Source organism: Leisingera thetidis, from assembly GCF_025857195.1.
Lineage (GTDB): Bacteria > Pseudomonadota > Alphaproteobacteria > Rhodobacterales > Rhodobacteraceae > Leisingera > Leisingera thetidis.
In genome coordinates this window covers 3,249,731-3,303,761 of the sequence record NZ_CP109787.1, presented here as the reverse complement: position 1 = coordinate 3,303,761, position 54,031 = coordinate 3,249,731, and the positions used below count along the sequence as shown (strand labels likewise).

The window sequence follows — 54,031 nt, the reverse complement described above, 5'->3', positions numbered from 1 at the left end:
AGGCCGTGAGCCAGGCGGAGGCGCGCACGGATCAGGCCGCCACCCGGGTGGCGCGGGCGCGGATCGCGCTGGACGAGGCACGCCGCGGCCTTGAGGACACCACCATCAGGGCCGGTTTCGACGGCACCTTGCAGGCGGTGAGCCTGGTGCAGGGGCGGCTGGTCTCGGCCAACGAAAAACTGGCGGATCTGGTCGATCCGGACCTGCTGGAAGTGGCGTTCCGGGTGTCGACCGCGCAATATGCCCGGCTGCTGGACGGCAACGGCCGCCTGCTGCGGGCACCGGTGCGGGTATTGCTGGACGCCGCCGGGGCCGGTCTCAGTGCAACCGGGCAGATTTCGCGCGCCAGCGGCGCGGCGGGCGATGGCCAGGCCGGGCGGCTGGTCTATGCGCGGCTGGAGGCGGCGCCGGGGTTCGAGCCCGGGGATTTTGTCACCGTCAAGGTGACCGAGCCTGAAGTGGCGGCTGTGGCCCGGGTGCCGGCCTCGGCGCTGGGGACGGATGGCGCGGTGCTGGTGCTGGACGCTGAGGACCGGCTGGAGACGCTGCCGGTCGAGCTGGTGCGCCGGCAGGACGATGAGGTGCTGATCCGCGGCAGCGGCCTGGAAGGGCGCGAAGTTGTCATCGGCCGCACGCCTCTTTTGGGCGCCGGCATCAAGGTCCGCCCGCTGCGCCAGGGGGCGGAGATGCAGGCGCTGCCGGAACTGATCGAGCTGAGCGATGAGCGCCGCGCCAGGCTGGTGGCCCTGGTCGAGGGCAACAGCCGGATGCCCTCGGAAATGAAGGCCAGGATGCTGCAGCAGCTGGCCGAGGCGAAGGTGCCCGCGCAATTGGTCACCCGGATCGAAACCCGGATGGGAGGCTGAGGCCGATGGTCCGCGACCTGCCGCAAACCGCCCGCGGGCTGTTCAGCTACTTCACCCGCCACCGCACGGCGGCCAACCTGCTGCTGGTGATCATGCTGGTGCTGGGCGCGGCAGCGATGCCCAACATGCGGGCGCAGTTTTTTCCCGATGTCATCGTCGAGAGCGTCACCGTCACCGTCGAATGGGAAGGCGCGGGCCCCGAGGACGTGGACAATGCCATCGTGCAGGTGCTGGAGCCTGCGTTGCTGGCGGTGGACGGGGTCGAGGAGACCTCCTCCATCTCGCGCGAGGGGCTGGCCACGCTGACGATGGAATTCGAGCCCGGCTCGGACATGGGGCAGGCCGCCGATGACGTGCAGGCGGCGGTGGATGGCATCACCACCCTGCCGGAAGAGGCGGAGGAGCCGGAGGTGCGGCGCGGCGCCTGGCGCGACCGGGTGACCGATGTGGTGATTTCCGGTCCAGTGGCCGCGGGCCAGCTGGGCCAGTTTGCCGACGAGCTGGTGTCGCGGCTGTTCGAGGCCGGGGTGACACGCACCACCATCCGCGGGGTGGCGGCGCCGGAAACCATCGTCGAGGTGCCGACCGCCAGGCTGATCACCCATGACATCACCATGCGCGGGATTGCCGATGCCATCGCCGCCGAGGTGGATGCCGACCCGGCGGGCGATGTGTCCGGCGCCAATGCCCGGGTGCGCACCGGCAGCGAAAAGCGCACACCGGAGGAGCTGAAATCCATCGTCCTGCGCACCAATGCCGACGGCTCGGTGCTGACCGTCGGCGATGTGGCGTCGGTGCGGATCGAGGGCGTGGACCGCAACCGGTCTTATTTCGTGGGCGAAAACCCGGCAATGTCGATCCGGATCGACCGCTCCGATCAGGGCAACGCCATCCGCCTGCAGGCTCAGGTGCAGGATGTGGTGGCCCAGATGCAGGCGAGCCTGCCGCAGGGGGTGACGGCGCAGCTGATCCGCACCCGCGCCGAACACATCACCAACCGGCTGGACATCCTGATCGACAACGGGCTGATGGGGCTGGGCCTGGTGCTGTGCCTCCTGTTCCTTTTCCTCAACACCCGGATCGCGTTTTGGGTTGCGGCGGGCATCCCGGCGGCGATGTTTGCCGCCGTTGCGCTGATGTATGCCGCCGGGATCACCATCAACATGATCAGCCTGTTCGGCCTGATCATCACCCTCGGCATCGTGGTGGATGATGCCATCGTGGTGGGCGAGCACGCCGATTTCCGGGTGCGGCGGCTGGGCGAAACCCCGATCCAGGCCGCCGAGAATGCGGCCCGGCGCATGGCGATGCCGGTCTTTGCGGCGACCCTGACCACCATCATCGCCTTTTTCGGGCTGACGCTGGTGGGCGGACGCTTCGGCGAGCTGATCCGCGACATTCCCTTCACCGTGATCGCGGTGCTGGCGGCCTCGCTGGTGGAATGCTTCCTGATCCTGCCCAACCACCTGGCCCATGCGCTGACCCATGCCCAGGCGCGCCACTGGTACGACTGGCCGAACCGGATGGTGAACCGCGGCTTCCGCTGGTTGCGCGACCATGCCTTCCGGCCGCTGATGGGCATGGTTGTCACCGCCCGCTACGCGGTGCTGGCCGGGGCGCTGGCAGTGCTGGCCAGCCAGGCCGCACTGTTCATCAACGGCGATGTGCAGTGGCGCTTCTTCAATGCGCCGGAGCGCGGCTCCGTCACCGGCAATTTTGCCATGACCGAAGGCGCCAGCCGCGCCGATACCCTCATGATGATGCGCGAGATGCAGCGCGCCGCCGAGGCGCTGGGCGCCGAATACGCGGAACGCTACGGCCGCAACCCGCTGGATTTCGTGATGGCCGAGACCGGCGGCAATGCCGGACGGGGCCTGAGCGGGGTGGAGGCCAAGGACGCCGACCTGCTGGGCGGCATCTCGATCGAGCTGATCGACGCCGACCTGCGCCCCTATTCCAGCTTTGCCTTTGTTGCCGAACTGCAGGAGCGGGTGGTGCGCCATCCGCTGGTGGAAACCATCTCCTTCCGCAGCTGGCGCTCCGGGCCGGGCGGCGATGCACTGGATGTGCAGTTCGCCGGCGCCAGCGTGCAGGTGCTCAAGGCCGCCTCCGAGGACCTGAAGACCGCATTGCTGCGCTTCCCCGAGGTTTCGGCGGTCGAGGACAACCTGGCCTACGACAAGGAAGAGGTGATCCTCGACCTCACCCCGCAGGGGCAGGCGCTGAATTTCACCATCGGCAGCCTGGGGCAGGCGCTCAGGGCTCGGCTGAACGGCATCGAGGCGGCGACCTATCCGGACGGGCCGCGCAGCGCCACCATCCGGGTGGAGCTGCCGGAAAACGAACTGACCGCCGATTTCCTGGAGCGCACCCTGATGCGGGCGCCCAGCGGCATCTATGTGCCGCTGGCGGATATCGTCTCGGTCACCCAGCGCACCGGGTTTTCCACCGTGCGGCGGGAAAACGGCATCCGGGTGATCAGCGTCACCGGCGACATTTCCGAGGACGACCCGGTGCGCGCCGAAGCGGTGATGCAGGCTTTGGAGCAAGAGATTCTGCCGCAGATCGCCAGCGAACGGCAGGTGGAGTGGCAGCTGTCAGGGCTGGCCGAGCAGGAGCAGACCTTCCTGCAGGAAGCGGGCACCGGGCTGATCCTGTGCCTCACCGGCATCTACCTGGTGCTGGCCTGGATCTTTGCCAGCTGGACCCGGCCCGTGGTGGTGATGGCGATCATTCCCTTCGGCCTCGTCGGCACCATCTGGGGCCATTTCATGTGGGAGGTGCCGCTCAGCATGTTCACGGTGGTGGGCCTGCTGGGGATGACCGGGATCATCATCAACGATTCCATCGTTCTGGTCACCACCATTGACCAGTACGCCGAGGACCGCGGGCTGGTGCCGTCGATCATCGACGCGGCGGCGGACCGGCTGCGGCCGGTGATGCTGACCACGATGACCACGGTGCTGGGGCTGGCGCCGCTGCTGTTCGAGCGCTCGCAGCAGGCGCAGTTCCTCAAGCCGACGGTGATCACCCTGGTTTACGGCCTGGGGTTCGGCATGTTCCTGGTGCTGCTGGTGGTGCCGGCCCTGGTGGCGGTGCAGCGCGACCTGTCGCGGCCGCTGACGGCGCTGCGCCGCGCGCTGCGGCAGGGGGCCGGACGGCTGCGCTGGCTGGTACTGGGCACGGCGCTGGCGCAGCTGGGCTGGCTGGTGCTGGCACTGGGCTGGCCGATGGCCACCGGCGCGCTGCATCCGCTGCTGCGGGCGGTGCCTGCGCTGGCAGCGATGGAGCCGGTGCGGGCCGGGCTGCTGGCCTGTATCGCCGGGGCGCTGCTGCTGGCGCTGCTGGCCTATCTGGCGGGGAGCCTTGCCTACCGGGTCAGCTCGCGACAGCGGGCCTGAGCCAGCCGCGCCGCATCCGCCACCTGATCCAGCAGCTGCAGGCCGCGGGTTTCGATCCCGGCAATCGGGACCCACTCGGCCTGCTCGGCGTCGTCGTCCGGCACCGGCTCGCCGCTGACATATTCACACAGAACCACGGTCAGCAGATACTGGCGCTGCACCGCGCCGTCTGCGCTGCGGGCCAGAACATCCACATTGGTGAGATACTCCAGCGGTTCGGCAATCACGCCGGTTTCCTCCTGCAGCTCGCGCGCGGCAGCCTGCAGGGCGGTCTCGCCCATCTCCACATGGCCGCCGGGAAAGCCCCACCAGCCGGCGTTGGGCTCCCTGCCGCGCTGCACCAGGATCACATGGTCGGCGCCATCAAAATGGCGGCAGACCACGGCAATCGCGCCCAGGACCGGGCGCGGCGGCGGGCTGTGCGGAATGCTCATCCGGCGCTGCAGCCCAAGATGTCCACCGCGTGGCCGCTGCCCAGCACGGTGATCCGCAGCCTGGAGCGGTCGATGGCATAGGCATTGCCGTCGGCGGGCAGGAATTCGGTCTCGGCGACCAGTATCCCGCCTTCGCGGCGGCTAACGGTCTCCCCGGCATAAAGGCCGGGCGTGCCGGGCTCGATCACCGCAATCTCCTCACCGCCGGCTGAGGGCATCGAGATGCGCGCGGTGACCTTCATGCCGTAGTCCGAGGGGCTGAGGCTGCAGGCGGCATGGCGCACGCCGGCTTCCTTGGCCGACCACGGGCGGCTGGCCAGCGCCGCGGCAATTGCCGGATTGCGGCCGGCATCGCCGTCCAGCGGGTGGTCAAAGCTCAGTTCGGCGGGCACGCAGACGTCCTTGCACACGCCCAGCTGCATCCGCCCCTTGAGGCGCACCGGCTTGCCCGGGGTTTCAGGCGTGACTTCCAGCGGCAGCACCAGCTGGTCGTGATAGCCGATGGTGCGGTAGCCGGAGGTCAGGAAAACCTCGGGCGCGGGCCAGGTCATCGACAGCCCGCCGAGATTGCGGGCGCCGCGCCAGGAGAAGCTGGGCGGGATGCCGGCATCGCCGGGCGCGCGCCAATAGGTCTTCCAGCCCGGCTGCAGCGTGATCCGCAGTGCCGCCTGGTAAGTGCCGCGCGGCGTGATGCCGCCGTCCAGCACCTCGATCTGCACGATCTCGCCATCTGCGGCGCCGGAAAGGGCCGGGGTGACTGCCGTCGCGGCAAACAGCGCTGCCAGAGCGGCAGCGGGGGTGATCAGGTTCTGTCTCATGCCTGGATACATGCGCCTGGCGGGCGGCTTTGCCAAGTCACGTTCCGGTCATAGCCCGGTCCACCCTGCGTTTGCGGTAATTTTGCCGAATGCGCTGCCGGGCTGCACCGATGCGCCCCTTGCGCGCGGGGCGGGGGAACGTCATGGTGGGGGGAGGCAGCAGAAAGACGGAATTTCATGGATCTGACTGGCAAGCTCTTGATTGCAATGCCCGGAATTGGCGACCCCCGGTTCGAGCACTCGGTGATATTCCTGTGTTCGCACGGCGATGAGGGGGCGATGGGCCTCATCGTCAACAAGCCTGCGGACGGGGTGGCGCTGGGCGATCTGCTGGAGCAGCTGGACATGGGCGGCGACGGCAGCGCGGCAGCGGCCCTGCCGGTGCGGTTCGGCGGGCCGGTGGAGACCCAGCGCGGCTTTGTGCTGCACACGCCGGACTACGAATCGGACGTGAGCTCGCTGAAGGTGCCGGGCGGGTTTTCGATGACCGCGACGCTGGACATTCTCGAGGACATCGCGCTGGGGCAGGGGCCGGAGCAGCTTCTGGTGCTGCTGGGCTATGCCGGCTGGGGCCCCGGGCAGCTGGAATCGGAGATTGCGATGAACGGCTGGCTGACGGCGGAGGCCAGCCCGGAGCTGGTTTTCGGCCTGGCGGATGACAGCAAATGGGGCGCGGCGCTGAAGACGCTGGGGGTGGATCCCTTGACGCTTTCGGCCAGCGCGGGCCACGCGTGAACGGCAGGCCGGATATGTGGGCACCGGGGGCTCCCGCCCTTTGTTCCAATCATCGAAGATGACTGTAAAAAGGTTGGGTCCGGCGCCGTGCTGCGCACGGCGCGCCTCCGGCGGGAGTTTTCCGGACCAGAAAGAAGATCCGCAGCTGCGGCGGGCAAGGGTGTGACTTTGCGGTTTGGCATCTCTATGCGAGGGGGGCCAAAAGGCGGGCGCTCTCTGGCCGGGGTTCAGTCCCGCGGTGCGGCGGCGCGGCGGAGGCGGTCGTTGATGGCCTCTCCCAGACCGTGATCCGGGACCGGGGCGACGGCGATGGGTTTGCCAAGTGCGTCCAGCCGGTGCAGGTGGCCGAATAGATTGGCCGCCGCTTCCGCCAGGTCAGCGTCCCGCGACAGGTTCAGGTCGCAGTCGCCGGGGCCGAAACCGAGATAGAGCTCGCCGCCGCCAGGCTTTGCGGCGTTCAGCCTGACCGGGGCGCCGGGGGCGTAATGCGACAGCAGCTGGCCGGGAGCGGTCAGCGGATCGCCGGCATCGCGCTGCGCCAGCTTGCGGCCCAGCACCGCCTCGATCTGTTCCGCCGCCAGCCCGCCGGGGCGCAGCAGCACCGGTTCCGGTCCGGCCAGGCCGATGATTGCCGACTCCAGCCCGACACCGCAGGCGCCATCGTCCAGGATCGCGGCGATACGCCCGCCCAGCCCGGCCCGCACATGCGCCGCCGTGGTCGGGCTGATCCTGCCGGAGGGATTGGCCGAAGGGGCGGCCACCGGACCGTCCAGCGCCTGCAGCAAGGCCTGGCCGGCCGGATGGGCGGGCACCCGCACGCCCAGGGTGTCCAGCCCGGCGGTCACCAGCGGCGAGATCCCGTGGCCGTCGCGCAGCGGCAGGACAAGCGTCAGCGGGCCGGGCCAGAACGCCTGCGCCAGCGTCTCGGCCGTCGCGTTCCACACCACATAGCGCTGCGCCGCTTCTGCCGAATGCAGATGAGCAATCAGCGGGTTGAAGGACGGACGCCCCTTGGCCTCGTAGATTGCCGCCACTGACGCGCCCTGGCGGGCATCGGCGCCAAGGCCATAGACGGTTTCGGTGGGGAAGGAGACCAGCTCACCCTGCCGCAACAGCTGCGCGGCACGGGCAATGCCGGTTGCCGTGGCGGCAAGAATTTCGGTGTTTTGCTGGGGCATTCCGGGTGACGCGGCGTTTTGGTTGATTGATATAGGCGTCCGATTAGGTAATCGGTCAAGCCACTGACCATAATAGGCCCGTGCCGGGAAGCCAAGACTGCCCGCGCCAGGACGCCCCCGAAAGACCGCAAAAGGACGCCCATGACCTTCCGTGCCCCCGTTCCCGAGTATGAATTTCTGCTGAACCACGTTGTTGGCTATGACGCCGTCGCGGCCACAGACCGGTTCTCCGAGGCCACCGCGGATGTCGTGAGCGCCATCCTCAACGAGGCGGGCAAGATGTGCGGCGAAGTGATGGCCCCCTTGCAGCGCAACGGCGACCTGACGCCGGCCTATCTGGAAAACGGCGTGCTGCGCACTTCGCCCGGTTATGGCGATGGCTTCAAGGCCATCGCGGAGGGCGGCTGGATCGGCATGTGCGCACCGGAAGAGCAAGGCGGCATGGGGCTGCCGCTGACGGTGGCCACCGCGGTCAACGAGATGATGGCGGGCGCCTGCCTGTCGCTGCAGCTGGCGCCCTTGATGAGCCAGGGCCAGATCGAGGCGCTGGAGCATCACGCCTCGGACGCGATCAAGGACCTGTACCTGCCCAGGCTGATTTCCGGCGAATGGTCCGGCACCATGAACCTGACAGAACCGCAGGCGGGTTCGGATGTGGGCGCGCTCAGCTCCAAGGCGGTGCCGAACGGCGATGGCACCTATGCGGTCAGCGGCCAGAAGATCTTCATTTCCTGGGGCGACAATGATTTCTGCGGCAATATCTGCCACCTGGTGCTGGCGCGGCTGCCGGACGGGGCGCCGGGGACCAAGGGGATTTCGCTGTTCCTGGTGCCGAAATTCCTGCCGGATGCGGATGGCAATCCGGGCACGGCCAATGACCTGAAGGTGGTCAGCCTGGAGCACAAGATGGGGCTGCACGGCTCCCCCACCTGCGTGATGCAGTATGACGGCGCCACCGGCTGGCTGGTGGGCGAGGAACATGGCGGCATGGCGGCGATGTTCACCATGATGAACAACGCCCGCCTCGGCGTGGGCGGGCAGGGCGTTGGTGCGGGCGAGGGCGCCTATCAGCATGCGCTGGGTTATGCGCTGGAGCGCAAGCAGGGCCGCAGCGCCAGCGGGTTCATTGCCGACCATGCCGATGTGCGCCGGATGCTGATGGAGATGAAGGCGGATCTGTTTGCCGCCCGCGCGATCCTGCTGGCCTGTGCCCAGGCAATCGACATGCAGACCGCCACCGGCGACAGCAGCTGGGCGTCGCGCGCAGCCTTCCTGACGCCGATCGCCAAGGCCTTTGGCACCGATACCGGCATCCGGGTGTCCGAGACCGGGGTGCAGGTGCATGGCGGCATGGGCTTCATCGAGGAATCCGGCGCTGCGCAGTATTACCGCGACGTGCGGGTGACGGCGATCTACGAGGGCACCAACGGCATTCAGTCGATGGATCTGGTGGCGCGCAAGATGATGGATGGCGGCGAAATGGCCTTTGGCCTGATCGACGAGATCGAGGACCAGGCGGAACGCGCCCGTTCCACCCATCCGAATATGGCTGAATCCGTCTGGCAGGCCTGTGAATCCCTGCGCGAGGCCACCGAATGGCTGGTGGCGCAGGAGGACATGCAGGACCGCTTTGCCGGTTCGGTGCCGTACCTGCGGGCCTTTGCCCGGGTGCTGGGCGGCCATTACCACCTGGCCGCAGCAATGGCGGATCAGGGCGGCCCGCGCGAGAAGCTGGCGCGGTTCTACATCACCCGGATGCTGCCCGAACATGGCAGCCTGCTGGCCCATGCGCAGGCTGGCGCTGCAGGAACCTTTGCCCTCAGCCTCGACGAGCTGGCGGGCTGAGACGGTGACGGATATCCCCGACGTCTCGCCCCGCACCCCTTGGGAGGAACCGCCTGCACAGGGCGAAGCCATTGAAGTGGCCGAAGGCGTCCTGTGGATGCGCCAGCCGCTGCCGATGAAGCTCGACCACGTCAATATCTATGCGCTGGATGACGGCGATGGCTGGACGGTGATCGACACCGGCTTCAACACCCGCAAGAGCCGCGCGATCTGGGACAGCCTGATGGCGGGCCCGTTGCAGGGCAAGCCGGTGCGGCGCGTTGTGGGCACACACCACCACCCGGATCACATCGGCCTTGCGGGCTGGTTCCAGAGTGAACACGGCGCCGAGCTGGTCACCACCCGCACCGCCTGGCTGTTTGCCCGGATGCTGACGCTGGACGTGCAGGAGGTCTGGCCGGAGGAAACCCTCGCCTATTACCGCAGTGCGGGCATGGACAAGGCCTTTTATGACAACCGGGCCGGCGGCCGGCCCTTCAACTTTGCCGACACCGTGCATCCGATGCCGCTGGGCTTTACCCGCATCAAGCAGGGCGGCGTGATCCGCATGGGCGGGCGCGACTGGGACGTGCATACCGGCAACGGCCATGCGCCCGAGCACGCGACCTTCTGGAGCCGCGATGACAATCTGGTGATCACCGGCGATCAGATCCTGTCGACCATCAGCCCCAATATCGGCGTCTACGCGACCGAACCGATGGCGGACCCCTTGGGCGAATGGCTGGAGTCCTGCGAGCGGCTGTCCACGCTGGCGCGGCCCGATCACCTGGCGCTGGGCGGGCACAAGCTGCCGTTCACCCGGCTGCCCTTGCGGATGCAGCAGCTGATCGGCAATCATCACGGCGCGCTGGAACGGCTTCTGGATCACCTGTCCGAGCCGCGGACAGCTGCCGATTGCTTTGCGCCGCTGTTCAAGCGCACAATCGGCGAAGGGGAGTACGGGCTTGCACTGGTCGAATCCGTGGCCCATGTAAATCATCTGTACCACACCGGCCGGGTGGACCGCTGGAAACGCGAAGACGGCGCCTGGCTTTATCAGCGCAAGGGGTGATGCACCCCGGCAGAAGGGGGAAGCATGGACAACGAGATTTCAACCAGCGCCGAGGCGGCCGAAGCGGCGGTGCTGCCTTGTGTGCATGAGGTCCACGCCGACCCCGAGGCCTGTGCCGGGCTGACCAAGGTGCCGGAGAAGCTGCAGCGGCAGGACGCGGCCAAAAGCCCGGCGCGCTGGGCCTATGAGCGGCTGATCCTCTACATCCAGAACTTCGAGCAGCAGCTGGACGCCGAGCACGAGGTGGCAATGGGCTTTGCCGGCGGCAATGCGGGGGTGCTCCGGATCGAAGGCATGGGCTATTACGATCCCGACATCATCACCTTCTATGGCAGCGAGGGCGCTGGCGCGCGCACCCAGCTGGTGCAGCATGTGAGCCAGCTGAACGTGATGCTGCGGGCGGTGCCCAAGGCGCGGCAGGAGGCGCCGGCCAACCGGATCGGCTTCCGGCTGGCGTCGGATCTGGAACGGGGCTGACGCAGGCTGCCCGCGCAGGGCGGCGATTCGGCCTGCCGCGGGCAGAACATGCCTGTGCGGCGGCGCCGGGACGCAATGTCAGGGAAATTTTACCCCGATGCGCTTTAATGACGTGGTGACAGCGCAGGGCAAATCCAGTAATCACCGGCAAAATGCACCTGAATCCGAGGGATAACTCACATGGCTGAACATCAGCACGGCACCATGGACACCACCGTTCAGGAAAAGGTCTATGCAGGTTTCCTGACCTTCATCACCCGTTCCTGCATTGTCCTGATCTTCTTTGCCCTGTTCCTGGCGGTTTTTGCCACCTGATTGCCGGACCAGGGGGGGCAGGCGCTTTGCGTAATCTTCTGTGCCTTGGCGCGGTGCTGCTCGCGCTTGCGGGCTGCGCGGCGCCTCAGCAGCCCAATGCGGATGCCGGCACGCTGGCACGGGTGGCCTACCGCCAGCCCGGCCCGGCCGCGCTCACCCTTTACACCATGATCAACAACCGCACCGGGCGCGGCGGCCATGCGTCGCTGATGATCAACGCCTCCGAGCGGGTGATCTTCGATCCGGCGGGCTCGTTCTATGCCTCCGTCGTGCCGGAACGCAACGATGTGCTCTACGGCATCACCCCGGCGGTGGAGAAAGCCTATCGCGGGGCGCACGCCCGCAGCACCTACCACGTGGTGGTGCAGCGGGTCGAAGTGACACCGGAACAGGCGCAGAAGGCCTACCGGCTGGCAGTGACCAACGGCCGCGTGCCGGGGGCCTACTGTGCCCAGGCCACAATCGGAATCCTGCAGCAGATCCCCGGATTCGAGAGTCTGGACCGCACCTTCTATCCGGAGAAGCTGGCAGAGCAATTCGGCCGGCTGCCGGGAGTCGTGACCGAGCGTTACTACGAGAACGACAGCGCCGATCTGCAGGCGGGGCTCGCCAAGAGCGACGCAGACCTGAGCGCCGCCCCGGAATAGCTCCCGCCCGGCATCAAGCCGCAGACGCCGCGCAGGCGCCCGCCCGGCGCGGAGCCTTACGCCGCAAGATACAGCAGCACCAGCGCAAGACCGCCGGTGCCCAGGCCAATGAGCACGTTCCTGGTCAGATAGCCGGCGGCAAAAGTCGCGGCCGCGGCTGCGATGTGCATCAGGCTGGGCACGCCGTCCGTGGGCACAGGCCAGACCACCAGCGGCGCCACCAGGGCCGGGATGATCGCCACTGCGGTATAGCGCAGGTGCCGCATCAGCCAGGGCGCGATGGGCTTGCCGCCCATGAAACCGATGAAAACGAACCGCAGGCCAAAGCTGCCAAGGGCCAGCCCCAGGATCACGGTCCAGAGGATCACGGCGGGGATGCCACTCATTCTGCTGCCTCCGTCTTGGCGCGCTGCCGTTCCAGCCACAGCTCGGCCTGCGCGCCGGCGATCATGCCTGCGATTCCGGCCGCGATCAGCCCCAGGTTATAGGGCAGGGCCGCGGCCGGCAGCGAGGCGGCCACCGCCACGAAACAGGCGGCGACGTGGGCCGGGGTCCGAAGCATCGGCCCGATCATTGCCAGAAACGCCAGCGGCAGCACGAAATCGACGCCCCAGCTGTCGGGGATGCGGGTGCCCACCAGCGCCCCCAGCGCGGTGGCCATCACCCAGACCGGCGCGATGATGCCGTTGGTGCCAAAGAAATAGGCCATCCGCTGCGGCGCGGGCAGCCGGGGCTCGTTTTCGAATTTGACAATCGACAGCGCATAGGACTGATCGACGATAAAATAGGCGGCCAAAGCCCGCTGCCACATCGGCGCATCGCCCAGATAGGGCGTCAGTGAGGCGGAATACATCGCCATCCGCAGGTTCACCGCCAGCGCCGAGACCAGGATGATGATCAAGGGCGCGTTCTCCTGCATCAGCTGCAGCGCGGTGAACTGGGCCGCCCCGGCGAACACCGCCAGCGAAAAGCCGAAGGCCTCGGGCACGATCAGCCCGGCCTCCGCCGCCAGCACCCCGAACAGGAAGCCGAAGGGCGAGGCCATGAAAATGAAGGGGGCGCTGTCGCGAAACCCCTGCCAGAAGGCCGATTTGGTGGTGGTGATTGCCATCTGCGCGTCCTAGATTGCGTGCACCCGGCCTAAGGCGGACGCAGAAGGAATGCAATTGGTGAGTATGGATATCACAGAAGAATATCTGATCGCGCCCGGCGTCTCCAACCCGCGGCTGACGCGGGCGGTGACCGGCGTCGACCAGAACGGCGAGGCCAGCGAAATCGCCGTGGTCGAGGAGCGCCCGCTGACCATCTTCCTGAATTCGCAGGAAATCGTCACCGCCATGACCATCGGCGACTATCCCGAATACCTCGCGCTGGGGTTCCTGCGCAATCAGGGCATGCTGCGCGACGGGGATGAGGTCACCGGCGTCGATTACGACGAGGATCTGGAAACCGTGGTGGTGCGCACCGCGGTCGAAACCAGCCACGAGGAAAAGCTGAAGAAGAAGACCCGCACCTCCGGCTGCGCCGTGGGCACTGTCTTCGGCGACATGATGGAGGGGCTGGAGGACGTGCGCCTGCCGGAACTGGAGGTCCGCACCTCCTGGCTCTATGCGCTGGCGCATAAGATCAACCGCACGCCCTCCCTGTATCTCGAGGCCGGCGCCATCCACGGCACCGTTCTGTGCCATCAGGACCGCCCGCTGGTCTATATGGAGGACGTCGGCCGCCACAACGCGGTGGACAAGATCGCCGGCTGGGTGCTGTCGGAGCAGGCGGAACCCGCGGACAAGATCCTCTACACCACCGGGCGGCTGACCTCGGAAATGGTGATCAAGACCGCGATGATGGGCATCCCGGTGCTGGCGTCCCGGTCGGGCTTCACCGCTTGGGGCGTGGAGATCGCGCGGGAAGTGGGCCTGACCCTGATCGGCCGGATGCGCGGCCAGCGGTTTATCTGCCTCTCGGGCGAGGAGCGGCTGGTGCGGGACATGGACCCCAAGGACGCGCCGGTGGAAGAGAAGAAACACCGTCGGAAGAGTGCGGAGTAGAGTTTTGAACTATCACTTTCAATCATTTGAACCAATTGATGAAAAAGTAATGATACGGGCGATGCGCAAGTGCCCGCGAAGCGCTTCCAATCGAAGCAGTTACTGGTTGGGTTTTGGAATAGGAGTGCTCGAGGGCGCTATTTTCGCTTTGGGAATGATAGTCTTGGCGAAGGTATTACTTCGGTTCATTAACGTATCGTCTGAGATGCCGAGGACCGTCGTGCCGCTTTTCGGAGTGCTGCTGGCATTTTTGGTGACGAAGCTGTCTGCTCGATTTAAACTGGCGCTTCACGTAAGGCGGATGCTCTGGTCGCCGATCTATAAGGGCAACATGAACTTCGACCTGTCGTCTGATGGGCTCGAGATGAGTGGCTCAAATGTAAAATGGAGTGTGTCTTGGCCTGCCATCGAAAAGGTGATGGATGACCGGGACGCAATATTCTTTTACGCAGGTGCATTTTCCTATGTGCTTCCTAAGAGAGCGCTTGGCGAAACCAAGGCAAGCGATGTTCTCAAGTCAGTAGAAGGTTGGAGAAACCAAGGAGCTGCTTCATGACCCCACCCCTCGGCGTAATCCTCGCAGGCGGTCTCGCCACCCGGATGGGCGGCGGTGACAAGGGGCGGCTGCTGGTCGGCGGCCAGAGCCTCCTGTCCCGCGTGGTGGACCGGCTGTCGCCGCAGGTCTCGGGCCTAGCGCTCAACGCAAATGGCGACCCGGAGCGGTTCGCCGATCTGGGCCTGGCGGTCATTGCCGACTCCATCGAAGGCTTCGCCGGCCCCTTGGCGGGTGTGCTCGCGGGCCTCGATTGGGCGGCAGAGCAGGGCGCGGACACCATCGTCACCGCCGCCGCAGACACACCGTTCTTTCCGGCCGATCTGGTCGCGCGGCTGACCGCCGCGGCAGAGGGCATGGATCATCCGCTGGTAATGGCAACCACCCCGCGCACCGGCGACGAGGCGCTGAAATCCGGCGGCGGCAAACGCGTGAACCGGCACCCGGCCTTCGGCCTTTGGCCCGTTGCCCTGCGCGAGGACCTGCGCGCTGCCTTGAATGACGGCCTGCGCAAGGTGGTGCTATGGACCGACCGGCACGGCGGCCGCGAGGCGCTGTTCGGCGCGGACCCCTTTGACCCCTTCTTCAACATCAACACGCCCGAGGATCTGGCCCGCGCCGAGGCGCTGCTGGCATGAAGATCTACGGCGTCACCGGCTGGAAGAACAACGGCAAGACCGGGCTGATGGAGCGGCTGGTGGCCGAGATCACCGCCCGAGGGGTGACCGTTTCCACCATCAAGCACGCCCATCACGGCGTTGATGTGGATCAGCCCGGCACCGACAGCTACCGCCACCGCGCCGCGGGCGCGTCCGAGGTGGTGCTGGCTTCCGCGGGCCGCGTGGCGATCATGCAGGAGCTGCGCGGCGCGGCGGAACCGCCGCTGGCGGACCTGCTGGCGCGGCTCAGCCCGGTCGATCTGGTGCTGGCCGAAGGCTACAAGCGCGAGCGCCACCCCAAGATCGAGGCGCACCGGCACGCGGCCGGCACGCAGCTGATCGCGCCGGGGGATCAGACCATCCGGGCGGTTGCCAGCGACACCCCGCTGGACCTGGACCGTCCGGTGCTCGATCTGGATGACACGGCCGCGATTGCGGATTTCATTCTGGCCGAGCTGGATTTGTGAGCTGTTTTGACACCATTCTGGCCGTCGACTGGTCCGCCGCCAAGCGCAGGCCCCGGCGCAAAAGCAAGGATGCGATTTGGATCGGAGTGGCGCGCGGCGGAACCGCCGGACAGCAGATCTACTGCCGCAGCCGGCAGGAGGCTGAGATGTGGCTCTGCAGCTTCCTTGGTGAGGAACAGGCTGCGGGGCGGAGGGTGCTGGCGGTTTTTGATTTTCCTTTCGGTTATCCGCGCGGATTCGCGCGCCGGATCACCGGGTTGGATAACCCCTTTGCTCTGTGGCAGTGGTTGGAAGAGCGTATCGAAGACGCTGAGGACGGCAGCAACAACCGGTTCGACGTTGCCTCTGCAATGAACCGGCTGTTTGCCGGCGCCGGTCCGTTCTGGGGAAAGCCAAACGAGACAAACTGGCCGGACATTCCCTACCGCAAGGCAGGTATAACCTATGAGGACGTTGCAGAACGGCGCAGCGCGGATCTGGCGGCCAAGGCGTCTTCGTCCTGTTTTCAACTGTTCTTCAACCCGACGGCAGGCAGCCAGGTCCTCATGGGGCTGCCGGTCCTGCAGCGGTTGCGGCTCCGGCACAACGCCGCTGTCTGGCCTTTCGAAAAGATTGCGGATGCGCAAATTGTGTTTGCAGAAGTTTGGCCAGGATTGATTGAACCCGCGGTCAGGGCCGCCATGGCTGCTGCCGGCCCGGAAGAAATACGTGACCGGGTGCAGATGCGTCTCTTGTCGCAGGCGCTCAGCCGTCTGCCGGCGGAAGAAATTGCCGCAATGCTGGCCGCTGTACCTGAGGAAGCCCGAGAGGAGGCTTGGATTTTGGGAACCGGATATGAAGACCGCTTGAACGCTCTGGCCTCGGATGAGCCGGCGGGGCTGACACCGCCGCCGCTCAGCAACGATTGCTTTGCCCTGCCTGCGGGCGTCGACTGGACGCCGGTGGACGACGCGCTGGCGTTGCTGAAGGACCGGCTGGGGCCGGTCACCGGTGCCGAAACCGTGCCGCTGGCGGACGCCCTTGGCCGGGTGCTGGCAGAGGATGCGGTGGCCAGGCGCTCCAATCCGCCGCAGCCGAACACGGCGGTGGACGGCTATGGCTTTGCCGGCGGCCGGGGCGCGGGGCCGCATGTGCTGCCTCTGGTGCCGGGCCGGGCGGCGGCGGGCGTTCCCCATGACGCAACCGTGCCTGCAGGCAGCGCCATCCGCGTGCTGACCGGTGCGGCGCTGCCCGACGGGGTGGACACGGTGCTCCTCGAGGAGGACGTCCGCACCGACGGCGCGCAGATCGCCTTCAACGGCCCGCTGAAACAGGGGGCGAACACCCGCAGGGCAGGCGAGGATGCCGGCGCCGGCAGCGTGATCCTGCCGGCCGGCCGGGTGGTCACACCGGCGGATCTGGCGCTGGCCTCTGCCACCGGGCTGGCGGAACTGGCGGTGCGGCTGCCGCTGCGCGCCGGCGTGCTCTCCACCGGGGATGAGCTGGTGGAGGCGGGGGAGCCTGCGGCGGACGGGCAGATCTTTGACGCCAACCGGCCGATGCTGCTGGCGCTGATCCGGCAGCTGGGCTTTGTGCCGGTGGATCTGGGCAAGGCCGCCGATGACCGCGCCGACCTGCGCGCACGGCTGGATGCCGCGGCGGTGCAGACGGATGTGATCCTGACCTCTGGCGGCGCCTCGGCAGGCGACGAGGACCACATGTCGGCGCTGCTGCGCGAGGCGGGCGCGATGCAGGAATGGCGCATCGCGCTGAAGCCGGGCCGCCCGCTGGCGCTGGGCATGTGGCAGGGCACGCCGGTGTTCGGGCTGCCGGGCAACCCGGTGGCCGCGCTGGTCTGCACGCTGATCTTTGCCCGGCCCGCGATGGGGCTGATGGCGGGCGCGGGCTGGAGGGAGCCGCAGGGGTTCGAGGTTCCGGCGGCCTTTGAAAAGCGCAAGAAGCCGGGCCGCCGCGAGTACCTGCGGGCGCGGGTGCGCGGCGGCAGGGCAGAGGTGTTCCAATCCGAAGGCTCCGGCCGCATCAGCGGCCTCAGCTGGGCCGAAGGGCTGGTGGAACTGGCCGACGGGCCCGCCCATGTCAGGCCGGGCGACCCGGTGCGTTTCATTCCCTACGGCAGTTTCGCCATGTGAACGGGGCGCTCCCGCCCGCGGATCTGCGCATCGCGGATGCTGGCCCGCCGTTGGGCCCGGCGCCGCGCTGGCGCACGGCGCGCCGCCGCAGCAGGCCTTCCTCTTGCCTGACATACCCGCGTCCCGCGGCCCGGCAGGCGGATTTGCCGCCGGGAGGGGAGGCTGCGGCCGCTCGGGGCCGCCCTGTCAGTCGAAGGTTCCGGCCACCCGGCCCAGCAGCATGAACGCGCGGGCGGTGCGGGTGTTGCCGAGAGCGGATATCTCGCTGTCGGTGGCCTCGGTTTCAAAATCGGAAAACATCTGGTCGAAACGGCGCAGGAAATGGTGCGCGGCGTCGCGGAAGATCGGATCCTGCTTCATCCGGGCCGCGGTCAGCGCCAGCGAGGTCCGGTCGCGCACGCCGCCAAGCGCGGCCACCGCGCGGCCGCGGGCCCCTTGGCCGAACTGGCGCCAGATTTCGGGACGGGCCATGTCGGGGCGCAGGTCGTCCATGTAGATGCCGTCCTGGCTGAGCAGGGTGAGCACATCCTGCGCGGCCTGGATCACCTGGGCCGTCTTGCGGTCGCGCAGCGCCGCGCGCAGGGCGGCAAAACCCTCGGCGTCCTCTGCCGTTTCCGGGAAATTCAGGGCGCGGATGAACTGTTCCGCGGGCAGCGGCGGTGCGGCGTCCTCGGCCTGGGTGCCCAGAGCCAGAGAGCCCTGTCCGGCGGCGGTCAGCTCGGCCGCCTCGGCGGGAATCGCCGGGCGGGCGGGATTGCGGCGGCTGGTGTGGAAGGTGGCCAGCGCGGTTTCGGTCTTGCGGGTCGCCTCGGCGATCTCGTCCAGCCGCTTGGCCACCGAAGGTTCGGCCACCGCCGCGTGCTGCTGGGCCTGGATCAGGTAGGTCTGGCGCAGCCCGTCGATGGCGGCCTGCAGCTGTTCGCTCTCTTCCCGCATCACCCGCGCCGAGCGCGCGGCAGAAGCCGCAACCCAGAGCATGGCCAGCGGCAGCACCAGCGCCAGGATGCCGGTGATCAGATCGGTCCATTGCGCCAGCCCGGCATCCTCCGGGGCAAACAGATAAAGCCCTGCCGCCGCCAGCAGCCACAGCGCGCCCAGGCCGATGGCCGCCAGCTCAGCCCCGCCCAATCCATTGCCGTCAGGTCCGTCGAGGCCCCTCAACGGACGGCTGCCGCCGGGGGTCGGACTGGTGCCGGGACTGCTGCTGGAGCCTGTCATGAACACTCGCTGCTTTGCGGATCAGGAATAGACGATCTTGAGGATCTCATAGGCGCGCTCGCCGCCGGGCGTGCGCACTTCCACACTGTCGCCTTCGTCCTTGCCGATCAAGGCGCGCGCGATCGGCGATTTGATGTTCAGCAGGCCCGCCTCGATGTTGGCCTCATGCTCGCCGACGATCTGCCAGGTCTTTTCCTCGTCGGTGTCCTCGTCCACCACGGTCACCCGGGCGCCGAACTTGATGGCGCCGGACAGTTTCGCCGGGTTGATCACATCGGCCAGCGACAGGATGCCTTCCAGCTCCTTGATGCGGCCTTCGATGAAGGACTGCTTTTCGCGCGCCGAATGGTACTCGGCGTTTTCCGACAGGTCGCCCAGTTCGCGGGCTTCGGCGATCGCCTGGATGATGGCCGGGCGTTCGACGGATTTCAGGGTCTTCAGTTCGCTTTCCAGCGCGGCGTGGCCCGCCGGGGTCATCGGGATCTTTTCCATGTGATTGGTCCAGGTCGCTTTTTTGCTTTGTTCTTGTCAGTAGGAAAACCGGAGCCCCGCAGCATGTGCCGCGGGGCCTCCGGTCCGGTTGACAAATACCTGACCCAATCCTGCACCCGATTTCAAGTGGGCGCGGGGCTTCCTGGCACGCAATTCCGCCTAAGCAGGCGGATTGCCCGGGTTTTCCACAGGATTGCGCGGAAAAATGCCACGTTGCGGCAGCTGTGGCCGGGCGGCCTGCCGCATCCGGTCAATCATATTGCACCGCCTCGTATTCGATGCCGTTCTCATCATGGAAGTAGAAGCGGTGGCCCGGTTCATAGTCGCCGTGGTTCATCGGTGTGAAGCCGGCGGCCTTCACCGCGGCTTCCGTGGCGTCCAGATCCTCTACGATCACCGCCAGATGGTTCAGCCCGCCAACGATGCCATAGCTTTCCGGCGCTTTGCCGGCGGGCGTGCGCGGCGTGTAGAGCGCCAGATAGCTGGCCTCCTCCCCCACATGCACGGTGTAGCCGCCATTCTTGGCCTCGCCCTGCCAGCGCACATGCCAGCCGAACACCTCCTGCATCCAGGCGGCGGTGGCATTGGGGTCGGCCACGGTGACATTTGCATGTTCCAGAACTGCGCTCATCGGAAATCTCCTTTTGCCCGAGCATACCTGTTGATGCGACTCACCGTAATTCCTAAACCTAACTTTAGCTCAAGAGATTTTTCAGGGAGGCTGCCATGCCCTCATCCGCCGGGATTTCCATCGGCTATCTGGCTGAACGCACCGGGCTCGCGGTGTCCGCCATCCGCTATTACGAGGCGCAGGGTTTGGTGGAGCCCTGGCGCAACGCGGGCGGGCAGCGGCGGTTCCACCGGGCCGACATCCGGCGGCTCAGTTTCATCATGATTGCCCAGCAGTTCGGCTTTTCCCTGCCGGAGATCCGCGGCTTCCTGAAAAGCCTGCCGGGCAGGCGGACCCCGACAAGGGAAGACTGGGCGCGGATATCGGAGAATTTCCGCGCCCACCTCGACCAGCGAATCGACACCCTGGTCAGGCTGCGCGACAATCTGGACGGCTGCATAGGCTGCGGCTGTCTATCGCTTCCGAATTGCAAACTGTACAACCCCGAAGACCGGGCCGCACAAAAGGGGCAGGGACCCAGATATCTGATGGGAGACCGGCCTGAGACAGATGCTGCGGCGGAAAATGGTCCTTGAATGACGATAATGGACGCACTTTTTGTCTCAGTTGCCTGTTTTACAGGTGTTTGACGCGGAGTTTGGATTGACCGGAAGGCCTGCCAAACGCTAAGCAGCCGCGACACAAAATTGCGCCCGCATACGACTTTGTGGCGGGGCCGGTAGCGAACAGAAAGCCAAGGAGCGCCGTAAATGGCCGAGATTGAACGCGAAGCGATGGAATACGACGTGGTGATCGTCGGGGCCGGCCCTGCCGGCCTGTCCGCGGCCATCCGCCTGAAACAGCTGGACGCCGACCTGCAGGTCGTGGTCCTGGAAAAGGGCTCGGAAGTGGGCGCGCACATCCTGTCGGGCGCGGTGCTGGACCCCTGCGGCCTGAACGCGCTGATGCCGGACTGGAAGGAAAAGGGCGCGCCGCTGAACGTCGAGGTCAAGGAAGACAACTTCCTGATGCTGGGCGAAGCCGGCCACGTCCGCATCCCCAACTTCCCGATGCCGCCCCTGATGAACAACCACGGCAACTACATCGTCTCCATGGGCAACGTCTGCCGCTGGATGGCGGAGCAGGCCGAGGAGCTGGGCGTCGAGATCTTCCCGGGCATGGCGTGTTCTGAGCTGGTCTATGGCGACAACGGCGAAGTGAAGGGCGTGGTGGCCGGCGAGTTCGGCAGGAACCCCGACGGCACCCCCGGCCCGGCCTATGAGCCCGGCATGGAGCTGCACGGCAAATACGTCTTCCTCGGCGAAGGCGTGCGCGGCTCGCTGTCCAAGGAAGTGATCGCCAAATACGGCCTGTCCGATGGCAAGGAGCCGCAGAAATACGGCATCGGCATGAAAGAGATCTGGGAGATCGACCCGGCCAAGCACAAGGAAGGCACCGTCACCCATACCATGGGCTGGCCGCTGGGCAAGAACGCGGGCGGCGGCTCCTTCATCTACCACCTGGACAACAACCAGGTCTATGTCGGCTTCGTGGTGCATCTGAACTACAAGAACCCGCACCTGTTCCCCTACATGGAATTCCAGCGCTTCAAGCACCACCCGGTGGTGGCAGAGCTGCTGAAGGGCGGCAAGCGCGTGGCCTACGGCGCCCGCGCGATCACCGAAGGCGGCTGGCAGTCGATGCCGAAACTGGTGGCCCCCGGCGTGGCGCTGCTGGGCTGCTCGGCGGGCATGGTCAACGTGCCGCGCATCAAGGGCAACCACAACGCGATGCTGTCCGGCAAGGCCGCGGCCGAAGCCGCCTTTGACGCCATCCGGGCCGAGCGTTCGGGGGATGAGCTGGCGGCTTATGAGGCCGACGTGCGCGGCGGTGCCATCGGCAAGGACCTCAAGATGGTCCGCAACGTCAAGCCGATGTGGTCCAAGTGGGGCCTCACCGCCTCGCTGGCCTTCGGCGGCCTGGACATGTGGACCAACAACCTCCTGGGCTTCTCCTTCTTCGGCACCCTGGGCCACGGCAAGAACGACGCCGAGGCGACCGAGGAAGCCTCCAAGCACAAGGTGATCGACTATCCCAAGCCCGACGGCGTGCTGTCCTTCGACCGGCTGACCAACGTCAGCTTCTCGATGACCAACCACGAGGAAAGCCAGCCCTGCCACCTGCGCCTGGGCAATGCGGACACCCCGATCCGGGTCAACCTGCCGAAATTCGCCGAACCGGCGCAGCGCTACTGCCCGGCCGGCGTCTACGAGGTGGTGGAAAAGGACGGCCAGCCGGAGTTCGTCATCAACTTCCAGAACTGCGTCCACTGCAAGACCTGCGACATCAAGGATCCGGCCCAGAACATCACCTGGACCACGCCGCAGGGCGGCGACGGGCCGAACTACCCGAACATGTGATCGGAAAATTCAGATCTTCGGCGTGCTTTCGCCGGATTTTATGGGGCGGCTCCCGGGCCGCCCCATTGCGTGTTGACGGCCGGCGCACTACCCTTTCATGGAAAAGCAAGAGCAGTCATTCGCAAGGGGGTCCCGCGTGCCCGTATCCATTCTTCGCAGCCTGACCTGTGCGGCCCTGGTTGCCGCCTCCGCTTCCGCCGCTCAGGCCGGAGGGCTGGCCGGGTCCTACCTGGCCGGGCGGGCGGCGACCTATGACAGCGATTTTGCCGCGGCGGCGCTTTATTACACCCAGGCGCTGGCGCGCGACCCGCAGAACCCGCTGCTGATGGAAAACGTGGTGTTTGCGCAGCTCGCCATGGGCAAGGCCGATCTGGCGGTGCCGGTGGCTGAACGGCTGCTGCAGACCGGTGCGCGCAGCCAGGTGGCCAATATCGTCATCGCGGGCGGCCGCGCCGCCAAGGGCGAGTTCCAGGCGATCCTGGACCGCGATCTTGAACGCGAGGCGATCCATCCGCTGGTGGACGGGCTGCTGGAAGGCTGGGCGCATATCGGCGCCGGATCGGTGTCAAGCGCGCTCAAGAGCTTTGACGGGCTGGCCGAGGATGGCAGCCTGCGGCCCTTCGTGCTGTACCACCGGGCACTGGCACTGGCCTCTGCCGGGGATTACGGCGGCGCCGAGGCGCTGTTTGCGGCCGAGGACGGGCGCCTCGCGACGCTCAGCCGCCGCGCTGCAGTGGCGCGGATTCAGATCCTGTCGCAGCTGGGCCGCAACGACGAGGCCCGCGCGGCGCTGCAGGCGGCCTTCGGCAGCCGCCTCGACCCCGGGCTTGAGGCATTGGATGCGCAGCTCGCAGCCGGAGAGACGCTTGCCTATACCATCGCGCCCGGCCCGCTGGAGGGCATTGCCGAGGTCTTCTACACGCTCGGCTCGGCGCTGAATGGCGATACCGCCAACGATTATGTGCTGATGTATGCCCGCATGGCCGCCTCGCTCCGTCCGGACCATGTCGATGCGATCCTGCTGAGCGCCGGACTGCTGGACCAGCTTGGCCGCTACGAGCTGTCGGTTGCCACCTACAAGCAGGTGCCCGGCGGCCACCCCGATTACCACGCGGCGGAAATGGGCCGCGCCGAGGCGCTGCGCCGTGCCGCCAAGCCGGATGCGGCGATCGAAGTGCTGGAACAGCTGGCCCGCGAATTCCCGGACCAGCCCGGCGTCTACGTCAGCCTCGGCGACCTGCTGCGCCAGCAGGAGAATTACGCAGGCGCCGCGGGCGCCTATGACAAGGCGCTGGCAAACACGCCCGCGGAGGACGGCAGCCGCTGGTTCCTGCTTTATGCCCGCGGCATCTGCCACGAGCGGCTGGATCAATGGGAGCAGGCCGAGGCCGACTTCCGCGCCTCGCTGGACTTGGACCCGGACCGGCCGCAGGTGCTGAATTACCTGGGCTATTCGCTGGTGGAAAAGAACAGCAAGCTGGACGAAGCGCTGGACATGATCGAACGCGCGGTCGCAGCGCGCCCCGACTCCGGCTATATCGTCGACTCCCTGGGCTGGGTGCTCTACCGCATGGGCCAGTTTGACGAGGCGGTGGCGCATATGGAGCGCGCGGTGGAACTGATGCCGGTGGACCCGGTGGTCAACGACCACCTCGGCGACGTCTACTGGGCCGTGGGCCGGTCCCGCGAGGCGGAATTCCAGTGGAAGCGGGCGCTGTCCTTCATCGACCCGGAAGACACCGACGGCGAGGCCGATCCCGAACGCATCCGCCGCAAGCTGGCAATCGGCCTGGACGCGGTGCTGGCCGAGGAAGGCGCCGAACCCCTGAAGGTCGCCAATGGCGGCTGAGGTCTTTGCGCCGGCCAAGATCAATCTGACCCTGCATGTGACCGGCCGCCGCGCTGACGGCTATCACCTGCTGGATTCGCTGGTGGTCTTTGCCGATGCCGGCGACCGGCTGCAGCTTGACCCCGGCTCCGGACTGGCGCTGGAGGTCTCCGGCCTGTTTGCCGAAGGCGTGCCTGCCGATCACCGCAACCTGGTGTGGAAAGCCGCCGCCGGGGCGGGCTGGACCGGACGCATCCGCCTCTCCAAGCAGCTGCCGCACGGGGCCGGCATCGGCGGCGGATCCTCCGATGCGGCCGCCGTTCTGCGCGCGGCCGCGGGGCAGGGCAGCCGAATACCGGATGCTCTGCCGCTCTCGCTTGGCGCCGACGTGCCGGTCTGCATGGCCGCCCGGGCGTCACGGATGCAGGGGATCGGCGAACAGGTCACGCCGGCGGAGCTGCCGCCGCTGCATGCGCTGCTGGTCAATCCCGGCGCGCATGTGCCCACGGGGCCGGTGTTTTCCGCGCTCGCCAGCCGCGCCAGCCCGCCGATGCCGCAGGACATCCCCCCCTTCGCCTCCGCCGAAGACTGCGCCGCCTGGCTGAAGGAGCAGCGCAATGACCTCGAAGCCCCGGCGCTGGCGCTGGCCCCGGTGATCGATAGAACCCTCGCGGATCTGCGCAGCTCGCGCGGGGCGCTGCTGGCCCGCATGTCCGGCTCCGGCGCCACCTGCTTTGCGCTCTACCCCACGAAAAAGGCCGCCCATATGGCGGCCTATGAGATCAGCGCGGAACATCCCGATTGGTGGTGCAGCGCGGTAACCCTGACCTGACCCGCAACTCCGCGGACCGAAGGCTCCCGCCCGCGGCACGGCGCATCACGGATGCTTGCCCGCCGTTGGGCCGCGCGCCGCGCTGGCGTACGGCGCGCCGCCGCCCTGCTTCTTCTTTGTCAAAAATACTCCGGGGTGAGCGCCAAAGGCGCGAGGGGCAGCGCCCCTCAAAATCCCGTCAGTTCAGCCGTGCCACCACGTAGTCGGCCAGATCGCTCAGCATGCCGCGGATCTCGTGCTCGGGCAGCACCTGCAGCGCAGTGCGTGCCTTGGCGGCCCACGCCAGCGCATCCTGCCGCGTCGCCTCCAGGGTGCCGTATTTCGCCATCAGCGCCAGCGCCTGCTCCAGGTCGCCGTCCTGCTGCTTGCCCTTCTCGATGGTGCGGGTCCAGAAGGCGCGCTCCTCATCCGTCGCCTGCGCCACCGCCTTGATCACCGGCAGGGTCAGCTTGCGCTCGCGGAAATCGTCGCCGACGTTCTTGCCGGTTGCCTTGCTGTCGCCCTGGTAGTCCAGCAGGTCATCCGCGATCTGAAAGGCGATCCCCAGCGCGTCACCGTAATCGAACAGCGCCTTCACCTGCTCCTCGGACGCCCCGGCAATCACCCCGCCCACCTCGGTCGCGGCCGAGAACAGCGCCGCGGTCTTGCCGCGCACCACCTGCAGATAGATGTCCTCGTCCGTTTTCAGGTTCGACGCCGCGGTCATCTGCAGCACCTCGCCCTCGGCAATGGTGGCCGAGGCATTGGCAAGAATGTCCAGCACCCGCAGGGAGCCGGTCTCGACCATCAGCTGGAAGCTGCGGGCAAACAGGTAGTCGCCGACCAGCACCGAGCTCTTGTTGTCCCACAGCAGGTTGGCGGTAGGGCGGCCGCGCCGCTGGGTGCTCTCGTCCACCACGTCGTCATGCAGCAGGGTCGCGGTGTGGATGAACTCCACCGTGGCCGCCAGTTTCAGGTGATGGTTGCCCTGATAGCCGCACATCCTGGCCGCCGCCAGGGTCAGCATCGGGCGCAGACGCTTGCCGCCGGCTTCGACCAGATGCGCGGTCACTTCGGGAATGCGCGGCGCGTGTCTGGACGCCATCCGGGTGCGGATCAGTTCGTTCACCGCAACCAGATCCTGGCTCAACGTGGCGGCCAGCATTTCATGCGGCTTCTGTGTCATCACTTTGTCCATCACTTTCCCGCTCGCAAGGCTCGACAAGGCGCGGGCCTTGCCCTTAGATCCATCCCCATGAAAGAGCTTTTGCGCAGCACCGATCCGACGATCATCGCCTTTGCCTCCGCCCTTCTTGAGGGTGAGGATATAGACTGCTTTCAAATGGACGTAAATATGAGCGTCCTGGAAGGCAGTATCGGAATTTTCCCGCGCCGTCTGATGGTTCGCGCCGGTGATTACGAGGACGCGCTGGTGGTGATGCGCGACAATGAAATCCCGCTGGGACGATGACCGGCTTTCAGGAAGAGGAGCTGAGCTGCGACGGCTTTCTCGGCGGCAGGGTGCAGCTGTGGCAGCCGTTGCAGGGCTACCGCGCCGGGGTGGACCCTGTGCTGCTGGCGGCAGCGGTGCCTGCGCGGGCAGGGGAGGCGGTGCTGGAGCTGGGCTGCGGCGCGGGCCAGGCGCTGCTGTGCCTTGCGGCGCGGGTGCCGGGGCTGATCCTGGCCGGGGTGGAGCTGCAGCCGTCTTATGCGGATCTGGCGCGGAAAAACGCTGCGGCCAACAGGCAGGGCATCGAGGTGTTCGGGGCCGATCTTGCAACCCTGCCCGCCGCGCTGAAGCAGCGCCAGTTCCACCACGTCATCGCCAATCCACCCTATTACAAGGCCGGGGCCCACAGCCGGGCCCGCGATGCCGGGCGGCAGGTGGCGCTGGGAGAGGAGACGCCGCTGGCGGACTGGATATGCACTGCCGCCCGCCGGCTGGCGCCGAAGGGTTACCTGCATATGATCCAGCGCGCGGACCGGCTGCCGGATATGCTGGCGGCCTGCAGCGGCAGGCTCGGCTCGGCTGAAGTGCTGCCGCTGGCCCCGCGCGGCGGGCGGCAAGCGGAGCTGGTGATCCTGCGCGCCCGCAAGGGCGGTCGGGCCGGCTTCCGGCTGCATGCGCCGCTGATTCTGCATGAAGGCGCCGGGCACGAGCGGGACGGCGAGAGCTACCGGCCGGAAATCCGCGCGGTTCTGCGCGAAGGAGCGGCCCTTCCCTGGCCCGGATAGGCCGGACTCTGCAGCCGCGCAAACATAGGGGCAGAAGCCCCGGGATTCAATCATTGCGGATACGTTTGCGGGCGGTTTCTGCCGGAATGCGCCGCCGCCTGCGGCAAAATGCGCGGCGCATGGCCGATATGAAAATTTCATGACAAAAATACTGCGGCTGCAGCGTGACAGACGCGGAAACTTGTGGTCCACTCTTAATGTCCAACACATCTAGCTCAAAGAAGGAGGGTTGCCATGAGCCTCAGCTCGCATCTGACCGAACTTAAGAAGAAGCACGAGCATCTGAGCATGGAAGTGGAGCAGGCCCAAAGGTCACTCAGTACCGACGGGTTGGAAATCGCATCAATGAAGAAGCAAAAGCTCAAGCTGAAGGAAGAGATTGAGCGCCTGACTGCCGAAGCAGTCTGAAGGTTCCAGCCGGGGATGCCCGGCGAACATCCGGAGGGCCAGCCCGTTGTGGCGGCCCTCTTTCATTTTCCGCATCGGCCAACCGGAAACATCACCGCGCGGCGCTGGCCCGGGCGGCAATCAGCGCGCCGCCGGTGATCAGCGCCGCCGCCAGCGCCAGCCCCCAGGTGGCCGCGGCAATGCCCGCCAGCACCAGGATCAGCGTCGACAGCAAGGGCGCCGCATAAGAGCTGGTGCCGAGCATCTGGATGTCGCCCTGCTTGACGCCGATATCCCAGACGTAGAACGCCAGCCCGACGGGGCCGAGGCCCAGCAGCAGGGCCGACGCCCAGCCCGGCGCGCCCGCGGGCCACACCGTCTCCTCCAGCGCAAAATGCAGCCCCCAGGAGGCAATGGCCGCCGCCAGGCAGAACACCGCAACCGAACTGGTCGGCGCGCCGCCCGCCAGCCGCGACAGCACCGAATAGCCCGACCACGTGAGGGCGCACAGCAGCGCCAGCCCGTAACCGGGCAGGTATTGCGCCTGAAACCCCGCACCGCCGCCCGAGATGATGGTGGCGGCGCCGGCAAACCCCAGCGCGGCGCCGATGAGGTGACCGGCTTTCAGCCGCTCGCCGGGCAGCAGGCCGGAGAGCAGCACGATCAGCAGGGGCCACAGATAGGCGATCAGACCGGCCTCGGCCGCGGGGGCAAGGCGCAGCGCCGAGAAATACAGCGCGTGATAGCCGAACAGGCCAAGCGCGCCAAAGGCATAGACCCTGACCGGAACGTGCCGCAGCTGCCCCAGCTTGCCCGCGGCGGCGGTCCAGATCAGGCCCAGTGTGCCGCCGATGCTGAAGCACAGCGCATTCAGCAGCAGCGGCGGGGCAGGCTCGGACCCGACGGTCAGAAGCGCCAGCAGCGACCACAACAGGACAGCGGTAAAGCCGATGGCAGTTGCACGGGTTCTGGTCATGGAGTTTGAAGATCCCTGATCGGAATGATTTTGAAATCGTCCCACATATGCGCGGTTCTTTCGATTTCCGCAAAGAACCAGTCGCGGAACGCGGCGATCTGCGGGCGGTCCTTGGCCTCCGGCAGGCACAGGAAGCGGAACCGCGCCTCTGACTGGATGGCGATTTTGAAAGGCGCCGCCAGCCGCCCTTCCTGCACGTCCTTGATGATCAGCGGCCGCCGTCCCAACGCAACGCCAAGGCCCGCGCAGGCGGCGTCGATGGCGTGATCGGGGGCGGAGAAATGGGTGCCGCTGCCGGGGGTGAACGCAACCCCCGCCGCCTGAAACCAGGCCGGCCAGTCGCAGCCCGGCGCCACCTTGCCGAGGGAATCGTCAAAGATCAGCGGCGCGCTCGTCAGCGCCTCCGGGGTGGGGAACTGCTCGTGCAGCTCCGGCGTCATCACCGGTGTCAGCCAATCGGGCCGGGTGCCGTAAGACGCAAGCCCCGCATCATCCGAGACGCCGAACCGGATGGCCACATCCACGTCGCCGCGGCGCAAATCCACCACCCTGAGAGAGGCGGAGAGCCGCAGCTCGATCTCCGGGTGGGTGCGGGCAAATTCGAACAGCCGCGGCGCCAGCCACTTGGCCGTCAGCGCGGGGCCGGCCGTGACGGTGAGCGTGGTCTCGTCCAGAAGCCGCCGGGCGTTTTGCCAGGCCTGGCTCAGAATGCGGAACCCTTCATCGGCACCGGGGGCCAGCGTCCGGCCCGCCTCGGTCAGCTCCACCGCGCGGTTCAGGCGGCGGAACAGCGGCTGGCCCAGATGCTCCTCCAGCGATTTGATCTGAAAGGACAGCGCCGCAGGCGTCACGTTCAGCTCCTCCGCCGCCTTGGCAAAGGACATGTGGCGGGCCGCGGCGTCAAAGGCGCGCAAAGCGGTGAGGGGCGGCAGGCGGTCAGGCATTTCACACAAGTACAGCTTAACTGAAGGTCTGAAAAGTCTCGTTTGCGCGTTTTCGCGGAAGTTCTCATATTGGATGCAGGTAAAGGATACTGATCCGAAAAGGAGGCCTGAAATGCTGGAATATTCTGCTGATGCCGCCGTGAAGTCTGCCATGGCCCGCGCCCATGCCGAACGTGGCCGGATGCTGAAACTGGTGTGGACCCGGCTGTTCGGCAAGAAGCCGGTGCCAGCCCTCCGCCCCAGGGTTTCCCGCTGGGCCTAGGCGCGCAAGGCACTTACGGGATAGGAAAAGGGCCGGTCCAGATGGACCGGCCCTTGCCGTTCAGGCTGAGGGAAGCGCCTGGACGATGCCCGGTTCAGACAAAGAACTGGGCGCCGTTGGCGGAGATCGTCGAGCCGTTGATGAAGCCCGACTCGTCGGAGGCCAGGAAGGCCACGCAGCGGGCAATCTCTTCCGGCTCGCCCAGACGGCCGGCCGGGATCTGGCCGATGATCGATTCACGCACTTTTTCCGGCACCGCCATCACCATCTCGGTGGCGATATAGCCGGGGCAGATCGCGTTGGCGGTGATGCCGGCGCGCGCGCCTTCCTGGGCCAGCGATTTCACGATGCCCAGATCGCCGGCCTTGGTCGCGGCATAGTTCACCTGCGCGAACTGGCCCTTCTGGCCGTTGATCGAGGAGATCACGATGACGCGGCCGAACTTGCGCTCGCGCATGCCGGGCCAGACCGGGTGCACGGTGTTGAACACGCCGGTCAGGTTGGTGTCGATCACCTCCTGCCACTGCTGCGGCGTCATCTTGTGGAACGGCGCGTCGCGGGTGATGCCGGCATTGGCGACCACGATGTCGATCGGGCCCAGCTCTTCTTCGACCTTGGCGATGCCGGCGGCGCTGTCCTCATAGCTGCCGACGTTCCACTTGTAGGTCTTGATGCCGGTTTCCTCGGTGAATTTTGCCGCGGCTTCGTCATTGCCGGCATAGGTCGCCGCCACCGTGCAGCCCTGCGCTTTCAGCGCCTGCGAGATTGCTGCGCCGATGCCGCGGGAACCGCCGGTGACGAGTGCAGTACGTGCCATTCAAGAATCCTCCAGTAATAGTATCTTGGTAATCTTGCTACAGTTTTCGGTATGCAAGCGCAACAATATTGCGCGGCAAAATTCTGCGATGCCGCGAAAAAATTGTCGCACCTGCAGTATAGGCCCGCCATGTAAAAGAAAAAGGACGCCACGGGGGCGTCCTCCTCATTTTGCGGTCTGTTGCCGGTTTTATGGGCGTTCGACGCACATCGCGACACCCATGCCGCCGCCGATGCACAGGGTGGCGAGGCCCTTCTTGGCGCCGCGGCGCTTCATTTCGAACAGAAGCGTGTTCAGCACCCGGCAGCCCGAGGCGCCGATCGGGTGGCCGATGGCGATGGCGCCGCCGTTCACGTTGACGATCGACGGATCCCAGCCCATGTCCTTGTTCACCGCGCAGGCCTGGGCGGCAAAGGCTTCGTTGGCTTCCACCAGGTCCAGGTCGTTGACCGACCAGCCGGCCTTTTCCAGCGCCTTGCGCGAGGCATAGACCGGGCCCACGCCCATGATCGCCGGGTCCAGGCCGGCGGTGGCATAAGATGCGATGCGGGCCAGCGGCTCGATGCCGCGGCGTTCGGCCTCATCGGCGCTCATCAGCAGGGTGGCGGCAGCGCCGTCGTTCAGGCCCGAGGCATTGGCCGCAGTGACCGAGCCGTCCTTGGTGAAGGCCGGGCGCAGCTTCTGCATCGCTTCCATGGTGGCGCCGTGGCGGATGTATTCATCCTGGTCGACCACGGTCTCGCCCTTGCGGTGCTTGACGGTGAAGGCGGCGATCTCATCGGCGAATTTGCCCGCTTTCTGGGCGGCTTCGGCCTTGTTCTGCGAGGCGACGGCGAATTCATCCTGCATGTCGCGGGAGATCTGCCACTGCTCGGCCACGTTTTCGGCGGTCTGGCCCATGTGGTAGCCGTTGAACGCGTCCCACAGCCCGTCGCGGATCATCGTGTCGATGTATTTCATGTCGCCCATCTTGTGGCCCGCGCGCAGATGCGCGGCATGGGGGCTGAGGGTCATGTTCTCCTGGCCGCCGGCCGCGACGATGGAGGCATCGCCGAGCTGGATGTGCTGGGCGCCCAGTGCCACCGCGCGCAGTCCCGAGCCGCAGACCTGGTTGATGCCCCAGGCGGCGCTTTCCTTGGGCAGGCCGGCATTGATATGGGCCTGGCGGGCCGGGTTCTGGCCCTGGGCGGCGGTCAGCACCTGGCCCAGGATGGTTTCGGACACTTCGGATTTGTCCACACCGGCGCGTTCCACCACGGCTTCCAGCACGGCGGCGCCCAGGTCGTGGGCCGGGGTATTGGCGAACGAGCCGCCAAAGGAGCCGACGGCGGTGCGCGCGGCGGATGCGATTACAACATTGGTCATTGATTTCTGGTCCTCTGCCATCAATTCAGGTCTTCCGGGACAGTGCCGCGCAGGTGATGCAGAATCCTCCGCGCAAGAATCTTTCCCGTATCCTCCGGGTCCCGACATAATCTATTGCTGCACGTGCAGCAATTGACAGGGTGTCTCAGGGGGTGCGGCAGAGTCAACCGCCAGAAACGTCCCGAAGCGGAGGAATTCCGCCAGGCCGGCCTTATGATGCTGCAGGGCAGCAGGGTTCTGCGGCGGCGCAGCCCCGGTCAGCCGGTGAAAGTGGTTCTGAAGCTGAAGCTGTAGATGCCCTGTGCCAGCGCCTTGGGCGCGCGCGGCAGGCGGGCCTTCTTCACCGCGTGCATTGCGGCCTGATCCAGCGCCGCACTGCCGGAGCTCTGGGTCACCGAGACGGCGATCAGGCCGCCCAGGGTGGAGACCTTCAGCACCAGCCGCACGGTGCCCTTGCCGCCGCCGCGCGGCTGGCGTTTCTGCCGTTCGATGCGGGACAGGATGGCCGCGCCCCAGCGGTGCTTGAGGCTGGCGGCGCGGGCGGCTTCGCCGGTGCTGGCCGCCTCCGCCCCGTCGCCGCCCTTGGCCTGCCGCTGGCCGCTGCCGGCGGCCTGCTCCTGCACGTTCACAGATGCCGGTGCGGGTGCCGGGGCAAGGGCCACCGGAGGAGGCGGCGGGGCAGGGCGGGCAGGGGCGGCATCCGCCACGGGAGCGGCGGCGCGTGCGGGCGTGCTGGCAGCCACCGGCCGGGCGGGGGCAGCTGCCGGCGCTGGTGCTGCCGGGACGGCAGGCTGCGGCGCGGCCCGGGCCGGCGCCTGCGGTGACAGGGCGGCGCGGATCTCCGGCGGGCGGGTCCATTGCGAAACCTGCTGCGCCAAGGCCGCAGAGGCTGCAGTCAGACTGATCTGCCCGGTGCCGCTGCCGCCAGCCCCCTCTGCCCTGGTTCCGCCGTCAGGCATGGCCAGAAACGGCAGCGCATGCAGCGCGGCGGCGGCGGCCAGGCAGCCGGGAAACAGGGCGCGGCGGGTCATGAGCCGGCCCCGGTTCCGGTCAGGGCGACAGCGGTGATCCCGGCCTCCCGCAGCCGGGCGATCAGCGCCGCAACTGCACGCGCGGGCACTTCGGCATCGGCTCGCAGGGTGAGGGTTCCGAGCTCTGCAGCCTGCGCCGCGACGGCGGCCAGGGCGTCACTGTCCTGAGCTCCGGAGAAATGCAGCCGGCCGTCGGCGGCCATGAAAAGCACCGCCTCCGGCGCAGAAGCCTCGCCGGTCTCCAGCCTGGGCGGGGTCACCGCAAAGGGCGCCCGCGGGGCGATCTGCGAGGACAGCAGGAAGAAGATCAGCAGCAGGAAGACCACATTGATCATCGGCAGGACCGGCTCGCCCGCCTGCCGCGTCTTCGGAGAGGAGAAATCCATGCCGTTCACTCCATCACCACCAGGCCGGTGAAGCCGGCCTCGGTCAGCAGCCCGGCGGCATCCATCAGATGCTGCAGCGAGGCGCTGGCGTCCGGCTGCAGAATGACCGTGTCCGACATCGCGCGGGTCAGCGGAGCCAGGCGCTCAGCCAATGCGCCCGCAGCCGCCGGGGTGCCGTTCAGGCGCAGGCCCTCTGCCGTCACCTGCACCAGCCGGGGCGGCCCCTGGTAGGCCGCGCCAGCCCCCGCCATGGCCAGCGGCACGCCGTGGTCCCGGCCGAATTGCGAGGCCAGCATGAAGAACACCAGCAGCAGGAACACCACGTCGATCATCGGTGCGAGGCTGAGGCGCTTCCTGCTGCGCGGGGGGCCAAAGGCAAGAGCCATTGCGGCGTCACTCCGCGGCGTGCAGCAGCGCCGGGCGGGCGGCGGCCCGGGTCAGGATGCGGGTGGCGGCGTCCTCCATCCGGGCCTGCTCGCGCTCGGCCTGCCCCTCGATCCAGGAGGCCAGCGCCGAGGCCGGGATTGCCACCGCCATGCCGGCAGCAGTGGTCAGCAGCGCCTCCCAGATGCCGCCGGCCAGCACCGAGGGATCGGCGCCGCTGCCGCTCTCCTGCAGGGCCTGGAAGGCGCCGATCATGCCCAGCACGGTGCCGAGCAGGCCCACCAGCGGCGCAATGGCCGCGATCAGTTCCAGCGGCCGCAGGCCGCGGCGCAGGCTGGCCAGTTCCGCCTTGGCGATGCGGGTGGTTTCCTTTTCCGCAGCTTCCGCGCTGAACTCCGGTACAAGCAGCGCCCGCATCGCCGCCTTAGCAACCCGGTCCAGGGGTGCGCGCGCCGGGCTGGCGGGCGGCGGGCCGCCCTTGCTCCACTCGGCTATCCAGGTCTCGGCCTGCGGTCTGCGCCAGGCGCCGCCCTGGGCAAGCTCGGCCAGCCGCCACAGGAACAGCGCCAGGGTCAGCACCGACAGCGCCGCAATCACCCACAGCGCCGAGCCGCCGCGGGCCATGAAATCGATGAGAGGGGCAAGGGACATCGCGGCCTCCGTCAATGGCCCGGGTTTTCCGGGTCGGCCTGATCCGCACCGCGGTCGAAGCGGCGGGCGTAGGACTCGGCCAGCGGGCCGGGCCCATGCAGCACCCGCCACTGCCGGATGCCGTTGCGCCAGCCGGCCCGGCCTTCGCGGCTCTCCGGCTCCTCGGCCTCTGCAGCCGGTGTTTCCGATTTCAGCAGCTCCCAGACCGCCTGTTTGCCCTGGCAATAGGCTTCGGCGCCCCAGGCCGCGAGCAACTCCTGGAAGGCGTCAAAGGCCGCCGGGCTGAACACCTTGTCCTCGCCCAGGCGGGTGATCACCGGGTTCTCCGGATGCACGCCGCAGCAGGGCACCCAGCCCTCGGGGATCGGGGTGTTGGCCGAATGGGTGCGCTCGGCGCGCAGCAGTTTCGGCAGCACATGGGTGTGCGGGCCTTCGGGGGATTTGCCGCCGGTGTCGGGGCCGCCGATCCTCTGATAGACCTCGACCCGGCCGATGCGGGTCAGCAGCACCCGGTGCGGGTGGTGCATCAGGATCGCGCCCATCGCCGGATTGCCGGGCTCGAACAGCGAGCGGCCGGTGTTTTCCTGCAGCACATCCAGCAGCTCCGGGTCAGAGGTGCGGATGCAGAAATCCGCCTGATACTGGCCCAGCCCCATGTCGAACAGCCCGGCGCCGCGGTCCTCCTCGCGCAGCGCGTCCCGGTCCGGTCCAAGCGCGGTCAGCACATCGCGCCGGTTCATCGCGGCGGCGTCCTGCGGCAGGCAGAGCGAGACCGCCTGGGTCCAGCGGTGCGGCTTGGGGCTGAGGGTTTCATACGCCACCGGGCGCACGCCTGCGAGGGTTTCGATGCGCAGCCCGCCGCGGCTGGTCACCTGCATCAGCCCGGGGTATTGCTGCGGCGCCGGGTCGCCCGCCACGTGATGGAACTCGGCAATCGCCCCGAAGGACCCCATGTTCCAGCCGCAGTCCTCCTGCATCAGCGCGGCCTTCAGTACCTGTTGAAGCTCAGGCATGTGCTGCCCTCCTGTTGGTTGTTTTCCATTCCAAGGCGCCGGTGTGGACGGCCTGGTAAACGGCGCGGCCGATCGCCTCGCCGGTGGCGGTGTGCAGCCCGGCATAGGCGTTCGGGCCGGCCGGGGCGGCCACGGCAACGCAATCGGTGCCGGTGCCGGTTGCGGCGCCCGCGGGCAGAGTGATGCCGGCCTCCATCACCGCGGCGGTGCGGGCCTGGACCGCGATGCTCATCGCTTCGGTCAGGCCGCCGCAGGTCAGCCCCTGCGACAGGCGCAGGGCAACATTGATGGTGCCCCAGCTGCGGCCGGCATAATCCATCCGGCTGCCGATCCGTTCGGCATTCGACAGGCCCACGGTGGCAACCGCATGGGCGCTGATGCCCTCCACCGTGGCCTCGGCTTCGCAATAGCGGCGCACATCGCGCGAGGTGAGGAAGGCCACCGCATCCGCGCCGCCGCGCGCGGCAAGCTCCCTTGCGAACCAGGCGCCAACATCCAGGTCCGGCGGCAGGTCGCTGTTCCTGACCTCACGCCACAGGATCCGGCTTGCGGCGACCAGGCCGGGACGGTTCACCGCCCAGCTCAGCACCTGCATCTCCGCGCCGAGATCAAACTCGATCCAGGGCCGCTCCAGGGTGATACCGCCCATCACAGCACCTCCAGCGGCTGGAAGACGGCGCCTTGCGCCGTGGCTTCATGCCAGACCGAGATGCCGAAGGCGCGGGCCATCAGCGCCGGTGTCAGCACTTCGGCGGGCGGCCCGTCAGCCAGAATGCCGCCTTCGGCCAGCAGGATCAGCCGGGTGCAGTGGCGCGCCGCCAGCCCCAGGTCGTGCAGCGACACCAGCGCCGCACGGCCTTCGCGGGCAAGGGCGGCAAAGACCTCCATGGCGGAGATCTGATGCGCGGGATCCAGCCCGGCAGCCGGCTCATCCGCCATCAGGAGCGGCGTGTCCTGCGCCAGTGCGCGGGCGATCAGGGCGCGGGCCTGCTCGCCGCCGGACAGGCGCGAGGCGGCACGCTGGCGGAACGGCTCCAGCCCCATGCGGGCGATGGCCTGATCCACCCGTGCCTGATCGCCCGGCGGCAGCCGCAGCCCCCGCGGCAGATGCGGCAGGCGGCCAAGCGCCACCAGCCGCTCCACCGGAACCGGCCAGGCGATCTCGCGCGACTGCGGCATCCAGGCGGCGGCCCGGGCGCGGTCTGCGGCCGTCATTTCCGCCAGCGAGCTGCGGCCCCGCGACGGGATCAGCCCCAGCGCCGCGCGCATCAGGCTGCTTTTCCCCGCTCCGTTCGGGCCCAGCAGGCCAACAAACTCGCCTGCCCGGATGTCAAAGGACACATCGCGGAGCACCGGGCGGTTCCGCAGGGTGACCGAGAGGTTTCCGACCGAAAGCACGCTCATGCCAGTCCTTTCCGCGTCTTGCAGATGAGATGCAGGAACAGGGGGGCGCCGACCAAGGCGGTGACCACCCCGAGCTTCAGGTCCCGCGACGGCAGGATCAGCCGCACCGCGATGTCGGCCAGCTGCAGCATGATGGCGCCGCCCAGTGCCGAGGCCCACAGCAGGCGCGACGGCTGGCCGCCGGCCAGGGGGCGCAGGATATGCGGCACCACCAGGCCGATAAAGCCGATGGCGCCGGCCACCGCCGTGGCGCCGCCGACCACGCTGGCCGTCCCGACCACCAGCAGCAGCCGCAGCCGGTTCAGGTTCAACCCCATGGTCCGGGCCGCATCCTCGCCCAGGGTCAGCGCATCCAGCCCCCGCGCCAGCATCAGCAGGATGGCGCCGCCGCTCAGCGCAAAGGGCAGCAGCAGCCAGACATGCAGCATCGAGCGGTCGGCCAGCGAACCCATCATCCAGAACACGATCTCATTGGCGGCAAAGGGGTTGGGCGAGAGATTCAGCACCAGCGAGGTGAGCGCCGCCGCCATCGCCGAGACCGCAATCCCCGCCAGGATCAGCGTCAGCGAGCCGCCCTGCGGCCCGGCCAGCGCCATCACCAGAAACACGCCTGCCAAGGCCCCCGCCAGTGCCGCCAGCGGCAGCCCCAGCGCGGCGGTGGCCGCCAGCCCGGTATTGATCGCCAGCACCGCCCCCAGCGCCGCCGAGGAAGACACCCCGATCAGCCCCGGTTCCGCCAGCGGGTTGCGCAGGTAGCCCTGCATGGCGGCCCCGGCCAGCCCCAGCCCTGCGCCGATGATCACCGCCAGCAGCGCCCGCGGCAGGCGGATTTCGCGCATCACCAGGGTCAGCGGGCCGTAACTCTCGTCAAACAGCGCGGCCAGGCTGGCGCCGATGCCCGCATCGGCCGGCCCGACGGCGAGCGAGACCGGAAACAGCACCAGAACCGCGGTGGCAAGGGTCAGCATCAGCCGGGTCATTCCGGGTCCTTTCGTTCCAGATAAATGCGGCGTTGCTCCGCCAGCGCCGCCACCGCCCGCAGGACATGCGGGGTGCCGCAGACCCAGTCGGCATCGCGGATCCGCCCGGCACCGCTGCGCGCCGCCAGACGGCGCACCGCCGGATGCAGCAGGATCTCCTCGCTGCGCGAGCCGCGCGGATAGGGCGAGGTGCCGATCAGAAGATCGGGATCCGCCATCGCCAGCAGTTCCAGCGGCAGATGGCCGGAGTGCGCATAGCCCAGCTCATCCGCGATGTTGCGCAGCCCCGCCGCCTGCAGGATCCGGCCCGCCAGGGTCAGGCTGCCGGAGGTGAACCTGTTGGCGGCATAAAGCGCGGCGCGCGGCGCCGCCGGCCCGGTGTTCTGCAGCGCGGCCAGCCGCTGGTCATAGTCCGCCAGCAGCCGGCGGGCGGCCGCCTCGCGGCCCAGGGCCTCACCCATCTGCAGGATCCGCGCCCGCACATCCTGCAGCGAGCGGGCGGGCTGGAACACCGCCACCGGCACGCCAAGGCGGCGCAGCATGTCGGTGGTGGCCGGGGTGGAATACGCACCGGCAATCACCAGATCCGGCTGCAGGAGATAGATCTCCTCGGCCAGCCCGTGATTGACGGGATAGGCCAAGGCCTCCTTTGCCATGGCCGAGGCACGGGCATCCCGCGCGATATAGGACACCGAGGCCAGCTGGCCGGGGCCCGCCAGCATCATCGCCAGCTGGTCGGCGCAAAGGTTCATGGTGACCACGCGCGACGGCCCGGCACAGGCGGCGGCGGCGGCCCAGAGGAGGGCAAGGGCTATGCCGGGCAGACGGAGCATGGATCAGAACGAGGCTCTGACGCCAACATAGGCCGCACGGCCGCGCTTGGCGTAGCCCCAGACGTCCGCGTAGTCCTCGTCGAACAGGTTGGTGACGCGCCCGGTCAGCACCACGTTATCCGTCAGCTCATACTGGGCCGCCACATTCACGGTGGTGTAGTCCGGCAGCTCGGCGGTGGCAAAGGCGCCGAAGAACTGGCTGTCCCAGTTGCCTGCCACATGGCGGATATCGGCAGCAACCGAGCCGCGGCCGTTGAAGGTGTCAAGCGTGGCGCTCAGCAGCAACTCATGCTCCGGGCGGCGGATCTCGACCGAGCCATTGGGGTTGGTGGCGTCCAGATAGGTGTAGGAGAGGCGCAGATCGAGGGCATCGGTGGCGTCCAGGCTGGCCGCCAGCTCGACACCCTTGCGGTCGCTGCCGCCGGCCTGGTTGCGGTAGGAGAACGTGGTTGCATTCACCATGTAGCTCTCGATCTCGCCCGTCAGCGTCTCATCGAAATAGGTTGCGTCAACCCGCCCGCGCCCCTGCAGCAACGGTACCTCAACCCCGAAATCGAAGCTGCGGTTTTCCTCAGGCTGCAAGTCCGGGTTGCCAAGGTAGGTGGTGGCGCCAAAGGTGCTGTTGGCGAACAGCTCAAAGTAGGAGGGGTTCACGATGCCGGTGCCGGCCGAGCTGTGCAGGCGCACGCCGCTGCCTGCGAAGGTATAGGAGGCGCTGGCGGTCCAGCTGGTCGCGTCTTCGAAGACGCTGTTGCTGTCGTGGCGCACCCCCAGCTGCAGGTCCAGGCCATTGGCAAAGCTGCCGCGGTATTCCAGGGCAATCGACTTGGTTTCGCGCACAAAGGCCGGGTTGGAGCTGCTGGAATCCTCTTCCCATTCCAGCATTGCGTTCAGCAGATGCTCCGCCTTGTCTGCGGGCTGCCCGTCCAGGCCGAAGCTCAGCAGGTACTTCGCCGCTTCGGTCCTGGTCTCGGTCGGGGTGCCGCCGTTGAGGGAGCGGTCAAAGTCCGTGCGCTCCAGCGACAGCCGGTGCGTCAGGCGGCCGCCCAGAGTGTCCAGCTCGCCATAGACCTGGGCCAGCTGCTCATCGCGGTCACTGAATTGCGCCGGATCGTCCACGACATAGCTGGCCGCATCCGCCGCGGTGAAAGACGTGCTGTCGCTGTCATAGCGCTCATCCGAGGAGCGGAAGTTGAAGCCGAGCTTCAGCCGGCCGGTGGCCAGAAAATCGCCCTTCAGCTGCAGGGTATTGCGGCGGATGCCGTCTTCTTCGCCGCCGTCGCCGGAAGCGTCAAAGCCGTCGTCGTTATCATGGGCGAAGCTGAAGGCGATACCACCGCGTCCGGTCCGCGACGAAACCCGCGCCGAGGCGCGGTAACCGTCGGTGCCGGCCTCGGCGCTGCCGCCGTATTCGGTGCCGATGCCGCCGGTCTTGGTGATGATGTTGATCACGCCGGCGGAGGCGTTGGAGCCGTAGAACACCGACTGCGGGCCGCGCAGCACCTCGATGCGCTCGATATTGGCGGTGTCCAGGCCGGAGAGGAAGTATTCGCTGTCACCGCCCGAGGCCTCGACGCCGTCGATCAGGATCAGCGTGTGGTTGGCTTCGGCGCCGCGGATGCGGACCTGGGTGAAGCTGTCGCCGGAGCCGCTCACCATCAGGCCGGGAACCGAGCGCAGCGCGTCCTGAACGGTGCTGATGCCGCGGTCTTCGATCTCTTCGCTGGTCAGGACCGAGACGGCGCGGCCGTATTTCTGCGCCTCGACCGGGGTGAAGCCGCCGGAGACGATGATTTCGCCCAGATCGGTGATCTCCGCGTCCTGGGCGGTTGCGATGGCGGGGACGGCGGCCAGGGCGGCGGCCAGTGAGGCGATCGGGGACAGGGTTGCCTTGCGCATATTCCATTCCTCCCGGCCCGCGCAGCACGCACAGGCCAAGCGGCTGCCCGGGGCGGGCAGCATGTTCGAATTTGGGTCTTTGAAAGGCATTGCCCCCGCAGACGGTGAAAACTGCCACCACTACGGAAATCCGTTATCTGCGGCGCGCCCCGCACCGGGATAGGGTGATCATCCTGGCAGGTCTCCTGACTCGCGGGTCGAGGCGTTGCCGCGCCTTCCCGCCCCTGGGGGCAGTGGCATATCGCAGCATTGCTCTCCGCTCACAGTTGCGGGGGCAGTCACGGATTTGGCGCCTTTTGGCTACACCGCACCGTGTTCCCTATTAACCGGGTGGTTTCCCAGCCGGACCAGAATGGCCGCGACTTAGGCAAATCGGACCGGCTCTGTCAAGACCGGGGATGAGCAGGGGCACCGCAGCCGGCGGCGGGCGGGAGCGCGGCGGCGGCCGCCCCGGAGCGGGCCAAGCGGGCGGCATGCCCCGAAAGCGGACCGTGCGGAGGCACCGGAACAGGCGGAGGCACCGGCTCAGGCGCAAGAACTTGCTGCACCGCTTTCCTGCCGTTTTCCTGCGCAGCCTTGCGGCGGCTGCCAGCCGCCTTCAGCCTGTTTGCTGGCGCTGTTTCATGGACTCGATCCAGGGCGGTGCAACGGACGGTGCGCCGAACAGAAAGCCCTGCAGGCAGTCGACGCCGTTTTCAACAAGGAATTCAGCATCTTCCCGGCTTTCCACCGATTCCGCGACAATGAACATGTCAAACTGCTTGGCAATCCCGACCAGGGCCCGGACAACCGCCTGGTTGTCGTGGTTGGCGTGAATACCGCGCACAAACTGGCCGTCGATCTTGACCGCGTCAAAGAAGAACTGGCGGAAATGGCCGATCGCGGTGGTGCCGGCGCCGAAATTGTCGAGCGCAAAGGCAATCCCGTGCTGCTGCATCCGGCCGGTGAAATCAGTGACCAGCTCCGGTGCCGCCATGGCCGACGCCTCGGTGATTTCCAGCACCAGCCGCTCGCCCAGGGCGGGGTCGCGTTTCAGGAAGCTTGCCAGCACCCGGGTCCAGCGCTGATAGCCGATGGAGCGGGCCGACATGTTGACGGACAGCCGGATATGCGGGGATTTTTCCAGCGCCCGCAACCCGTGCTGCAGCGCCAGGCAGTCCAGTTCGCGGCCGATTTCCTTGTCCTCGACCACATGCATGAACTCGCGGGCGGGAATCACCCGCCCGGTCGGGTCCAGCACCCGGATGTATCCTTCGTAAAAGGCGACGCCATGCGGTGCCATTGCCTGCATGACGGGCTGGTAGGCCAGCACGGTCTGATCGTGCCGCACCGCTTCGGCCACCATATCCAGCGTCGACCGGTCGCGGCCGGCCACTGCCGCGTTCAGCGGGTTTTCGGAGCCTTCGGGCAGATCTGCAAGGGGGTGTTGTCTGTTCATGTGCTGCTGCGGCCCTGTTCCGGCAAAGTTGTGACACAGTATGATCCTTGCCGCAGCTTCAGGCAAAAGGGTTGAGGCGGAATTAAAGATCGCATTTGAATGATTTGCCTCGGGCGCCCCGGCCTCAGCCGCCGAAGCCGGGGGTGCCGGCGTCTTCGGGGTGGCGCGCCAGATGGCCGGCCTTGATCCGGGCCGAGGTCCCGCGGCTGCCGTCATGGCTGTAGCCGGGCGGCGCAAAGGCATAGAGCAGCCGCTGTTTCCAGCTCAGCCCGGGCTGGGCCATGTCCTTGAAAAGAGCCGCCCATTCATGAAAGGCCACCCGCAGCGGGTTGAAGGTGGCGATGTTGTGCACCAGGCCGAAATCGGGCCGGTCGTGGTCCTGTTCCGGCACGAAGGTGCCGAACATCCGGTCCCAGATGATGAACACGCCGGCATAGTTGCAATCCAGATAGCGCGGGTTCCTGCCGTGGTGGGCGCGGTGGTGGCTGGGGGTGTTCATCACCGCCTCGAACCAGCGCGGCAGCCGGGTGATCGCCTCGGTGTGGATCCAGAACTGGTAGATCAGGTTGAGGCCGCCGCAGAACAGCACCAGCGCCGGGTGGAAGCCCAGCAGCACCATCGGCGCCTTCACCGCCATCATGAAGGTGAAGGTGCCGGTCCAGGTCTGCCGCAGCGCGGTGGTCAGGTTGTAATGCTGGCTGGAATGGTGATTCACGTGCGACGCCCAGACCCAGCGCACCCGGTGGCCGAACCGGTGCACCCAGTAGTAGCGCAGATCATCCAGCACGAAACACGCCGGCACCGCCCAGAGCGAGGTGCCCATGTCCAAGGGCGTGATCTGCCACAGCATCATCAGGAAACCCCAGGCGAGAAAGCCCAGCAGCAGACCCTCCGCGACGCTGCCCGCGCCCATGATGAGCGAGGTCACGGCATCGCGGGTTTCATACCGCCCGCCGCGCCGCGTCAGGGCAATCCACAGGAACTCGGCCAGGATCGCGGCGATGAAGAACGGCACCGCCAGCTGGGTCGCGTCAGGGTAGGAAACCGGTCCGCTCATGCGGCCTCCGCCGCGGTTGCGATCCGGGCCAGCCATGCCCGGCGCTCGCCTTCCGGCAGGGTAAGGGAGAGGCCGGGGGCCGCGAAATCGTTGAAGTCGAACCGCAGCCCGGTGGCGGTCTCGCGGATCCTGCATCCGGACAGATGGCGGCCCGCGGTGCCGGCGCCGAAAGCCCAGAGCAGACCGGCGCCGCTGCCGGTCAGGACCAGCGCGGCCTGGCCGCTGGCGGCCGGCAGCACCCTGGCAGGGGGATCCTGGGGAAAGTGGCGCAGCCAGGTCGCGCGGGCGGTTTCAGGGCCCAGAACCATCTGCCGGGAGCACCCGGCCAGATGCAGCAGCGCGGCAATTGCGGATATCCCGCCCGCGACCAGGGCCAGCAGCAAGTCAAGCGGCATCACGTCCTCCCGCGGGCAGCTTGGCGGCCCGCGGGAAGGCTGTCAAAGGTGGCGTGGGGTCAAGCGCCGGGCGGCCCGCCGCCCGCCGCTAGCCCGCCATCGCAGCGGTGCGCGGCCGTGCCAGCACCTGGATCTGCACCACCCGTTCGACAAAGGGCACCAGCCCCTCCGGCCCGGAGGCGCGGTCCTTGAGGTGGATGCAGACATCCGGCCTGAGCGCGGCAATGATGCCGATGAGATCGCCGCGGATCTGGTCATCCAGCCCGGCCCCCATGATCACGCATTCGATGCGCGGCTCGTTTTCCAACTGGCGCACCACTTCCGGCTGGTCATGCGCGCCCAGCCATTGAATCGGCAGATGGTCAAGCTGCTCTGCGACATTGCCAATCACATGCGGCAGCTTGCCAATCAGTAACACAACAGGTTTCATTTCACTCTCCACCCTACAAGCGGGCGCCTCTTAGGGACGTCCCTCAAGAATGACGTAGCGCGAAATGAGCGGGGATCACGCCGGGATGAACTGCAGGGTGAGAGCGATGGCCGTCGGGCTAGGAACATCCAATATTGAAATGTGGTGGACATTCAATGTTGCCGGATGCTTTGTATTCGAAATGCAAACCTGAGTTGAAGGATGGATTGTTGAGCTTTTCTCATTTCAGTTCCAAACACGCGGTCAAAGCTGCCTGTGTAGTGACCTCAGCTGGCTTAGCGGCTTGCGCGCCACTGCCGGAGCCTGAGCCGCTTGTGCCAGCTCCTTTCCTCGAAGCGGACCGCCCTGCACCCAGAGGTAAAGCAACGCGCCAAGTGGCTTTCCGGTCAGATGAAAAGCGTTCCGGCTCTACTTCACCAGTCATTGCGTCGTGCAGGATCAAGGGCGCGGAATTTCAGGCCCGTTTTGAGACCCCTGCAACCTTGGCAATTCCAGTAGACGGTGAGGGGCGGGCTGCCATTGATTTGGTCAGCTGTAAATATGGCAATTTAGTAGCCGAATGGACGGGTATACCTGGCACTAAAACCCGCTGGGCTTCTGTCTGGTTTCCTGTCGTTGCAGCAAGTGACGGGAAAATTGAGAAAGGAGAGGCTATGTATTTATTTGGTGAAGATGAACAGGTGGACTTTGTGGTGTCATACGGCGGCTACATCGGCGCCATTAACGGCAAAGAGCCATAGGCCAGTCGAATCTGTAAAAACAGTTGCGGTTTAAGGCCTTAAGATCACATTGCGCTGCATAATTGCGGATCCCAAGGACCTATGGGAGTCCGCAGGGCATGGCGTCATCACCCCTCAGCCTCGCCGATCATCGCCTTGATGATCGCCTTGGCGCTGTCCGAATTCCACTCGGCATCGCCCAGCAGCCGCGCCACCTCGTTGCCGTCGCGGTCCAGGAGCACCGTGATCGGCAGGCCGATCACCGCCATCTCGCGGGCCAGCGCCTGTTTCGGGTCCTGGTGGCGGGGCAGGCTGGCAATACCGTTCTCGTCAAAGAATTTCCGGATGCCGGCGGGCGAATTGCGGCCGGTGGCGATGGTCAGCACCTGGAAATCATCGCCGCCGAACTCCTGCTGCAGCTCCTCCAGCTGCGGCATCTCCTTGCGGCAGGGGGCGCACCAGGTGGCCCAGAAGTTCAGCAGCACCACCTTGCCCTTGTAGTCGGCGAGGGTTGCGGTGCCCTGTTCGTCTTCCAGCTGGAAGGCGGCCGCGGACACATCCCGCGGCTCGGCATGCACCACCAGCTTCTTGAGCGAGCCGTCGCGCAGGGCCTCCAGCTGCGCCTGATCCGCGGCAAAGGCCGCATTTGCACCCAAGGTCAGGGCCATATAAAGGGAAAGCTGACGAAACAGACGCATATTATCTCCGGGGTTCCACACCATGACAGATCAATCCTCGAACCAGATGTGGGGCGGCCGCTTTGCCGCCGGTCCCGACGCGATCATGGAGGCGATCAATGCCTCGATCGGGTTCGACAAGCGGATGGCAGCCCAGGACATTGCCGGCTCCAGGGCCCATGCGGCGATGCTCGCCGCAACAGGCGTCATTACGGATAATGATGCCGAGGCCATTCGGGAAGGGCTGCTCACCGTTTTGTCAGAGATCGAGGCGGGAACTTTCCAGTTTTCCACAGCGCTGGAAGACATTCACATGAATGTTGAGGCCCGGCTGAAGGAGATCATCGGCGCGCCTGCGGGCCGTCTGCACACCGGCCGGTCGCGCAATGACCAGGTCGCGACCGATTTCAAGCTGTGGGTGCGCGACCAGCTGGACGCGGCGGAATCGGGCCTCTTGGCGCTGATCCGCGCGCTTCTGTCGCAGGCCGAGGCCGGCGCCGATTGGGTGATGCCGGGCTTCACCCACCTGCAGACCGCGCAGCCGGTGACCTGGGGCCACCACATGATGGCCTATGTCGAGATGTTCGGCCGTGACCTCAGCCGCGTGCGCGATGCCCGCAAACGCATGAACGAATCGCCCCTGGGGGCAGCGGCGCTGGCCGGCACCTCCTTCCCGATCGACCGCGAGATGACCGCGGCGGCGCTGGGCTTTGACCGCCCGGCGGCAAACTCGCTGGATGCGGTTTCCGACCGCGACTTTGCGCTGGAGTTCCTCAGCACCGCCTCGATCAGCGCCGTGCACCTCAGCCGCTTTGCCGAAGAGCTGGTGATCTGGTCCTCGGCGCAGTTCCGTTTCGTGACCCTGTCCGACCGTTTCTCCACCGGCTCGTCCATTATGCCGCAGAAGAAGAACCCCGACGCGGCCGAGCTGATCCGCGCCAAAGTGGGCCGGATCTTTGGCGCCAACACCGCGCTGATGATGGTGATGAAGGGGCTGCCCTTGGCCTATTCCAAGGACATGCAGGAGGACAAGGAGCAGGTGTTCGACGCCGCCGACAACTGGATGCTGGCGCTGGCGGCGATGGAAGGCATGGTGCGTGACATGAGCGCCAACCGCGAGAGCCTGGCGGCGGCGGCGGGCTCGGGCTTTTCCACCGCAACCGACCTCGCCGACTGGCTGGTGCGGGTGCTCAAGGTGCCGTTCCGCGATGCCCACCATGTCACCGGCACCCTGGTGGCGATGGCCGAAAGCCGCGGCTGCGATTTGCCGGACCTGACGCTGGCGGACATGCAGGGCGTTCACGAAGGCATCACCGAAGACATCTTCTCTGTGCTCGGCGTCGAAAACTCGGTAAACTCGCGCATGTCCTACGGCGGCACCGCGCCCGCCCAGGTGCGCGCGCAGATCGCCCGCTGGCAGGACGTCCTGGCAGGCTGAGGCCGCAGGGCCGCCCGGTGAAGGCCGTCTGGTGAGGGCCGCCTGGTGATGGCCGCCCGTTGAAGGCCGCATTTGCGGCAAGGAGGCAGACAATGCGCAACATGATCTTTGCTTTGCTGGGGCTGGCGCTGCTGGCTGCCTGCGGAGCGGACGGCGAGCCGGTGCAGCCGACCCTGAACGCCGGTGTCGGCGTGGGCGGCAGCGGTGTTCACGTGGGCGGCGCGGTCGGGCTGCACAAGGGGCCGGTCAGTGTGTTCCTGGGGTTCTAGCGGCCCTTGCACTTGACGCCTTGCTCTTGAAGCACCACTTCGGAACCGCCCCCGCAGACTGCCGGGGCGGTTTTTCTTTGGGGATATTGCGATGAAAGCTGCCGTTGTGATTCTGGCCCTGACCGGCCTTGCGGCCTGCGACACCGGGGCTTCGGCAACCAAACCGCTGCAAAAGCAGGAACCCGCCGCAACCGGGGTTACGGTTTCCGGCTATGGCCGGGTCGGTGTGTCGGGTACTTTCTGAGAACACGGGCAGGGCCCGTCCGGCCGATTGGCCCGGGCGGAAGCTGTCCGCTGCAGTGCTGTTCAGCCTGTGCTGTTTCTGATGCGCTGATCTTCAGCGGCAAGGAATGGCGGCGCCGCCAAGGGGCGGAGGCGGGACGGGAGGTTCCTCCCGCACGCTCAACGTTATCTCTGCGTGCCCCTGCCAAGGGGCCCTGTTCCAAGGTGCCGGGGGTGTCAGGCCCGGCGGGTGACCGCGATCAGGAGCCACAATGCCGAACCGGGCCTAAGATAGCGTGACAGGGGCGTGCGCAGGCTGCGCAACACCATCTGCGATGCGTTTGCCGCGGCCGCCGCGCAGTGAGTATTTTTGCAAAGAAGAAGGGGCAGGCTGCGCGTCTTCTTTGCCCGGATGCGCGACCCCCGCCGCGCGCCAGCGCGGCGCTGGGCCCAACGGGCGCGGTCGCATCTTTGATGCGTCTGCGGCGGGCGGGAGCGCTGCTTTGCTGCAGCGGCGCGGCCCAAGCCGGAATCATTTGATCCGTCTGCCCGTTTTGCCCTAAACGCGGGGTCATGGACCATTTTCTCTACCGCGACGGCGCGCTTTTCGCCGAAGACGTTCCCATCTCCGAGATCGCCGCGGCGGTGGGCACCCCGTTCTATGTCTATTCCACCGCCACGCTGCTGCGCCATTTCCGCCTGTTCGACGAGGCGCTGGAGGGCACCGATCACCTGGTCTGCTTTGCGATGAAGGCGGCCTCCAACCAGGCGATCCTGAAGACCCTGGCGCAGGCTGGTGCCGGCATGGATGTGGTCAGCCAGGGCGAATACCTGCGCGCCAAGGCGGCGGGTGTTCCGGGCGAGCGGATCGTGTTTTCCGGCGTCGGCAAGACGGCCGGGGAGATCCGCGTGGCGCTGAGCGGCGGCATCCGCCAGTTCAACGTCGAATCCGAGCCGGAAATGGAAGTGATCAGTGCGGTGGCGCAGGAGCTGGGCACCGTGGCGCCGATCACCATCCGGGTCAACCCGGACGTGGATGCCAGGACCCACGCCAAGATCGCCACCGGAAAATCCGAGAACAAGTTCGGCATCCCGATTGCCCGCGCCCGCGGGGTCTATGCCCGCGCCGCGGCGCTGCCGGGGCTGGAGGTGGTCGGCATCGACGTCCACATCGGCTCGCAGCTGACCGAGCTGGAGCCGTTCCGGCTGGCCTATCAGAAGGTGGCGGAGCTGACCGGGGTCTTGCGCGCCGACGGCCACGACATCCGCCGCCTGGATCTGGGCGGCGGCCTCGGCATTCCCTATGAGCGCTCCAACACCGCGCCGCCGCTGCCGGTGGAATACGGCCGGATGGTCAAGGACACCCTCGGCCACCTGGGCTGCGAGATCGAGATCGAGCCGGGCCGGCTGATTGCGGGCAACGCGGGCCAGCTGGTCTCCAGGGTGATCTACGTGAAATCGGGCGAGGGGCGCGATTTCCTGATCCTGGATGCGGCGATGAACGACCTGATCCGCCCGGCAATGTATGAGGCGCATCACGATATCGTGCCGGTGGAGGAACCCGCGGCAGGCACCGAAAGCCAGCCTTACGACATTGTCGGCCCGGTTTGCGAGACCGGCGATACCTTTGCCAAGCAGCGCGATCTGCCGCCGCTGGCCGCGGGCGATCTGGTCTCATTCCGCAGCGCCGGCGCCTATGGCGCGGTGATGGCCAGCGAGTACAACTCGCGCCCCCTGATCCCGGAAGTGCTGGTGCATGGGGATCAATTCGCGGTTATCCGCGCACGTCCCACCTTTGACGAAATGATAAACCGCGATACCATCCCCGAGTGGCTCTGACGCGATCCGGCGCGGGCCATCCTAGCATGAGGCCCGAATGCCCTTTGACAGACGTGCCGATCCGGTTCTGAAACACCTGCGCTGGCCCCTGGCCTTGACGCGGGCGGGTCTGGTGGCCGAACGCGCCATGCGCGCCTTCTGGCCGCTGGCGTCGGTGCTGATGACGGTGCTGGCGGCGCTGATGCTGGGGCTGCACCTGCTGCTGCCGGAAACCGTGGTCTGGACCGGTGCGATGGCGGCGCTGATTGCGGCGGCGGCGGCCTTTGGCTGGGGCGCCTGGCGGTTCCGGTGGCCCGCCCGGACCGAAGCGCTGCAGCGTCTGGACGAGACCTTGCCGGGCCGTCCGGTCACTGCCTTGCTGGACACTCAGGCCATCGGCGCCGGGGATGCCGCTTCTGTCGGGCTCTGGCAGGCCCATCAGCGCCGGATGGCCGGGGCCGCGGCACATGCCAAGGCGCCGCGGCCGGATCTGAATGTCGCTGCAGCCGATCCCTATGCGCTGCGCTATGCGGCGGGGCTGTTCCTGGCGGTGGCGCTGCTGTTCGGCTCGATCTGGCAGGTGGCCTCGGTCCGGGAGCTGGGATCTGACGGCACCGCCGCCCTCACCGGGCCGGCGTGGGAGGGCTGGGCAGAGCCGCCCGCCTATACCCGCCTGCCGGTCCTGTACCTGAACGATCAGCCCGAAGGCAGGCTGACACTGCCCGAGGGCAGCCGTGTCACCCTGCGGTTCTACGGCGAGGCAGGCGCGCTGACCCTGTCCGAAAGCGTCTCGGGCTCCGGCGCGGATCAGCCGCCGCCGCCAGACGGCGCCATGGAGTTCGATGCGGCCCGCAACGGCGGCTTTGCCATCGAGGGCAGCGGCGGCCGCAGCTGGCAGGTGGAGGTGATCCCGGATCATCCGCCCAAGATTGCGGTGGCCGGCCGGCCCGAGCTGGAAGACGACGGATTCACTTCGCTGGCCTTCAGCGCCCGGGATGATTACGGCGTGGCCGGCGGGCAGGTGCGGATCACCCTTGACCTGGCGGCGGTGGACCGGCGCCACGGGCTGGCCGCGGATCCCGACCCGCGCGCGGCGCTGGAGCTGGATCTGCCGCTGCCGCTGTCCGGGTCCCGCAAGGAGTTCACCGAAAAGCTGATTGAGGATTTTGCCCGCCATCCCTGGGCCAACCTGCCAGTGGTTTTCACCTTCTCGGCGGCGGACGAGGCCGGCCAGTCCGCCGCGGCCGCCGGCTTCGGGACGGATCTTGCCACCCGCCGGTTCTTTGATCCGCTGGCGGCTGCAGTGATCGAACAGCGCCGCGACCTTCTGTGGGCCCGTGGCAATGCGCCGCGGGTGGCGCAGATCCTGCGCACGCTGAGCCACCGCCCGGCGGGCCTGTTCCGTGACTACGGCGCCTACCTGCGGCTTCGCGCCATTCTGCGGCGGCTGGAAGGCGGCACGGTGCAGGGCACCATCGCGGAACCCGTCCAGACGGATATCGCCGCGGCGCTCTGGGATCTGGCGATGCAGCTGGAAGAAGGCGACGTGGGCGATGCGCTGGAGCGGATGCGCCGGGCGCAGGAGCGGCTGAGCCAGGCCATGCGCGACGGCGCCAGCGAGCAGGAGATTGCCCGGCTGATGCAGGATCTGCGCGAAGCGACCCAGGATTACCTGCGCCAGCTGAGCCGGCAGGCCGAGGCCGACGGGCAGATGCTGGAGCCGGGCGAAATGCCCGAGGACATGATGACCCTGAGCCAGGACGACCTGCAGGCGATGATGGACCGCATTCAGGAACTGATGAAACAGGGCCGCATGGCGGAAGCCGAACAGGCTTTGCGTGAATTCCAGCAGATGATGGAGAACATGCGGATGACCCGCTCGCAGCAGGGCCAGGGCGACGGCAGCGAGGGCCGCCAGGCAATGGAGGGGCTGGGCGAGACCCTGCGCGAACAGCAGGGGCTGTCGGACCAGGCCTTCCGCGACCTTCAGGAACAGTTCAACCCCGGTGCCCGCAGCGGCGAGAGCCAGGGCAACGAGGGCCGTGACGGCGGCCTGGGCCGCGGCCAGAGCCACCAGGGCGGCCAGGGCGGCAGCAGCGGCCAGGACGGGCAGGGCAATGAAGGCGCCGAGAGCCGCAATCCCGAAGGTTCCGGCCCCAATGGCCGCGAGCAGCCGGGCGGCAGCGGGTCCCTGGCGGACCGCCAGCAGGCGCTGCGCCAGCAGCTGCAGCGCCAGCGCGACGGGCTGCCCTATCTGGGCGGCGGGGCCGGCGACGCGGCGCGCGAAGCGCTGGACCGGGCGGGCCGTGCCATGGAGGGGGCCGAAGAGTCACTGCGCGGCGGCGACATGGCCGAGGCCATCGACCAGCAGTCGGAAGCCATGGAGGCGCTGCGCGAAGGCATGCGCAGCCTCGGCGAGGCGCTGGCGCAGCAGCAGCAGGACGGCCAGCAGACCGGCCAGGGGCAGCCCTCGGCCAATGCCCGCGGCGAGCGGCTGGATCCGCTGGGCCGGGGCAGCAACGGCTCCGTTGACGATGGCGGCAAGGTGGGGGAAGGCGGTGCCTACCGCCGGGCCTGGGATCTGCTTGAGGATATCCGCCGCCGGGCCGGTGAACGAGAGCGCAGCGAGCGCGAACGCAGCTACCTGCAGCGGCTGCTGGACCGGTTCTGAGGCCGGTTCTGAGGCCGGGCCCGCCAATGGTGCCCGGAGACCTGCCGCCGCCGCAAGCGAGAGCCCGGCAGGCCGGGTGACTGCAAGACGGGGTTACTGCAAGACGGGGTTACTGCACGCTTGTCAGGGACTTGACCTGGCCATCCAGCCACAGCCGCGCCTGATCCACCCAGCCGACATAACTGCTGAGCGCCGGATCCGCCTGCGGCAGTTTTTCCGCAATCAGGGGCGCGTTGTCATAGACCATGACCATCACCAGCGCGGCAATGAGCGACAGCGAAAAGCCGCGGGCAAAGCTGCTCCTGCGCCGCAGGGGAGGCTCTTCGGAGGCGGTCTGCGGGGCAGGTGCGGCACTGCCCGCGGAGCGCAGGGTGGAGTTGATTTCCTCGATGTCCGGCAGCAGTTCCTTGCGCGAGCCGGTTTCGGCGGCGGCCAGCTGGCGCGGGTCCTCGCCGCGGATGCGCGCCATCCGGTCGCGGGCCTGGCGGCTGCGGCGGGCGGCCTCATCTTCGGGCGCTGTGGCTTCCTCCAGCCCCAGGCCGGGCTGGGTTTCCAGGCTCTGGCCCTCTGCGGCGCGCAGCGAGGCTTCGCGCTCGGCCTCTTCGCGCAGGATGTCCGACAGGGCCGGATCCAGCCCGCGCTGCCGCTGCGGCGGCGCGGCCGCGGCGTCGTCTTCGGCGGCCCCAGTCTGCGGTTCCGGCTCATCCGCGTCTTCGCCGGCGCCGTCTTCGGCCTCGTCACCGGCGCCGTATTCAGCCCCGTCTCCGGCCCCGGCATCGGACCTGCCATCAGCGTCCTGCCCGGCCTCGGCCGGTTCCGGCCCGTCCTGAGCGGCGGCATCAGCGGCGTCTTCAGGCGTGCCAGCGGCGATTTCCTGGTCCGGCGCATCGTCGCCGGCTGCGGCAGAGGTGTCCTCAAACGCTGCCGCCGCGGGGATGTCTTCGGCCGCAGCTTCCGCTGCGGCGGCGCCGGCCGCAGCCTGGAACCAGGTCTGACCGCAATTGGAGCACTGCACATCCCGCCCTTCGTCAGGGATCACATCCTCGGGCACTTCGTACTGGGCTGCGCAATTCGGGCAGGTCAGACGCATCTTGCTCTCCTCGGCACCATCCCGCCGGCCAGCAGGCGGCAGGTTGTTTTTCAGTGGATTATATGCAGCCATGGCCCCTGGCGAAAGTGTCAATTGCCACCGCGCGCCAAGCCGGCCCGCTGCGGCGGCTTCCGCGCAACAGAGCCCCCATTGAAACTGCTGGCGCCTTCGGGCAAAACATCCGGGCGCCACCAAGGGGCGCAATCAGGGGGCAGCAGTGATCGAGCTGGACAACGTGGGCTACAATTACGGCGGCGGCGAGCTGCTGAATGCCGTGTCGGTGCAGCTGGCGCCGGGCTCCTTCCATTTCCTGACCGGTCCGTCCGGCGCGGGCAAGACCACGCTGCTGAAACTCTGCTACGGCGCGCTGACGCCGACGGCGGGGCGGGTGCGCGCCTTCAACATGGATGTGCAGGGGCTGGACCGCGACCAGATGGCCTTTCTGCGCCGCAGGGTCGGGGTGGTGCACCAGGACTGCCGGTTCCTCGACCATCTGCCGGTGGTCGAGAACATCGCCCTGCCGCTGCTGGTCTCGGGGCGGGAGCTGTCGCATGAGGAAGCCAATCTGCATGAGCTGCTGAGCTGGGTCGGCCTGTCGGACCGCGCCCATGCGCTGCCGCCGGAACTGTCGGGCGGCGAGCGGCAGCGGGCGGCGCTGGCCCGCTCGGTGATCCTGTCGCCGGATGTGATCATCGCCGATGAACCCACCGGCAACGTGGATTGGGAAATGTCGCAGCGGCTGCTGCAGCTGCTGGTGGAGCTGAACCGGATGGGCAAGACGATCCTGGTCGCGACCCACGACCTGTCGCTGATCCGCGCCGCCAAGAACCAGGTGCAGGCGCGGGTGCTGCGGATCTCCAGCCGGCAGCTGCAGCTTGCGGGAGCGGACCTGTGACCGATGGCCGGCTGCGCAAGCTGATCCTGGGCGACACCCAGGCCAACCGGGTGGTGCCGCCCAGCGGCTTCACCGCCCATCTGACCCTGTTCGTGGCGGCGGCCATGGGGTTTCTCGCGGTGTTCGCCCTGGCGCTGTCGATGGCCTCCGGGCGGCTGGCGGACCAATGGGCCTCGGAGCTGGCGCGGGCTGCGACTCTGCGCATCAATGCCCCGGCCGAGCAGCGCGCGGCCCAGACCGAGGCGGCGCTTGAGATCCTGCGCCAGACGCCGGGCGTGGCCACAGCGCGGGCGCTGACCGGCGAGGAGCAGGCGGCGCTGCTGGCGCCCTGGTTCGGCTCCAG

At 67.4% G+C, this 54,031-nt stretch carries 58 protein-coding genes and 1 riboswitch (2 of these 59 cut by a window edge); of the genes, 29 read left to right on the top strand and 29 right to left on the bottom strand.

Annotated elements, in window-relative coordinates:
* On the top strand, positions 1 to 866 hold the 3' portion of the coding sequence (locus OKQ63_RS15890; protein WP_264211018.1) for an efflux RND transporter periplasmic adaptor subunit. It extends 589 nt beyond the left edge of the window; the window shows 866 of its 1,455 coding nt (coding positions 590-1,455); its start codon lies off the left edge, out of view; it ends in the stop codon at positions 864 to 866.
* A gap of 5 nt (positions 867 to 871) precedes the next feature.
* A complete protein-coding gene (locus tag OKQ63_RS15885; RefSeq protein WP_264211017.1) occupies positions 872 to 4,267 on the top strand; it encodes an efflux RND transporter permease subunit in 3,396 nt (1,131 codons plus the stop codon).
* Here the strand turns inward: OKQ63_RS15885 and OKQ63_RS15880 are convergent.
* Both OKQ63_RS15880 and OKQ63_RS15875 read right to left on the bottom strand, forming a co-directional pair.
* Positions 4,237 to 4,701, bottom strand: a complete 465-nt coding sequence (locus OKQ63_RS15880) for an NUDIX hydrolase (protein ID WP_264211016.1) — start codon at positions 4,699 to 4,701, stop codon at positions 4,237 to 4,239. The two genes, OKQ63_RS15885 and OKQ63_RS15880, sit on opposite strands and share 31 nt — an antisense overlap.
* On the bottom strand, positions 4,698 to 5,519 hold the full coding sequence (locus OKQ63_RS15875; protein ID WP_264211015.1) for a protein-disulfide reductase DsbD domain-containing protein: 822 nt from the start codon (positions 5,517 to 5,519) through the stop codon (positions 4,698 to 4,700). Before OKQ63_RS15875 ends, OKQ63_RS15880 begins: the two co-directional genes overlap by 4 nt.
* Positions 5,520 to 5,696: 177 nt before the next feature.
* Between OKQ63_RS15875 and OKQ63_RS15870 the strand changes: the two genes are divergently transcribed.
* Entirely contained in the window at positions 5,697 to 6,254 is a 558-nt protein-coding gene (locus OKQ63_RS15870) for a YqgE/AlgH family protein (protein ID WP_264211014.1), read from the top strand.
* 227 nt (positions 6,255 to 6,481) lie between these two features.
* Here the strand turns inward: OKQ63_RS15870 and OKQ63_RS15865 are convergent, their stop codons facing one another.
* Entirely contained in the window at positions 6,482 to 7,432 is a 951-nt protein-coding gene (locus tag OKQ63_RS15865; RefSeq protein ID WP_264211013.1) for an L-threonylcarbamoyladenylate synthase, read from the bottom strand.
* A 141-nt stretch (positions 7,433 to 7,573) separates the two neighbouring features.
* Between OKQ63_RS15865 and OKQ63_RS15860 the strand changes: the two genes are divergently transcribed.
* The 5 genes from OKQ63_RS15860 to OKQ63_RS15840 all read left to right on the top strand — a co-directional run bounded on the left by OKQ63_RS15860 (position 7,574) and on the right by OKQ63_RS15840 (position 11,767).
* Positions 7,574 to 9,277 (top strand): acyl-CoA dehydrogenase, encoded by a 1,704-nt coding sequence (locus tag OKQ63_RS15860; protein ID WP_264211012.1) that lies wholly within the window; start codon positions 7,574 to 7,576, stop codon positions 9,275 to 9,277.
* A 4-nt stretch (positions 9,278 to 9,281) separates the two neighbouring features.
* Positions 9,282 to 10,328 (top strand): MBL fold metallo-hydrolase, encoded by a 1,047-nt coding sequence (locus OKQ63_RS15855; RefSeq protein ID WP_264211011.1) that lies wholly within the window; start codon positions 9,282 to 9,284, stop codon positions 10,326 to 10,328.
* A 24-nt stretch (positions 10,329 to 10,352) separates the two neighbouring features.
* Positions 10,353 to 10,805, top strand: coding sequence for a DUF6173 family protein (locus OKQ63_RS15850; protein WP_264211010.1), 453 nt, complete (start codon positions 10,353 to 10,355; stop codon positions 10,803 to 10,805).
* A 180-nt stretch (positions 10,806 to 10,985) separates the two neighbouring features.
* Positions 10,986 to 11,120, top strand: a complete 135-nt coding sequence (locus OKQ63_RS15845) for an aa3-type cytochrome c oxidase subunit IV (protein WP_264211009.1) — start codon at positions 10,986 to 10,988, stop codon at positions 11,118 to 11,120.
* Between the two features lie 26 nt (positions 11,121 to 11,146).
* On the top strand, positions 11,147 to 11,767 hold the full coding sequence (locus OKQ63_RS15840) for a hypothetical protein (RefSeq protein WP_264211008.1): 621 nt from the start codon (positions 11,147 to 11,149) through the stop codon (positions 11,765 to 11,767).
* 56 nt (positions 11,768 to 11,823) lie between these two features.
* Here OKQ63_RS15840 and OKQ63_RS15835 read toward each other — a convergent pair whose 3' ends face one another.
* Together OKQ63_RS15835 and OKQ63_RS15830 are read right to left on the bottom strand one after the other, a co-directional pair.
* Positions 11,824 to 12,153, bottom strand: a complete 330-nt coding sequence (locus tag OKQ63_RS15835) for an AzlD domain-containing protein (protein ID WP_264211007.1) — start codon at positions 12,151 to 12,153, stop codon at positions 11,824 to 11,826.
* Positions 12,150 to 12,878 carry an AzlC family ABC transporter permease gene (locus OKQ63_RS15830; RefSeq protein WP_264211006.1) on the bottom strand — a complete coding sequence of 243 codons (729 nt, stop codon included), beginning with the start codon at positions 12,876 to 12,878 and terminating at the stop codon, positions 12,150 to 12,152. The genes OKQ63_RS15835 and OKQ63_RS15830 overlap by 4 nt, the downstream gene beginning before the upstream one ends.
* 64 nt (positions 12,879 to 12,942) lie before the next feature.
* On the opposite strand from OKQ63_RS15830, the gene OKQ63_RS15825 reads away from it, so the two are divergent.
* Genes OKQ63_RS15825 through OKQ63_RS15805 form a run of 5 tightly spaced genes read left to right on the top strand, consistent with a single transcriptional unit; the run spans position 12,943 to position 17,623 of the window.
* A complete protein-coding gene (locus OKQ63_RS15825; protein WP_264213940.1) occupies positions 12,943 to 13,815 on the top strand; it encodes a formate dehydrogenase accessory sulfurtransferase FdhD in 873 nt (290 codons plus the stop codon).
* A 4-nt stretch (positions 13,816 to 13,819) separates the two neighbouring features.
* Positions 13,820 to 14,371: a YcxB family protein gene (locus OKQ63_RS15820; RefSeq protein ID WP_264211005.1), complete on the top strand. Its 552-nt coding sequence runs from the start codon at positions 13,820 to 13,822 to the stop codon at positions 14,369 to 14,371.
* Positions 14,368 to 15,006 carry a molybdenum cofactor guanylyltransferase MobA gene (gene mobA / locus OKQ63_RS15815; RefSeq protein WP_264211004.1) on the top strand — a complete coding sequence of 213 codons (639 nt, stop codon included), beginning with the start codon at positions 14,368 to 14,370 and terminating at the stop codon, positions 15,004 to 15,006. Before OKQ63_RS15820 ends, mobA begins: the two co-directional genes overlap by 4 nt.
* Complete coding sequence (gene mobB / locus OKQ63_RS15810; RefSeq protein WP_264211003.1) at positions 15,003 to 15,494, top strand: molybdopterin-guanine dinucleotide biosynthesis protein B; 492 nt, start codon at positions 15,003 to 15,005, stop codon at positions 15,492 to 15,494. Before mobA ends, mobB begins: the two co-directional genes overlap by 4 nt.
* On the top strand, positions 15,491 to 17,623 hold the full coding sequence (locus OKQ63_RS15805; protein ID WP_264211002.1) for a molybdopterin-binding protein: 2,133 nt from the start codon (positions 15,491 to 15,493) through the stop codon (positions 17,621 to 17,623). Before mobB ends, OKQ63_RS15805 begins: the two co-directional genes overlap by 4 nt.
* Positions 17,624 to 17,809: 186 nt before the next feature.
* Here OKQ63_RS15805 and OKQ63_RS15800 read toward each other — a convergent pair whose 3' ends face one another.
* The 3 genes from OKQ63_RS15800 to OKQ63_RS15790 all read right to left on the bottom strand — a co-directional run bounded on the left by OKQ63_RS15800 (position 17,810) and on the right by OKQ63_RS15790 (position 19,964).
* Positions 17,810 to 18,841 (bottom strand): hypothetical protein, encoded by a 1,032-nt coding sequence (locus OKQ63_RS15800; protein WP_264211001.1) that lies wholly within the window; start codon positions 18,839 to 18,841, stop codon positions 17,810 to 17,812.
* Between the two features lie 21 nt (positions 18,842 to 18,862).
* Positions 18,863 to 19,333: a transcription elongation factor GreA gene (gene greA, locus OKQ63_RS15795; RefSeq protein WP_264211000.1), complete on the bottom strand. Its 471-nt coding sequence runs from the start codon at positions 19,331 to 19,333 to the stop codon at positions 18,863 to 18,865.
* Positions 19,334 to 19,583: 250 nt separating this feature from the next.
* Entirely contained in the window at positions 19,584 to 19,964 is a 381-nt protein-coding gene (locus tag OKQ63_RS15790; protein WP_264210999.1) for a VOC family protein, read from the bottom strand.
* 95 nt (positions 19,965 to 20,059) lie between these two features.
* Between OKQ63_RS15790 and soxR the strand changes: the two genes are divergently transcribed.
* The 4 genes from soxR to OKQ63_RS15770 all read left to right on the top strand — a co-directional run bounded on the left by soxR (position 20,060) and on the right by OKQ63_RS15770 (position 25,023).
* A complete protein-coding gene (gene soxR, locus OKQ63_RS15785; RefSeq protein ID WP_264210998.1) occupies positions 20,060 to 20,539 on the top strand; it encodes a redox-sensitive transcriptional activator SoxR in 480 nt (159 codons plus the stop codon).
* A 174-nt stretch (positions 20,540 to 20,713) separates the two neighbouring features.
* Positions 20,714 to 22,363, top strand: a complete 1,650-nt coding sequence (locus OKQ63_RS15780) for an electron transfer flavoprotein-ubiquinone oxidoreductase (protein WP_264210997.1) — start codon at positions 20,714 to 20,716, stop codon at positions 22,361 to 22,363.
* 136 nt (positions 22,364 to 22,499) lie between these two features.
* Positions 22,500 to 24,212: a tetratricopeptide repeat protein gene (locus OKQ63_RS15775; RefSeq protein WP_264210996.1), complete on the top strand. Its 1,713-nt coding sequence runs from the start codon at positions 22,500 to 22,502 to the stop codon at positions 24,210 to 24,212.
* Positions 24,202 to 25,023 (top strand): 4-(cytidine 5'-diphospho)-2-C-methyl-D-erythritol kinase, encoded by an 822-nt coding sequence (locus OKQ63_RS15770; RefSeq protein ID WP_264210995.1) that lies wholly within the window; start codon positions 24,202 to 24,204, stop codon positions 25,021 to 25,023. Before OKQ63_RS15775 ends, OKQ63_RS15770 begins: the two co-directional genes overlap by 11 nt.
* Before the next feature lie 178 nt (positions 25,024 to 25,201).
* Here the strand turns inward: OKQ63_RS15770 and OKQ63_RS15765 are convergent, their stop codons facing one another.
* On the bottom strand, positions 25,202 to 26,200 hold the full coding sequence (locus OKQ63_RS15765) for a polyprenyl synthetase family protein (RefSeq protein WP_264210994.1): 999 nt from the start codon (positions 26,198 to 26,200) through the stop codon (positions 25,202 to 25,204).
* Positions 26,201 to 26,257: 57 nt separating this feature from the next.
* On the opposite strand from OKQ63_RS15765, the gene OKQ63_RS15760 reads away from it, so the two are divergent.
* The 3 genes from OKQ63_RS15760 to OKQ63_RS15750 all read left to right on the top strand — a co-directional run bounded on the left by OKQ63_RS15760 (position 26,258) and on the right by OKQ63_RS15750 (position 27,645).
* A complete protein-coding gene (locus tag OKQ63_RS15760) occupies positions 26,258 to 26,473 on the top strand; it encodes a putative signal transducing protein (protein ID WP_264210993.1) in 216 nt (71 codons plus the stop codon).
* Positions 26,470 to 27,237 (top strand): tRNA1(Val) (adenine(37)-N6)-methyltransferase, encoded by a 768-nt coding sequence (locus tag OKQ63_RS15755; RefSeq protein ID WP_264210992.1) that lies wholly within the window; start codon positions 26,470 to 26,472, stop codon positions 27,235 to 27,237. Before OKQ63_RS15760 ends, OKQ63_RS15755 begins: the two co-directional genes overlap by 4 nt.
* 234 nt (positions 27,238 to 27,471) lie before the next feature.
* Positions 27,472 to 27,645 carry a YdcH family protein gene (locus OKQ63_RS15750; RefSeq protein ID WP_264210991.1) on the top strand — a complete coding sequence of 58 codons (174 nt, stop codon included), beginning with the start codon at positions 27,472 to 27,474 and terminating at the stop codon, positions 27,643 to 27,645.
* A 91-nt stretch (positions 27,646 to 27,736) separates the two neighbouring features.
* Here the strand turns inward: OKQ63_RS15750 and yddG are convergent, their stop codons facing one another.
* The gene (gene yddG, locus OKQ63_RS15745; protein ID WP_264210990.1) at positions 27,737 to 28,600 is read right to left on the bottom strand and encodes an aromatic amino acid exporter YddG; all 864 of its coding nucleotides are present in this window, start codon (positions 28,598 to 28,600) and stop codon (positions 27,737 to 27,739) included.
* Positions 28,597 to 29,544, bottom strand: coding sequence for a transcriptional regulator GcvA (locus tag OKQ63_RS15740; RefSeq protein ID WP_264210989.1), 948 nt, complete (start codon positions 29,542 to 29,544; stop codon positions 28,597 to 28,599). The genes yddG and OKQ63_RS15740 overlap by 4 nt, the downstream gene beginning before the upstream one ends.
* A gap of 112 nt (positions 29,545 to 29,656) precedes the next feature.
* On the opposite strand from OKQ63_RS15740, the gene OKQ63_RS15735 reads away from it, so the two are divergent.
* A complete protein-coding gene (locus OKQ63_RS15735) occupies positions 29,657 to 29,806 on the top strand; it encodes a hypothetical protein (RefSeq protein ID WP_264210988.1) in 150 nt (49 codons plus the stop codon).
* A gap of 94 nt (positions 29,807 to 29,900) precedes the next feature.
* On the opposite strand, the gene phbB is transcribed toward OKQ63_RS15735, so the two are convergent.
* From phbB to OKQ63_RS15655, 16 genes are all read right to left on the bottom strand, one after another.
* Positions 29,901 to 30,623 carry an acetoacetyl-CoA reductase gene (gene phbB, locus OKQ63_RS15730; protein WP_264210987.1) on the bottom strand — a complete coding sequence of 241 codons (723 nt, stop codon included), beginning with the start codon at positions 30,621 to 30,623 and terminating at the stop codon, positions 29,901 to 29,903.
* 189 nt (positions 30,624 to 30,812) lie between these two features.
* The gene (locus tag OKQ63_RS15725; RefSeq protein WP_264210986.1) at positions 30,813 to 31,988 is read right to left on the bottom strand and encodes an acetyl-CoA C-acetyltransferase; all 1,176 of its coding nucleotides are present in this window, start codon (positions 31,986 to 31,988) and stop codon (positions 30,813 to 30,815) included.
* A gap of 257 nt (positions 31,989 to 32,245) precedes the next feature.
* Positions 32,246 to 33,019: an energy transducer TonB family protein gene (locus OKQ63_RS15720; protein ID WP_264210985.1), complete on the bottom strand. Its 774-nt coding sequence runs from the start codon at positions 33,017 to 33,019 to the stop codon at positions 32,246 to 32,248.
* Positions 33,016 to 33,405, bottom strand: a complete 390-nt coding sequence (locus OKQ63_RS15715; protein ID WP_264210984.1) for a biopolymer transporter ExbD — start codon at positions 33,403 to 33,405, stop codon at positions 33,016 to 33,018. Before OKQ63_RS15715 ends, OKQ63_RS15720 begins: the two co-directional genes overlap by 4 nt.
* A 5-nt stretch (positions 33,406 to 33,410) precedes the next feature.
* On the bottom strand, positions 33,411 to 33,791 hold the full coding sequence (locus tag OKQ63_RS15710) for an ExbD/TolR family protein (RefSeq protein ID WP_264210983.1): 381 nt from the start codon (positions 33,789 to 33,791) through the stop codon (positions 33,411 to 33,413).
* A 7-nt stretch (positions 33,792 to 33,798) separates the two neighbouring features.
* A complete protein-coding gene (locus OKQ63_RS15705) occupies positions 33,799 to 34,440 on the bottom strand; it encodes a MotA/TolQ/ExbB proton channel family protein (protein WP_264210982.1) in 642 nt (213 codons plus the stop codon).
* Positions 34,441 to 34,451: 11 nt separating this feature from the next.
* Positions 34,452 to 35,453, bottom strand: coding sequence for a DUF6925 family protein (locus OKQ63_RS15700; RefSeq protein ID WP_264210981.1), 1,002 nt, complete (start codon positions 35,451 to 35,453; stop codon positions 34,452 to 34,454).
* Entirely contained in the window at positions 35,446 to 36,102 is a 657-nt protein-coding gene (locus OKQ63_RS15695; RefSeq protein ID WP_264210980.1) for an adenosylcobinamide amidohydrolase, read from the bottom strand. The genes OKQ63_RS15700 and OKQ63_RS15695 overlap by 8 nt, the downstream gene beginning before the upstream one ends.
* A complete protein-coding gene (locus OKQ63_RS15690; RefSeq protein ID WP_264210979.1) occupies positions 36,102 to 36,857 on the bottom strand; it encodes an ABC transporter ATP-binding protein in 756 nt (251 codons plus the stop codon). Before OKQ63_RS15690 ends, OKQ63_RS15695 begins: the two co-directional genes overlap by 1 nt.
* Positions 36,854 to 37,837 carry a FecCD family ABC transporter permease gene (locus OKQ63_RS15685; RefSeq protein WP_264210978.1) on the bottom strand — a complete coding sequence of 328 codons (984 nt, stop codon included), beginning with the start codon at positions 37,835 to 37,837 and terminating at the stop codon, positions 36,854 to 36,856. Before OKQ63_RS15685 ends, OKQ63_RS15690 begins: the two co-directional genes overlap by 4 nt.
* On the bottom strand, positions 37,834 to 38,670 hold the full coding sequence (locus tag OKQ63_RS15680) for an ABC transporter substrate-binding protein (RefSeq protein ID WP_264210977.1): 837 nt from the start codon (positions 38,668 to 38,670) through the stop codon (positions 37,834 to 37,836). Before OKQ63_RS15680 ends, OKQ63_RS15685 begins: the two co-directional genes overlap by 4 nt.
* A gap of 3 nt (positions 38,671 to 38,673) precedes the next feature.
* The gene (locus OKQ63_RS15675) at positions 38,674 to 40,569 is read right to left on the bottom strand and encodes a TonB-dependent receptor plug domain-containing protein (RefSeq protein ID WP_264210976.1); all 1,896 of its coding nucleotides are present in this window, start codon (positions 40,567 to 40,569) and stop codon (positions 38,674 to 38,676) included.
* Between the two features lie 158 nt (positions 40,570 to 40,727).
* A riboswitch (cobalamin riboswitch) is annotated at positions 40,728 to 40,936 on the bottom strand.
* 231 nt (positions 40,937 to 41,167) lie between these two features.
* Positions 41,168 to 42,007, bottom strand: a complete 840-nt coding sequence (locus tag OKQ63_RS15670; RefSeq protein WP_264210975.1) for an EAL domain-containing protein — start codon at positions 42,005 to 42,007, stop codon at positions 41,168 to 41,170.
* A gap of 124 nt (positions 42,008 to 42,131) precedes the next feature.
* Complete coding sequence (locus OKQ63_RS15665; protein ID WP_264210974.1) at positions 42,132 to 43,064, bottom strand: sterol desaturase family protein; 933 nt, start codon at positions 43,062 to 43,064, stop codon at positions 42,132 to 42,134.
* A complete protein-coding gene (locus OKQ63_RS15660) occupies positions 43,061 to 43,459 on the bottom strand; it encodes a hypothetical protein (RefSeq protein WP_264210973.1) in 399 nt (132 codons plus the stop codon). The genes OKQ63_RS15665 and OKQ63_RS15660 overlap by 4 nt, the downstream gene beginning before the upstream one ends.
* A gap of 88 nt (positions 43,460 to 43,547) precedes the next feature.
* Positions 43,548 to 43,889, bottom strand: coding sequence for a hypothetical protein (locus OKQ63_RS15655; protein ID WP_264210972.1), 342 nt, complete (start codon positions 43,887 to 43,889; stop codon positions 43,548 to 43,550).
* Between the two features lie 155 nt (positions 43,890 to 44,044).
* Between OKQ63_RS15655 and OKQ63_RS15650 the strand changes: the two genes are divergently transcribed.
* Positions 44,045 to 44,629 carry a hypothetical protein gene (locus OKQ63_RS15650; protein ID WP_264210971.1) on the top strand — a complete coding sequence of 195 codons (585 nt, stop codon included), beginning with the start codon at positions 44,045 to 44,047 and terminating at the stop codon, positions 44,627 to 44,629.
* Between the two features lie 107 nt (positions 44,630 to 44,736).
* On the opposite strand, the gene OKQ63_RS15645 is transcribed toward OKQ63_RS15650, so the two are convergent.
* Complete coding sequence (locus OKQ63_RS15645; RefSeq protein WP_264210970.1) at positions 44,737 to 45,306, bottom strand: TlpA disulfide reductase family protein; 570 nt, start codon at positions 45,304 to 45,306, stop codon at positions 44,737 to 44,739.
* Between the two features lie 22 nt (positions 45,307 to 45,328).
* On the opposite strand from OKQ63_RS15645, the gene argH reads away from it, so the two are divergent.
* From argH to OKQ63_RS15620, 5 genes are all read left to right on the top strand, one after another.
* The gene (gene argH / locus OKQ63_RS15640) at positions 45,329 to 46,723 is read left to right on the top strand and encodes an argininosuccinate lyase (RefSeq protein ID WP_264210969.1); all 1,395 of its coding nucleotides are present in this window, start codon (positions 45,329 to 45,331) and stop codon (positions 46,721 to 46,723) included.
* 92 nt (positions 46,724 to 46,815) lie between these two features.
* On the top strand, positions 46,816 to 46,992 hold the full coding sequence (locus OKQ63_RS15635) for a hypothetical protein (RefSeq protein WP_264210968.1): 177 nt from the start codon (positions 46,816 to 46,818) through the stop codon (positions 46,990 to 46,992).
* A 91-nt stretch (positions 46,993 to 47,083) separates the two neighbouring features.
* Positions 47,084 to 47,236 carry a hypothetical protein gene (locus OKQ63_RS15630; protein WP_264210967.1) on the top strand — a complete coding sequence of 51 codons (153 nt, stop codon included), beginning with the start codon at positions 47,084 to 47,086 and terminating at the stop codon, positions 47,234 to 47,236.
* A 551-nt stretch (positions 47,237 to 47,787) separates the two neighbouring features.
* Positions 47,788 to 49,053: a diaminopimelate decarboxylase gene (gene lysA / locus OKQ63_RS15625; protein WP_264210966.1), complete on the top strand. Its 1,266-nt coding sequence runs from the start codon at positions 47,788 to 47,790 to the stop codon at positions 49,051 to 49,053.
* 37 nt (positions 49,054 to 49,090) lie between these two features.
* Positions 49,091 to 51,703: a TIGR02302 family protein gene (locus tag OKQ63_RS15620; RefSeq protein WP_264210965.1), complete on the top strand. Its 2,613-nt coding sequence runs from the start codon at positions 49,091 to 49,093 to the stop codon at positions 51,701 to 51,703.
* A gap of 109 nt (positions 51,704 to 51,812) precedes the next feature.
* Here OKQ63_RS15620 and OKQ63_RS15615 read toward each other — a convergent pair whose 3' ends face one another.
* The gene (locus OKQ63_RS15615) at positions 51,813 to 52,793 is read right to left on the bottom strand and encodes a zinc-ribbon domain-containing protein (RefSeq protein WP_264210964.1); all 981 of its coding nucleotides are present in this window, start codon (positions 52,791 to 52,793) and stop codon (positions 51,813 to 51,815) included.
* A gap of 217 nt (positions 52,794 to 53,010) precedes the next feature.
* Between OKQ63_RS15615 and OKQ63_RS15610 the strand changes: the two genes are divergently transcribed.
* Positions 53,011 to 53,688, top strand: coding sequence for a cell division ATP-binding protein FtsE (locus OKQ63_RS15610; protein ID WP_264210963.1), 678 nt, complete (start codon positions 53,011 to 53,013; stop codon positions 53,686 to 53,688).
* A protein-coding gene (locus OKQ63_RS15605) for a cell division protein FtsX (RefSeq protein WP_264210962.1) crosses the window boundary here: on the top strand, positions 53,685 to 54,031 show its start. 553 nt of this gene lie beyond the right edge of the window; the window shows 347 of its 900 coding nt (coding positions 1-347); the start codon lies at positions 53,685 to 53,687; its stop codon lies off the right edge, out of view. The genes OKQ63_RS15610 and OKQ63_RS15605 overlap by 4 nt, the downstream gene beginning before the upstream one ends.

Coding starts and splice junctions, on each gene's coding strand:
- mobB (WP_264211003.1), top strand. CDS start 15,003: ATGAAGATCTACGGCGTCACCGGCTGGAAGAACAACGGCAAGACCGGG.
- OKQ63_RS15780 (WP_264210997.1), top strand. CDS start 20,714: ATGGCCGAGATTGAACGCGAAGCGATGGAATACGACGTGGTGATCGTC.
- lysA (WP_264210966.1), top strand. CDS start 47,788: ATGGACCATTTTCTCTACCGCGACGGCGCGCTTTTCGCCGAAGACGTT.
- argH (WP_264210969.1), top strand. CDS start 45,329: ATGACAGATCAATCCTCGAACCAGATGTGGGGCGGCCGCTTTGCCGCC.
- OKQ63_RS15645 (WP_264210970.1), bottom strand. CDS start 45,306: ATGCGTCTGTTTCGTCAGCTTTCCCTTTATATGGCCCTGACCTTGGGT.
- OKQ63_RS15865 (WP_264211013.1), bottom strand. CDS start 7,432: ATGCCCCAGCAAAACACCGAAATTCTTGCCGCCACGGCAACCGGCATT.
- OKQ63_RS15845 (WP_264211009.1), top strand. CDS start 10,986: ATGGCTGAACATCAGCACGGCACCATGGACACCACCGTTCAGGAAAAG.
- OKQ63_RS15690 (WP_264210979.1), bottom strand. CDS start 36,857: ATGAGCGTGCTTTCGGTCGGAAACCTCTCGGTCACCCTGCGGAACCGC.
- OKQ63_RS15635 (WP_264210968.1), top strand. CDS start 46,816: ATGCGCAACATGATCTTTGCTTTGCTGGGGCTGGCGCTGCTGGCTGCC.
- OKQ63_RS15770 (WP_264210995.1), top strand. CDS start 24,202: ATGGCGGCTGAGGTCTTTGCGCCGGCCAAGATCAATCTGACCCTGCAT.
- OKQ63_RS15830 (WP_264211006.1), bottom strand. CDS start 12,878: ATGGCAATCACCACCACCAAATCGGCCTTCTGGCAGGGGTTTCGCGAC.
- OKQ63_RS15670 (WP_264210975.1), bottom strand. CDS start 42,007: ATGAACAGACAACACCCCCTTGCAGATCTGCCCGAAGGCTCCGAAAAC.
- OKQ63_RS15800 (WP_264211001.1), bottom strand. CDS start 18,841: ATGACAGGCTCCAGCAGCAGTCCCGGCACCAGTCCGACCCCCGGCGGC.
- yddG (WP_264210990.1), bottom strand. CDS start 28,600: ATGACCAGAACCCGTGCAACTGCCATCGGCTTTACCGCTGTCCTGTTG.
- OKQ63_RS15705 (WP_264210982.1), bottom strand. CDS start 34,440: ATGTCCCTTGCCCCTCTCATCGATTTCATGGCCCGCGGCGGCTCGGCG.
- OKQ63_RS15715 (WP_264210984.1), bottom strand. CDS start 33,405: ATGGATTTCTCCTCTCCGAAGACGCGGCAGGCGGGCGAGCCGGTCCTG.
- mobA (WP_264211004.1), top strand. CDS start 14,368: ATGACCCCACCCCTCGGCGTAATCCTCGCAGGCGGTCTCGCCACCCGG.
- OKQ63_RS15870 (WP_264211014.1), top strand. CDS start 5,697: ATGGATCTGACTGGCAAGCTCTTGATTGCAATGCCCGGAATTGGCGAC.
- greA (WP_264211000.1), bottom strand. CDS start 19,333: ATGGAAAAGATCCCGATGACCCCGGCGGGCCACGCCGCGCTGGAAAGC.
- OKQ63_RS15710 (WP_264210983.1), bottom strand. CDS start 33,791: ATGGCTCTTGCCTTTGGCCCCCCGCGCAGCAGGAAGCGCCTCAGCCTC.
- OKQ63_RS15680 (WP_264210977.1), bottom strand. CDS start 38,670: ATGCTCCGTCTGCCCGGCATAGCCCTTGCCCTCCTCTGGGCCGCCGCC.
- OKQ63_RS15665 (WP_264210974.1), bottom strand. CDS start 43,064: ATGAGCGGACCGGTTTCCTACCCTGACGCGACCCAGCTGGCGGTGCCG.
- soxR (WP_264210998.1), top strand. CDS start 20,060: ATGCCCTCATCCGCCGGGATTTCCATCGGCTATCTGGCTGAACGCACC.
- OKQ63_RS15875 (WP_264211015.1), bottom strand. CDS start 5,519: ATGAGACAGAACCTGATCACCCCCGCTGCCGCTCTGGCAGCGCTGTTT.
- OKQ63_RS15660 (WP_264210973.1), bottom strand. CDS start 43,459: ATGCCGCTTGACTTGCTGCTGGCCCTGGTCGCGGGCGGGATATCCGCA.
- OKQ63_RS15655 (WP_264210972.1), bottom strand. CDS start 43,889: ATGAAACCTGTTGTGTTACTGATTGGCAAGCTGCCGCATGTGATTGGC.
- OKQ63_RS15885 (WP_264211017.1), top strand. CDS start 872: ATGGTCCGCGACCTGCCGCAAACCGCCCGCGGGCTGTTCAGCTACTTC.
- OKQ63_RS15650 (WP_264210971.1), top strand. CDS start 44,045: ATGTTGCCGGATGCTTTGTATTCGAAATGCAAACCTGAGTTGAAGGAT.
- OKQ63_RS15880 (WP_264211016.1), bottom strand. CDS start 4,701: ATGAGCATTCCGCACAGCCCGCCGCCGCGCCCGGTCCTGGGCGCGATT.
- OKQ63_RS15790 (WP_264210999.1), bottom strand. CDS start 19,964: ATGAGCGCAGTTCTGGAACATGCAAATGTCACCGTGGCCGACCCCAAT.
- OKQ63_RS15860 (WP_264211012.1), top strand. CDS start 7,574: ATGACCTTCCGTGCCCCCGTTCCCGAGTATGAATTTCTGCTGAACCAC.
- OKQ63_RS15630 (WP_264210967.1), top strand. CDS start 47,084: ATGAAAGCTGCCGTTGTGATTCTGGCCCTGACCGGCCTTGCGGCCTGC.
- OKQ63_RS15720 (WP_264210985.1), bottom strand. CDS start 33,019: ATGACCCGCCGCGCCCTGTTTCCCGGCTGCCTGGCCGCCGCCGCCGCG.
- OKQ63_RS15850 (WP_264211010.1), top strand. CDS start 10,353: ATGGACAACGAGATTTCAACCAGCGCCGAGGCGGCCGAAGCGGCGGTG.
- OKQ63_RS15735 (WP_264210988.1), top strand. CDS start 29,657: ATGCTGGAATATTCTGCTGATGCCGCCGTGAAGTCTGCCATGGCCCGC.
- OKQ63_RS15740 (WP_264210989.1), bottom strand. CDS start 29,544: ATGCCTGACCGCCTGCCGCCCCTCACCGCTTTGCGCGCCTTTGACGCC.
- OKQ63_RS15675 (WP_264210976.1), bottom strand. CDS start 40,569: ATGCGCAAGGCAACCCTGTCCCCGATCGCCTCACTGGCCGCCGCCCTG.
- OKQ63_RS15825 (WP_264213940.1), top strand. CDS start 12,943: ATGGATATCACAGAAGAATATCTGATCGCGCCCGGCGTCTCCAACCCG.
- OKQ63_RS15615 (WP_264210964.1), bottom strand. CDS start 52,793: ATGCGTCTGACCTGCCCGAATTGCGCAGCCCAGTACGAAGTGCCCGAG.
- OKQ63_RS15695 (WP_264210980.1), bottom strand. CDS start 36,102: ATGGGCGGTATCACCCTGGAGCGGCCCTGGATCGAGTTTGATCTCGGC.
- OKQ63_RS15835 (WP_264211007.1), bottom strand. CDS start 12,153: ATGAGTGGCATCCCCGCCGTGATCCTCTGGACCGTGATCCTGGGGCTG.
- OKQ63_RS15725 (WP_264210986.1), bottom strand. CDS start 31,988: ATGACCAATGTTGTAATCGCATCCGCCGCGCGCACCGCCGTCGGCTCC.
- OKQ63_RS15765 (WP_264210994.1), bottom strand. CDS start 26,200: ATGGACAAAGTGATGACACAGAAGCCGCATGAAATGCTGGCCGCCACG.
- OKQ63_RS15755 (WP_264210992.1), top strand. CDS start 26,470: ATGACCGGCTTTCAGGAAGAGGAGCTGAGCTGCGACGGCTTTCTCGGC.
- OKQ63_RS15760 (WP_264210993.1), top strand. CDS start 26,258: ATGAAAGAGCTTTTGCGCAGCACCGATCCGACGATCATCGCCTTTGCC.
- OKQ63_RS15685 (WP_264210978.1), bottom strand. CDS start 37,837: ATGACCCGGCTGATGCTGACCCTTGCCACCGCGGTTCTGGTGCTGTTT.
- OKQ63_RS15620 (WP_264210965.1), top strand. CDS start 49,091: ATGCCCTTTGACAGACGTGCCGATCCGGTTCTGAAACACCTGCGCTGG.
- OKQ63_RS15750 (WP_264210991.1), top strand. CDS start 27,472: ATGAGCCTCAGCTCGCATCTGACCGAACTTAAGAAGAAGCACGAGCAT.
- phbB (WP_264210987.1), bottom strand. CDS start 30,623: ATGGCACGTACTGCACTCGTCACCGGCGGTTCCCGCGGCATCGGCGCA.
- OKQ63_RS15700 (WP_264210981.1), bottom strand. CDS start 35,453: ATGCCTGAGCTTCAACAGGTACTGAAGGCCGCGCTGATGCAGGAGGAC.